At 59.4% G+C, this 41529-nt stretch carries 31 protein-coding genes; 6 read left to right on the top strand and 25 right to left on the bottom strand.

All coding sequences use genetic code 11. The features are described 5' to 3' along the window. On the top strand, positions 1-1237 hold a 1237-nt coding region (locus tag HV711_RS28500), incomplete at its 5' end, for a glycosyltransferase family protein (RefSeq protein ID WP_217468972.1). 47 nt (positions 1238-1284) lie between these two features. Continuing rightward, a complete protein-coding gene (locus tag HV711_RS28495) occupies positions 1285-2913 on the top strand; it encodes a glycosyltransferase family 4 protein (RefSeq protein ID WP_175145430.1) in 1629 nt (542 codons plus the stop codon). A gap of 18 nt (positions 2914-2931) precedes the next feature. Here the strand turns inward: HV711_RS28495 and HV711_RS28490 are convergent, their stop codons facing one another. The 12 genes from HV711_RS28490 to HV711_RS28435 form a co-directional block, all read right to left on the bottom strand. Further along, the gene (locus HV711_RS28490) at positions 2932-3864 is read right to left on the bottom strand and encodes a class I SAM-dependent methyltransferase (RefSeq protein WP_035479248.1); all 933 of its coding nucleotides are present in this window, start codon (positions 3862-3864) and stop codon (positions 2932-2934) included. Positions 3865-4319: 455 nt separating this feature from the next. Continuing rightward, positions 4320-5300: a glycosyltransferase family 2 protein gene (locus tag HV711_RS28485; protein ID WP_082201421.1), complete on the bottom strand. Its 981-nt coding sequence runs from the start codon at positions 5298-5300 to the stop codon at positions 4320-4322. Further along, positions 5297-9118, bottom strand: a complete 3822-nt coding sequence (locus HV711_RS28480) for a glycosyltransferase (RefSeq protein ID WP_051224014.1) — start codon at positions 9116-9118, stop codon at positions 5297-5299. The genes HV711_RS28485 and HV711_RS28480 overlap by 4 nt, the downstream gene beginning before the upstream one ends. 70 nt (positions 9119-9188) lie before the next feature. After that, the gene (locus tag HV711_RS28475) at positions 9189-9944 is read right to left on the bottom strand and encodes an ABC transporter ATP-binding protein (RefSeq protein WP_035479246.1); all 756 of its coding nucleotides are present in this window, start codon (positions 9942-9944) and stop codon (positions 9189-9191) included. Beyond that, on the bottom strand, positions 9941-10753 hold the full coding sequence (locus HV711_RS28470; protein ID WP_035479242.1) for an ABC transporter permease: 813 nt from the start codon (positions 10751-10753) through the stop codon (positions 9941-9943). The genes HV711_RS28475 and HV711_RS28470 overlap by 4 nt, the downstream gene beginning before the upstream one ends. After that, entirely contained in the window at positions 10750-11250 is a 501-nt protein-coding gene (locus tag HV711_RS28465) for a GNAT family N-acetyltransferase (RefSeq protein WP_051224012.1), read from the bottom strand. Before HV711_RS28465 ends, HV711_RS28470 begins: the two co-directional genes overlap by 4 nt. Further along, complete coding sequence (locus HV711_RS28460) at positions 11247-12377, bottom strand: DegT/DnrJ/EryC1/StrS family aminotransferase (protein ID WP_035479240.1); 1131 nt, start codon at positions 12375-12377, stop codon at positions 11247-11249. Before HV711_RS28460 ends, HV711_RS28465 begins: the two co-directional genes overlap by 4 nt. 21 nt (positions 12378-12398) lie before the next feature. Beyond that, complete coding sequence (gene rfbC, locus HV711_RS28455) at positions 12399-12950, bottom strand: dTDP-4-dehydrorhamnose 3,5-epimerase (protein WP_035479237.1); 552 nt, start codon at positions 12948-12950, stop codon at positions 12399-12401. Continuing rightward, positions 12947-13828, bottom strand: a complete 882-nt coding sequence (gene rfbA / locus HV711_RS28450) for a glucose-1-phosphate thymidylyltransferase RfbA (RefSeq protein WP_035479254.1) — start codon at positions 13826-13828, stop codon at positions 12947-12949. The genes rfbC and rfbA overlap by 4 nt, the downstream gene beginning before the upstream one ends. A gap of 35 nt (positions 13829-13863) precedes the next feature. Further along, positions 13864-14802: a dTDP-4-dehydrorhamnose reductase gene (gene rfbD / locus HV711_RS28445; protein WP_051224010.1), complete on the bottom strand. Its 939-nt coding sequence runs from the start codon at positions 14800-14802 to the stop codon at positions 13864-13866. Next, positions 14795-15847, bottom strand: coding sequence for a dTDP-glucose 4,6-dehydratase (gene rfbB / locus HV711_RS28440; RefSeq protein ID WP_035479233.1), 1053 nt, complete (start codon positions 15845-15847; stop codon positions 14795-14797). The genes rfbD and rfbB overlap by 8 nt, the downstream gene beginning before the upstream one ends. A gap of 439 nt (positions 15848-16286) precedes the next feature. Then, positions 16287-17198: a GDP-mannose 4,6-dehydratase gene (locus HV711_RS28435; RefSeq protein WP_035479252.1), complete on the bottom strand. Its 912-nt coding sequence runs from the start codon at positions 17196-17198 to the stop codon at positions 16287-16289. Between the two features lie 214 nt (positions 17199-17412). On the opposite strand from HV711_RS28435, the gene HV711_RS28430 reads away from it, so the two are divergent. After that, positions 17413-18297 (top strand): symmetrical bis(5'-nucleosyl)-tetraphosphatase, encoded by an 885-nt coding sequence (locus HV711_RS28430; RefSeq protein WP_035479231.1) that lies wholly within the window; start codon positions 17413-17415, stop codon positions 18295-18297. 27 nt (positions 18298-18324) lie between these two features. Here HV711_RS28430 and HV711_RS28425 read toward each other — a convergent pair whose 3' ends face one another. From HV711_RS28425 to HV711_RS28390, 8 genes are all read right to left on the bottom strand, one after another. Continuing rightward, on the bottom strand, positions 18325-19164 hold the full coding sequence (locus HV711_RS28425; RefSeq protein WP_035479229.1) for a lysophospholipid acyltransferase family protein: 840 nt from the start codon (positions 19162-19164) through the stop codon (positions 18325-18327). 98 nt (positions 19165-19262) lie between these two features. Beyond that, positions 19263-20543 carry a dihydroorotase gene (locus HV711_RS28420; protein WP_035479226.1) on the bottom strand — a complete coding sequence of 427 codons (1281 nt, stop codon included), beginning with the start codon at positions 20541-20543 and terminating at the stop codon, positions 19263-19265. A 94-nt stretch (positions 20544-20637) separates the two neighbouring features. After that, positions 20638-21663 carry an aspartate carbamoyltransferase catalytic subunit gene (locus HV711_RS28415; protein ID WP_006048658.1) on the bottom strand — a complete coding sequence of 342 codons (1026 nt, stop codon included), beginning with the start codon at positions 21661-21663 and terminating at the stop codon, positions 20638-20640. A gap of 210 nt (positions 21664-21873) precedes the next feature. Beyond that, the gene (gene pyrR, locus HV711_RS28410) at positions 21874-22413 is read right to left on the bottom strand and encodes a bifunctional pyr operon transcriptional regulator/uracil phosphoribosyltransferase PyrR (protein ID WP_035479224.1); all 540 of its coding nucleotides are present in this window, start codon (positions 22411-22413) and stop codon (positions 21874-21876) included. Then, on the bottom strand, positions 22400-22840 hold the full coding sequence (ruvX, locus tag HV711_RS28405; protein WP_035479220.1) for a Holliday junction resolvase RuvX: 441 nt from the start codon (positions 22838-22840) through the stop codon (positions 22400-22402). Before ruvX ends, pyrR begins: the two co-directional genes overlap by 14 nt. Positions 22841-22850: 10 nt before the next feature. Further along, on the bottom strand, positions 22851-23429 hold the full coding sequence (locus HV711_RS28400) for a YqgE/AlgH family protein (RefSeq protein ID WP_013587362.1): 579 nt from the start codon (positions 23427-23429) through the stop codon (positions 22851-22853). Between the two features lie 229 nt (positions 23430-23658). Next, the gene (locus HV711_RS28395) at positions 23659-25068 is read right to left on the bottom strand and encodes a FimL-related protein (protein ID WP_035479217.1); all 1410 of its coding nucleotides are present in this window, start codon (positions 25066-25068) and stop codon (positions 23659-23661) included. Positions 25069-25353: 285 nt separating this feature from the next. After that, positions 25354-25524: a rubredoxin gene (locus HV711_RS28390; protein WP_006047743.1), complete on the bottom strand. Its 171-nt coding sequence runs from the start codon at positions 25522-25524 to the stop codon at positions 25354-25356. Positions 25525-25819: 295 nt separating this feature from the next. On the opposite strand from HV711_RS28390, the gene HV711_RS28385 reads away from it, so the two are divergent. The 3 genes from HV711_RS28385 (at position 25820) to cysC (ending at position 28648) form a co-directional block, all read left to right on the top strand. Further along, positions 25820-26680 carry a hydroxymethylpyrimidine/phosphomethylpyrimidine kinase gene (locus tag HV711_RS28385; RefSeq protein ID WP_028362548.1) on the top strand — a complete coding sequence of 287 codons (861 nt, stop codon included), beginning with the start codon at positions 25820-25822 and terminating at the stop codon, positions 26678-26680. A 126-nt stretch (positions 26681-26806) separates the two neighbouring features. Next, positions 26807-28018, top strand: a complete 1212-nt coding sequence (locus HV711_RS28380; protein ID WP_035479215.1) for a sulfotransferase family 2 domain-containing protein — start codon at positions 26807-26809, stop codon at positions 28016-28018. Positions 28019-28036: 18 nt separating this feature from the next. Beyond that, positions 28037-28648, top strand: coding sequence for an adenylyl-sulfate kinase (gene cysC, locus HV711_RS28375; RefSeq protein ID WP_028362546.1), 612 nt, complete (start codon positions 28037-28039; stop codon positions 28646-28648). A 148-nt stretch (positions 28649-28796) separates the two neighbouring features. Here cysC and groL read toward each other — a convergent pair whose 3' ends face one another. From groL to HV711_RS28350, 5 genes are all read right to left on the bottom strand, one after another. Next, positions 28797-30437, bottom strand: coding sequence for a chaperonin GroEL (groL, locus tag HV711_RS28370; RefSeq protein ID WP_013587357.1), 1641 nt, complete (start codon positions 30435-30437; stop codon positions 28797-28799). Positions 30438-30491: 54 nt separating this feature from the next. Then, positions 30492-30782 (bottom strand): co-chaperone GroES, encoded by a 291-nt coding sequence (gene groES, locus HV711_RS28365; protein WP_013587356.1) that lies wholly within the window; start codon positions 30780-30782, stop codon positions 30492-30494. Positions 30783-31263: 481 nt separating this feature from the next. Continuing rightward, on the bottom strand, positions 31264-32535 hold the full coding sequence (gene cls, locus HV711_RS28360; protein ID WP_035479212.1) for a cardiolipin synthase: 1272 nt from the start codon (positions 32533-32535) through the stop codon (positions 31264-31266). A gap of 188 nt (positions 32536-32723) precedes the next feature. Continuing rightward, on the bottom strand, positions 32724-38357 hold the full coding sequence (locus HV711_RS28355; protein ID WP_035479209.1) for a YDG domain-containing protein: 5634 nt from the start codon (positions 38355-38357) through the stop codon (positions 32724-32726). Between the two features lie 37 nt (positions 38358-38394). Beyond that, entirely contained in the window at positions 38395-40188 is a 1794-nt protein-coding gene (locus HV711_RS28350) for a ShlB/FhaC/HecB family hemolysin secretion/activation protein (protein ID WP_244142752.1), read from the bottom strand. Positions 40189-41529 lie beyond the last annotated feature (1341 nt).

The raw sequence follows: 41529 nt of genomic DNA, 5'->3' as shown, positions 1-41529 counted from the left end.
GCGGTTCTCCTTGGTTCCCTGTTCGGGAGGTTGGTCCTGGAAACCCGATTCTCTCGGATTCCACTGGCGAACCGCCGCCTTCAACCTTCAACTACGCCTGGGACATTGCCTGCCGGAGAGCACCCGCGACTTTCTTGCGAGACAACATGCGCGCTTTGGTGGACAAAATATTGAAAGTTGCGATAACCGCAGCGACGCGGCCCCAATAAAAGCAATAGTGACTGGCGGGATTTGGGATTATCACCACAACAGACTATGCTTCTTCAACTATTTTGATCATTTGTCAGGGAACGGGACTGTAAGCTACAAGTCCGTCTTTGATCATCTTTTGACGAAAGATGATCTAATCGGCAATGACATTGTATTTTTAACAAGAACCAAGACCAACAACGTCAGCGACATACTACGTTGGTGCAACGAGTTGAGTATTCCCACCGTTTACATGATCGATGATAATTGGTTCAGTGTTGCGGATGACTGGCCAGACCAATACGCCTCGATGTTTGGAAAACACTCAGATTATTATAATAATTTTATCAGGGGCATTGAGGGCGCAGACTGCGTTCTGACATACAACAAACATCTTGCGCACGATCTCTCTTTACATGCAAAGAAAATCGTCATGCTAAAAAATAGCGTGGAGCTGGAATTCTTTGAAGATATGCCCCGCCCTAATAACGAACGGTATGTCATCGGCTATTCGGGATCGCCACGTTATATGTCCGCGCCTTTTGAAGCACTCGGTCAGATTGGACGCAACCGCCATGATGTGGATATTCTAATATCCGGAACGATCCTGCCGGAACAGGAGGAGAGGCTCCGGGACTGCAACTTGATTCGAAAACCTCATATGTCCTATAGTCGTTATGCCTCTGAGATTCGAAAGACAGGCGTTGACCTGCTCCTAGCGCCGCTGGACGACTCGCGAACTTCAGCGTCAAAGTGTCCAAACAAATATTTGGAGATCACTGCCCTGGGTGCAGTTGGAATATATTCAAACGTTGACCCATACACGTGGTATATCCACAACGACATAAACGGCGTTTTGGTCGACGATTCCGATAGCGCCTCCCAATGGTACGCTGCGATGACCTCTCTTTTAGACAAGAAACGACTAGCTGAACTTCACGCTGCGGCGCGCGCAGACGTATACGAAAACTACACCGTGCCTAAGGTGGCGACGGACTTCTTAAATATGGTCAGATCGGTGATCGCAGAAGGCAAGGCAAAATGTTAAACGTCGCTCTCATCTCGCACTCGCCATACATTGCCGGTGCTGAACGCATGTTGACCAACTTGGCATTAAGGCTGAAAGACGATCCGGAATTTAAACCAATTGTTCTCATACCCGATCCAAAAGCGGGAGAGATGGTGTCGCTGTTGGACCAACACGGAATCGACTGGCGCGAAGTTCCTTCGATGAAGTGGTACATTTTTCAAACGCAAAAAACGCTTCCGGGTTATGTTTGTGACTTATTAGGCCGGGCGCGGCAGTATGCCGAAGCACTGTGGAGCGCAGACGCCGACATCGCTATTGTAAACACCCTAACGAATCTTGAAGGTGTGTTGGGATGCTACAACGCCAACATTCCATATGTGCTGTGGGCTCATGGAATAATTGATTCAACGCAGGCCGAAGATGACCCCGCAACTCGGAACGTCTTAGACAAGATTGTCATGGAGCTCGCTTCGGGCATAGTCACATGCTCAGATTGGACCTCGGAATTTTTTAAGCAGGTAGTACCGCATAAATCGATCCGCACCATTCACAACTGGACCAACATCGAGTCGAAATCCGCCAATGATCCTGGACCCCGGACTTTTTGTGCTCTGTCGACACTTCAGCCGCACAAGGGAATTGACATTCTGATTCAAGCAGTCGCGTTGCTCAAAAACCGCGGCTTCCCGGTGCACGTTAATTTGTATGGTGCGGGCGACAGCGCCAACAGCCTGAAGGCACTCGCGTGCGATCTAGGCGTTGATGACCTCGTGCATTTCCGTGGACGTGTAACCGACGTGGCTGGAGTTTATCAACGCAGCATCGCGACACTGATGCCGTCATTCGTCGAGCCCTTTGGCATGGTCGCAATTGAGTCGATGGCTTTGGGAACGCCCGTGATTGCGGCCTCGACCGGTGGCCTGAAAGACATTATCGAGCACCAAGTGAGCGGACACTTGTTTCGACCCGGCGACATAGATGATTTGGCTTCGTCAATATATCTTCTAGCAACCAATGCGGAATATCGGGATACCTTATCGGTCGGAGGTAAAAACCGCGTTCGGCAGCATTTCGACGGTACGCAGTCACTCGCTAAATTTGCCAACGTTTTCGAGGAAGTCACCCAAACGTTCACAACGTACGATAGGCACGCACGGGACCGCGTCGAAATATTGCAGCTGGCTACCTCGGGAAGTACAGCTAGCGCAGACGCAAATGGTGCTCGTAACGGACATGGGGAGGCCTTCCCTCAACTCAGTCTGCTGGGGACGCATGACGCGAACTCCGTCATGCCTCACAAGATAGGATTCGGGGCTGACATTTCGCAAGACCCGTTCAGATGGTTCTATCTAGAGGCCACGGACCCGATGACGTGGAGCGGGATTGACATCGTTCTTCTACTCGCAGATAAGAGCTCCGGCGTTCTGATCACGGAAATCGTCCAGAACGGACAAATCGTCGTTCACGTGGGAACTGAAATGAGCCGCCTCACCTCTCAAGCGACCAGCAGAATAACCTGGCCACCTCTCAAGCTCGACAAGAGGGATTCGATTGAATTACGCTTCGCCGTACGCAATTCCTCGGGAGCCGTTTGTCTTCTTGAGTGGGAGCATACGGGCATTCGCTATCCTCTTTGTTCTTTGCTCGTCCAAGACAGAGAGGCCGGCTCTCATTTGAGATGGTTGGGTGCGTAGAAGCGGGAAAACCTCGACTTATTCTTTAATGAGGCAGAAAACCTGCCTCAAATCAGAAAAATAGCCCTGATTGACACCGGCTGGCAATATTCGATCGAGAAAATTAGAAAATGCCAGCACATCAGATTCAAGCGCCTTTCGGATTTTAAGTTCAAATTCAAAATTTCCCCGTGCATCCCGAACGTCCTTCTGGATGTACAGCTTCGCCCCCACTGTTTCCGCAAGCCTTTGAAGGTCGTAGATCGAATATAGATATTTATCGCCGGCACCAAATTGCGCGAGGAACTTTGCATTTTCTCGATCTACGCCACATCTTTGATCTATATACAGATCTAGATAGTCCAATTCTAATGCCAACTGCGGGGACACACTGTGACTGTCGCGGAACGCCTTCGTAAGGGTTTGAAAATACACGTATGCGTCGAGGCATGGTTCGCAAAAAATCATAATACCAGGCGAATCCAGCTTTTGATATAATCGTTCGACTGCACTTTGGTAGTGAAGGACGTGGTGAAGCACCGAGTGTGACTGGATAACATTGAACGAATTTGGCCTCAAGAAAAGTTCATTTTCATTGGGGTCAAGAAGAGCCGAAAAACAGTTAGGTATGGCCCATTTTTTGAAATTACTTGTCATGGTAGAAACTAGCGTAGGAAATACATCAGTTGCCACATAATATTGTGGCCTCACGCTGTTCACCGTGCCATAGGCCAGTTGCCCGAACCCCCCCCCAATCTCAAGAATACGAAGGTCATCGAGAGACAAGCCCGCGCGAACCATCATGGGGAGATGGAATTGCTGAAAATAGTCGATAATCCATCTATTCTCGGCCTCGCTGATCTGATTCTGAATGTCAGGTTCACCATCTGGGATGCTGATGCTAGATAGGGCCTGGCAAGATTGTGACGAGGGCTGTCGTGTTGAAAAGCGATGCCAAATATCCGCGTTCATATGTACCAGTCCTTTCCACTATGTAGAGTCGAGTCTCGCTTAAGCGCGCTTGGCCAGCTCCTTACTGTACACGTTCGAATAGCTGAATCACAGTCATGAGACAACAATGGGGCCGATGCTTCAGGAGCCGGCGAAGCCGCACAGCACACGTTGCATATGCCGTCTATCGCAGCGTCAACGTTCTTCCTAGGACAGCTCATATCCAGATTACCCGTTAACGGGTACTCGTCCTTGCTCGCTGTCTCGCGCACCGACTTGTTCTGACAATGATGCATCGCCACTGTTCCAGTTGTCGTAACCTGGATCACCTTCGACCGCCTTGCCTAACAGTTATCAGGAAAGCTTCATTGTCCGGCTCAACTTTAAGTCCGCCCCTTACGAGCGGCCAAATTTGAGTAAGCGGTTTGTGCGGCCAACTGACCTTTGACCTGCCGAAACCAACTCAATACACGTACTCACCACGGGGGAGTCCACTTTCCTTGCCGATTCAGGAGCCCGTCGCGGAGCCCCATTAGCATAAATCCCATTCGTCGCAAACGGGGCGCCTGTGTCGCTACAAAAAAGACAATTGACCCAACCAGTCGTGATAAAAGAAAGACACGCCAGCCGAGCGACATCCGTGTCGCACGCAAAATGAGCAACGTATTGCGGCACATGTAGTAGTCACGCAGGGGGGAATGGACGAAAACCTCTCGCTTTCGTCCAAGCCACGCCGACACGACTTCGTCACCCAGAGAGTGAATTAGACGCGCGCCGCAAACGCCGAACAGTGCGTAGCCAGCCGCCTTAGCGCGTAGACACCATTCTGTATCAACGTGGTCGATGAACAGCGCCTCGTCCATACCACCAATTTTCGCAAACGTGTCAGTGCGCACCAGCGTGCCGGACGATATGAGGAAGTCGACGGCCAGTTCTTGGCATCCGGACTCGCAGGGGATGCGTTTGACTAAAAAACTACCAGAGCTGACGAAGCGCCCTGTAGTTCCTGTGCGGACGTCAACTATCGCAGGGCCGACAGCGCCGACGCGAACGCCACGTGCGCGCAAACGAAGGTCGGCGGCCACCAACTTGCCAACCATACCGACGTCGGGGATGCTGTCGTGATCGAGGAAAAGCACGTAACGCTCACCGCTTACGGAATTGCCGTCCATCTTTGCAACGGCAGCAAACCCGCGATTCTGCGCCGCTCCAATGCCGAGGTTCTGGGCGAGCGCCTCAAAGCCACACGAAAGCTCACCAGTCAGTTTTGCGATCTGCTCCGCCACACTCGCCAGGGACGCGTTGTCCACAACGACAATCTCCGCTTCCTGCGCCTGCAATGCCTCAATCATCTTCCGCAGCGTCGGCAATTCGGGATTGAAGGTCACAATCACAGCTGCAACTAAGGGACGCGGCGCGCACGCGCCGTCGCCAGCGGAACGGGACATTGAGGTCATTGACCGCGCTCGCCGGTAATACGGTGTGCAAACGCATGCGCTCTACGCCGAACGCCTGCGGTCCTCACAAGTACGCGAATCCACGTTTGTGCTAGCCATCGTCGCGCTCTGAGTCGCGCAATGGAGACGGCGGTTGCACTTTCGCAAGGATTAGATGTGAAATGCTCGCGCGCGAAACCTTCCAGGAACACACGCCATTGCAATGCCACGACCTTCTGCGAATAGTTAGTTTTAACGTCTTCATATGCCGCCACCGCGATTCGCGCACGAAGCTCTCGGTCGACTACGAGCCTTTCAAGAGCGTCGCGCCACGCTTCGACGCTGTGACTGACAAGCAGACCTGTTTCGCCGTCGGCAACGCACTCAGCGTAAGGCGACGTGTTCGTATAAACACCCGCGATCCCCAGCGCGCCGTATTCTCTGTACTTGTTATTCGTCTTGTATAAATTCGCAGACGACGCGGCCATCGGCGCCAAGCCGATATCGAGTCGATGCGACGCTTTGAGCTTAATGAACTCGGAGTAATTGCTAACGTGTGGCACATATGTCACACGCTCTGAACCAATCAATTCCGGAGGGCAATACCCAAAAAATGTCAACGTGTCGTTCGGATATCTATCACGCACATACCGTAAAGCGGGCAGAATCTCCACAAAGTCGGCCGCTCGCGTCACGCTGCCGGCAAACCCGATGCGCACTTCCTGCACCGACCTATCAGGACAAGGCACTTCCTCAACGAGCGAAAAATCAAACGGCGCGTTCAGGAGCGTAATGTCCGCGCCTGGATACCGGGACTTGATGTATTCGCCAAGACGCGGCGCATTTACGATCACCGTCTTTGCGTCCCTGACTGTCAAGTCGAGCGTGTGTTGGACTGGCGCGCTTTTGTAAAACTGCACTAACGGCGTATCGCCCTCCAGCTCCCAAAAATTATCGTCCACGTAGTAAGCGAATGGGACGTTGTGCGCCTTCATCCACTCGATCATGGGCAGCGACGCAGGGCTCGCTGTCCGGCTCATAATCACAAGGCCGCCGTCGAAAAGAGTACTGGGCGTGAATTCGGACAACAGAAGCTTTTCCACTGTTCCAACAGTACCGACGGCTTCCACGAGTAGTCGCTCGATGATCTGATTTGTCGGTATATCGCCTTCGATCACCAGCTTGATGTTGAGTAAGGGCCCGCTGCGCGCGTCTCGGCGCGATTGCGACGCCAGCGCTTGTGAAGACGCCGACTTGAGAGTTCCAGGTAGCAGTTCCATAAACGGCGTTGGCGGGGAATAGTATGCCCCCAAACGCCGTCGGTTAATCATTTCGTAGACATAGACAGGCACAGAGCTGCGACTGCGCAACCGTACTCGCCACGTGGCTCGCTCTGGCATGACCACTGGATCGAACATGAAGCGCACCGGTTGGTTCAGATCGAGGCGGCTTAACTCGCGCGTCGCACGAGCAACCGTCTCGCCGTTCGACGAAATCAGTTCCACGACGACAGTTCCTTGCGGAGGACCGTCTACCGCGAGCGCAAAAGCTATCCCACCTAGACAGCCAGCAGGTAACGTCACGTGGTACTCCCGTGACGGAAGGGCATGGAGACTGTCGCTGAACTCCAGTGTGCTGCCTGGGCGCCGCCAACCGTGCTTCAACGCATCGCGCTGAAGTCCTTGGAACGCGTTCCCGCAGCTATCCCAAAGATCGGACGGCCTCGGGAGAATCCGATGACGCCACGAATAGCGTCGCATGTGCCGCATCGCATAAAGTTCGTCGGCAGTTCTCCGCCACGAGTCATGGCTACCTTGACGATGCGTGAGGTCATTGCCCTCACGCATCGTGGCCAAGGCGCGCAAGCGCCTGATCTGAAGCGGCCAGGACGGCATGCCGCCTGAAGACGCGATGACCTCCCGGAGCACCGCGACATTGTCCTGCCCGGAAAATTCGTTTGCACAGAAGTCGCCATTGCGCTGCTTGAGACTTTCGACATCCACCTGCCTGTCGACGATGCGACGCAGGACGCGATACCAGCTATCTCGCTCAAAAGGTTCCTCGACGATCAGTGCAGTGGAGTTGTCATCGACCCCTAGATACGGATCTATCGCTGGCAGGACCGCAACAGCATCGACCAGATGCGCAGTCAGTAGTGGATGGAGCGTCTTATAAGAGTTGTTGGGCGTCCTACTCGGCGCCAGCAGCAGATATTGAGGCGAGAGGCTTGCAAAACGGCGGAGCGCGAAAATATAACCGGGATCCCACGGCAGCAGCGTGACGCGAATTGATGCTGGCAGGCCGTCGAGCAACTTGCTATCGCTTTTCATGCCCGGCGTGATGAAGTGGATTCGCTGTCCTTCAGACGCAATCTGCGCCAATGCCGGCAGAATCAAGTCCCAAACCGCCTTTGATCGGTGCAGTCCCCCCATGAAGGCGAAGACCAGCTCATCGGTCTGCGCGGGCCGCGGGAGCGCCTCAAATCGACGCCTAATTTGATCCTGCGTCGCGCAGGCGACCGGGAAATGAAGCAGCCGAGAATGCAGTTGGTGGTGCCGAAAATATTCGATCAACGACGGACTGCTCAACAGTACGCCGTCGAACTGCTTCAGATCTTCCCGAAGCGCTGCGGGGCGAAAGTCTTCGCCCACCATAAGCGCCTCGCCCGTCTCTGCGAGCAACGGCATGTTGTCGTCAAGGAAGTAGTAGACCGGTATGCCCAGCAACCGGGCGTTATCGATCCATGCCTGACAAGAGCGCACCGCGCGAACGATAATGACAGCCGTCGCTCCCGCCAACGCCTCGATAGACGTGTTCGCCTTATGAGAAACGACGCGCAGCCGCTGTGCTAACGGTGGCGGCAACATGTCAAAGTAAAGGGCCGTCGACGCGTCGTATTGGACGTTGACAATGAGGAGGTGGCCTTCGGCATCCGCATTGGTCGTTACTGACGTGACCGCTCGTGGAACGCACCTATCGAGCCAGCGGCTCGCAAGGTCTGAGCAAACCTCGCGTGTCGCCGTGCAGTGAGCCGGGTCAGGAGCAAGCACATCATAATCGCCGATCCGTTCGAGAATCAAACGATCATTGCGCGATGTGCGCATCCATTCTTCGGCTGCCCACAAATCGATATCGACAGCCCCATCCGCTGAGTCTTGGACCTCGCAAACGCCAATAGCAAGATCGAGCGGCTTCATTTCGAAGCACTCGGAAATACGGCGCCACAAATCCCAGTCGGCGCAGCTCGCCATGACGACGTGAGGGTCCAAGAACCCAACGAAATCGATAGCCCGTCTTGGAATCAACACCGCATTACGAGGGATAAAATTGCCGACACGCAACTCCACCATCGATTGTGCTCGCCGCAAGTGCTGTTCGACAACCTCGACGGAGCCACCGTCTCCATGCTCGACAAGTTCAACGTAGCCGAAGACGATCGAGGCCGCATCCCGTTGCGCCTCAGACAGCAGCTCGTCCAGAGCATCGGGGTTAAAACGGTCGATTTCCCGGGCAAGAAGAATCCAAGGCGCGCGGGCGCGCTGAACGGCCTCGATCCATCCCAAGGCAGGCAACCCGATCACCGAAGCGTGCCGCAGCACCCCCATGTGTGGAATGCGCCTCTGAGCAGCCTCCAGCCAGGCCGACACCTGCTCGTCACACGTGTCGTCAACGACGATGAGTTGAATTGCCGTCAGTGGTTGCTGCAACAATGACTCAACGGCGCGGGCGAGTTTCTGGACATCGCGTTTGCCGACGTACAACAGCACCGATACGTCAGGCGTTGTAGGGTTTGATTCGGCAAACCATTGGGTGTCACGGATTACCGTTTCGACTTTCATTCACATTCCTTCCGCACGCCTTGCGCGACGTCCAACGTGAGACTTGGCGGACGTTGAGGTTCCAGCGACGTCACTGCCCAGCTTTGTTTTCGTATTCAGTCAGGACGCGCTTTGCCGGACCGTCCATTACGATCTCGCCTTTGCGCATCCAGATTACGCGCTCACAAAAGGATTCCAGCATTTCGAGACTGTGGCTGGAAAACACAAGAATTTTTCCCTGCTCCATGAACTCATGCATTCGACGCTTAGCCTTGTTGGCAAACTGCACATCGCCCGCGCCCATGACCTCGTCCAACAACAGGATCTCTGGATTGATTGCCGTGGACACCGAAAACGCAAGTCGGATGAACATACCCGCAGAATAAGTCTTGACCGGATAGTCCAGGAACTCGCCGAGTTCCGAAAATTCGGCAATCTGATGAATACGGTCTTCGACTTCTGCGGGCGTCAGACCAAGCAACATACCGCGAATGCGGATGTTGTCCCAGCCTGTCTGCGTCATCTCAAAGCCGGTGGCGAGTTCGAACATGGCCGATACATGGCCGCTGATCATCGCCTCACCAGAAGTTGGGGGATAAATCCCGGCCATCACTTTTAAAATTGTGCTTTTGCCCGCGCCATTCAAACCGATAAGGCCAACGCGCTCCCCATGTTGGATATCAAGCGTCACGCTTTTGAGGGCGTGAACGACGCGGCGCTCCGGCCTTTGCCCGTTGCCGGTTCTTCTAATAGCGTTGAGCAACGTAGATTTGAGGCTGTCTTGGCGCGCAGACACATCAAATCTCACACCCACGTTACGCAGGCTGATTCTCAAATCTTCGGTCATAACACGTACACGATCCGCTGCGACATCTTTTTCACGACATACGTTGCAATCACACCTACAACTGCGCAGTACCCCAACGCAACATAAGTCACTTCTGTCGGTGGTGCCTCGCTGTTCAGCAATGGATAGCGCAGGATCTCAATCAGGTAATACAGCGGATTAAACATGTAGACGAAGGCTAGTCCGCGGTCCTTCAACATGGACACGGTAAAAATCACAGGCGTTAAGTAGAACGCGATTTGAATGAGACTGCCCAACAGGTGCGGCAGATCGCGGAACCGAACGCCCACGTGCGCAACGATAACTAGGTGGAAAAAATTTATAACGAGGAACAAAACGAAACACGGCAAGGCCCATAGCGCGCCCCACCCGATGTGGCGCTGATACAGCGCCATCGTGAGAAAGAATACGAAAAGACCAATAAAAAATACCACCGTATACGGAACAATAGCCCGATAGAGGTAAATGATCTTCGGAAACGGAAATTGCTTAATGTAGCCCTCAGCAACAACAAACGCGGAAGAGCCTTCGACAAGCGCCGATGAAATGAATGTCCATATCACCAAACCTAGGGTGAGAAAGGGCAGGAATTCGTTCATCGACTGATGAAACAGGCGCCCGTAAATCACTCCAATCGCGGCAATGACGGCGCCGAGATTAATGAGGATCCATGCGGGGCCCAGCGCTGAACTCCGAAATCGGCTCTTGACGTCCTGAAGCCCCATATGAACCCAAACACGCCAAAGCTTCGCAGCGCTGACGAACTCTTCCACGGACGGACGAGCGCTGGAGCTGTTATACGTGATCATTTGATGCTTCGCTCCATTGTGATCATGTCCTCCGCGTGTGAGACCTCCGCGAACCCGAGACCTGCATACAGCCGCCGGGCGCGGTCATTCGTCTCACGCACTAGCAGATATACTGATGCAAGGCCGAGCGTTTCCTTGGCAAACGTCATCAAGGCTCCGATTGCCTCCCGCATCAATCCTTTCCCCTGAAATTCAGGTGCGACGACGAATCGCCCAATCTCGGCCCGTCTCGCATTTGCATCGATCCCATAGATCGCCACCTGACCGATTCGGGCGTTGTTTGTCGCATCCTCGACGATAAAAACCAAATCGTCGGACTTCTCGACATAGCGTGTGAACCAGCCGACGTGCTGGTCCCACTGAAGTACGTCGGCAGTCCCGAATTGCTGGCGCACGCCGTCTCGGTTTCGCCACTCGAGCGTGAAAGGCAAATCAGCGCGGCTGAGCAGCCTCAACCGCAGGCTGCCCACCGTCAGCGGAGAATACGCTTGCTTCATGCCGCTGCGTATCGAATTACGAGGTCCGCAATCAGTTCGACGTCCTTGCGCGTAACGCCCATGTGCATCGGCAATGACAGGATTTCGTTACTCGCCTGATGTGATTTAGGACACTGACCCTTGCCATGAGAGTACATGCGGTATTCCGTGTTGTCCCGATAGTGAACCCCCGGATAAACCTCATGTTCGTTCAGAGCGAGCATAAGTTCATCACGATTCTTAACGCGAATCTGGAAGAGGTGACGAGAAGATTCGCACCCCTTGGTAATCGGCACTAGACGTACGTTCCCGTGGTTACCTAGGAGTTCTTCGTACCAGCTCGCCAGCTGGCGACGATACGAGTTGTCGTTGTCCAGGTACTTTAGTTGCACAAGACCGATCGCGGCCATGATCGAGTTGCCGTGGTATTTGAAGCCGACTTCCTCGACGTCATACATCCACTTGTACGCGCCCTGGGACGCCGTACGAGCATAGGTGTCTTTGTTGATGCCCAGCCAACTCATCTTCCGTGCGCGCGCATCATCTTCCGCGTCCCGGAAACAGATCATGCCTGAGTCAGCCGTAGGAAGGTTTTTGACTGCCTGAAAACTGAAGACCGTCACATCCGCATCGTGGCCGACATGCTTGCCGTGGAATCGCGTTCCAGACATGTGCGCAGCGTCGAGAATCAATGCAAGGCCACGCTCGCGGCACAGTTTCAGGACACGCTCGTACTGACCGACATTGCCGCCGACGCCCACATAAATCACCGCACGCGTACGGTCTGTAATTCGCGCCTCGATGCTTTCGGGGTCCAGGCAAAGCGAATCGTCGACGTCAGCAAAAACGGGCGTCAGTTGCGAGTAGAGGATGGCGTGATTCGACGACACGAAGGTCAATGGCGTCGTAATAACTTCATCACCGTCGGCCCAACCATGCTTCGTTTTGAGGAGTTCGAAGGCGAGATGCAAACCAACGGTATTCGAACTCAGAAAGTGGGCGTTCGGCAGCCCCGTGTACGCTTTCCACGCTTCCTCGAACTGATTGGTCTTGAACCCGAGCCCGGTCCAACCCTTCTCGAGACATTCTCTGATCTCTTCAAGGCATTCTTGAATTCGGAAATTTGGTACAAACAACTGGATAGCCATAAAGGTCTCCTCGGGAGTCGGCTAGTTAAATAATTCGGCGTCTGCAAGCGCTGGCGCAGCGGCGTCCTTTTTGGACAGCAGCGGCTCGCCTTGGAACGGCCATTCGATCCCTATGGCGGGATCATCCCATCGTAGAGAGCGCTCGAACTCTGGAGCGTAATAATCGGTGGTCTTATACAGAAATTCAGCGAATTCGGATAGCACCACGAAGCCGTGTGCAAAGCCCTCCGGTATCCACAGTTGACGCTTGTTGTCAGCCGACAGTTCAACGCCAATCCACTCACCGAATCGTGGTGAGCTGCGGCGAATGTCGACCGCTACATCGAAAACGCTCCCACTCACAACCCGCACAAGCTTGCCCTGCGGCTGGCTGATCTGATAATGCAGCCCTCGCAACACGTTCCTGGCTGAGCGCGAGTGATTATCTTGCACAAAACTGCGTTGAATGCCAGTGGCCTCTGCGAATCCCTTTGCGTTGAAACTCTCATAAAAAAAACCACGGTCATCGCCAAACACTTTCGGCTCCAAAATGACCACTTCCGGCAACCCAGTAGGAACGACGGTTAGATTCATGCAACAGACTCCTGAAGGATGCGGTGCAAATAGGCGCCGTAACCGTTTTTGGCGAGGGGCTTGGCGAGTGTCTCGAGGGCTTCCGCGGAAATCCATCGGTTCCGGAATGCAATCTCTTCAGGACAAGCCACCATCAGCCCTTGGCGCTTTTGCAGCGTAGCGATGAAGACAGCGGCGTCCTGCAGCGAATCGTGTGTGCCGGTGTCAAGCCAAGCGTATCCGCGGCCCATAATCTCGACGTTGAGACGGCCGTGGCGGAGATAGTGGAGATTGACGTCAGTGATTTCTAACTCCCCGCGTGCAGACGGACGAATGTCTGCGGCGATATCGCAAACGTCATTGTCGTAGAAGTACAAGCCCGTCACCGCGTAACTGGAACGAGGCAATTTAGGCTTCTCTTCCAGAGACACAGCGCGGAAGTCATTGTCGAATTCTACGACGCCATACCGCTCTGGATCGTGCACGTGATAGGCGAATACCGTCGCACCTTGCGTCTGCGCGGCAGCGCGTTGCAGTTGCCCAAGAAGGTCGTGGCCATGAAAGATGTTGTCGCCAAGGATCAGCGTGCATGGATCATTGCCGACGAAATCACGACCGATGATAAACGCCTGCGCGAGACCGTCCGGGGACGGCTGCACAGCGTATTGCAGGTTTAGCCCCCAATGTGCGCCGTCTCCTAGCAGTTCTTCAAAGCGTGGTGTGTCTTGCGGGGTGGAAATAATGAGGATGTCGCGAATCCCCGCCAGCATGAGCGTGCAGAGCGGGTAGTAAATCATCGGCTTGTCATAGACAGGGAGCAATTGCTTGGACACCGAACGCGTAATCGGGTAAAGGCGAGTCCCTGAACCGCCAGCCAAGATGATGCCTTTTCGTTTCACGATAAATTCTCTCAGGTTTTGCGATGCGACCACAATCAGGCGAGCAATCGCCGGCCCTCGACAAGCTCCGCGAGCAGACGATCCACGCCTTCTCGCCAATCCGGAAGCTTAATGTTCAGCGCCGAGCACAACTTTGACGTATCGAGCCGCGAATTGGCCGGCCGAGCCGCTGTGCTCCCGTAATCGGCGGCGCTGATGGGTAGGACACCCTCCGGTTTCACGGCGAGCGGCACACCCGCCGCTGCCAGCGTCTCGACGATATGGAGCGCATATTGATGCCAGTCGGTTTCGCCTCCGGCGGCCAGGTGATATAGGCCGCTCGGCATTGAGGAAGCTCCACTTAAATAGCGATGGACGGCCAGCGCCGTGACGTCCGCCAGCAAAGCTGCGGAAGTCGGCGCACCACGCTGGTCCGCAACCACCGATAATGACGTGCGACTCAGTGCGGCGCGTGCAATCGACTTAAGAAAGTTGCCACCGTGCGAGCCGAAGACCCAACTTGTCCGAAAGATCCAGTGGTCAACATCCACGGCTTGCACCGCCAGTTCGCCATCCAGTTTTGACCGGCCATATACGGACAGAGGCGAGGTTACGTCGTCTTCTGTGTACGATCCGACCTTAGCGCCGTCGAAAACATAGTCTGTCGAGTAGTGGACGATTAAACTACCAAGCGCCTTGGCTTCGGCCGCCAATATCCCCGGCGCGACCGCATTGACAGCATGTGCGAGATCGGCTGACGTTTCTGCGGCGTCTACCGCTGTATACCCTGCGGCGTTAACAATGGCCACCGGCCTGACGGAGCGCACCGTGATTGCAATTTCTTCGGGGTTAGCCAGGTCGCACGTCTCGCGCCCCACAGGAACGACACGCCCAAGCAGTGACATAGTGCGGCACAACTCCGCCCCGAGCTGCCCTCTAGCGCCAATCACCAGAATGGCGCCGCCAGCGCTAGACCGAGACTCCAGATCACGCATAGTGCCGATCTACCCAGTTGCGGTATTCGCCTGATGTAACGTCGGTTACCCACGCCTGATTATCCAGATACCACTGAACCGTCTTGGCCAGACCCGTCTCGAACGTCTCTGCCGGCTTCCAGCCGAGCTCGCGCTCGAGCTTGCGCGCGTCGATTGCATAACGGCGGTCGTGGCCCGGGCGATCCTTCACGTAAGTGATCTGATCGCGGTACGAACCGCCCGCCTTCGGCTGCAACTTGTCGAGCAGATCGCACAGCGTGTGCACGACTTCGAGGTTCTTCTTCTCGTTCCAGCCGCCCACGTTGTACGTCTCGCCCGGCACGCCGCGCGCGAGCACTTCGCGGATTGCGCTGCAATGGTCGCCCACATACAGCCAGTCGCGGACGTTCTGACCGTCGCCGTACACCGGCAGCGGCTTGCCGCTGAGCGCGTTGGCAATCATCAGCGGAATCAGCTTTTCGGGAAACTGGTACGGACCGTAATTGTTCGAGCAGTTCGTGGTGAGCACCGGCAGGCCATACGTGTGATGGTATGCGCGCACCAGGTGGTCCGAACCCGCCTTGGTTGCCGAGTACGGGCTATTCGGCGCGTACGGCGTGGTTTCAGAGAATTGGGGATCAGTCGCGGAAAGCGAGCCGAAGACTTCGTCGGTCGAGACATGCAGGAAGCGGAACGCGGCCTTCTCGGCTTCGCCGAGCGTATTCCAGTAGGTTCGTGCGGCTTCCAGCAGCGTGAACGTGCCGACCACATTGGTTTGCACGAAATCGGCCGGGCCGTGAATGGAGCGGTCCACGTGGCTTTCAGCGGCGAAGTGCAGCACGGCGCGCGGCTTGTGCTCGGCAAAGAGCGCGTCCATAGCGGCGCGGTCGCAAATATCCGCGCGCACGAACACATGCTTCGGATTGCCCTGCTGCGACTTGAGCGTGCCGAGATTGCCGGCATAGGTCAGCTTGTCAACATTCAGCACCGCTTCGTCCGACGTATTGAGCCAGTCGAGCACGAAATTGGCGCCGATAAAGCCGGCACCGCCCGTTACCAGAATCATGAAATTCCCTTCCAGATGTCGGCGACAGCTCCGGCATTGCTCTGCCGGCCCTCGCCACGCGTTGTGGAGTCCGATTATTTCGGCGCGCGCGGCTTGCGCACGGCACGCAGACGCTCAGACGCCAATCTTATGAACCTGAGATTATAAAGCCGCACGGAACAAAAACTAGAACCCTAACAACTTGAAACAGCTTGACAAATCCGTTTTCGGGTGCAATTTGCCGATTTGCAGGCGAGCGCTTCATGCGCAATGGATCGCAGACGCCCGTTCAAACAGGCGTCAGACGGCGCGGAAATCCGGCCTCCGGCCCGCGTGCGGCGCCAACGGGAAAGGCCCCGTCGGAAGGGAAATGGCAGGTTCGCGGGCGCGGCTCGCCGCCGCTGCCCGCGCCAATGGAAGGAACAAAGACGCGACAGGCAAAAGCGCCCGCCGCCGCGCCTCAGGCCGCGAGCATCCAGCGCAGCGTATCGATGAACGGAATAGCCCGCACCTCCGGAACCAGCGAGCGCAGCTTCGCGGGCGAGCCGGCGAGGACCTTCACATCGGTCTGCCGGACGAAGGCGGGATTCACATGCACTTGCAGTTTATGCCCCGTCAGATCGCTGGCGGCGGACAGGATCTCGCGCAGCGTATAGGGCGTGCCCGTGCAGACGTTCACCGTCTCCGCAGTCGCATCGGAATCCAGCAACGCTTCGTAAGCGCGCGCCACATAACGCACGTCGGAGAAATCACGCGCGACGTCGATATTGCCCAGCTCGATGGACGGCTCCCGGCGCGCGAAATGCTCGACGATCTTCGGCACGAGAAAGTTGGACGCCTGGCCGCGGCCCGTGTAGTTGAACGGCCGCACGATCAGTATAGGCAGCCGGTCGAACCACGTGTGCACCATCGTTTCCATGGCCGCCTTGCTAGCCGCGTAGTGATTGACCGGTGTGAGCGGGAACGTTTCGTCGATCGCATCGCTCGTCACGTTGCCGTACACGTTCGCGCTGCTCGCAATCAGCACCTTGCGCGGTGTATGGCCCGTCGCGGCGCAGGCCTCGAGCAGGTTCAGCGTGCCGATCACGTTGACGCGGTAAAAGTCGAGCGGATCGTCATGGCCGACAAAGCTGATCGCAGCAAGATGCACGATGTAGTCAGGCCGCACGGCTTCAATGACGCGCCGGCAGTTTTCCGGCGACGTAATGTCGAGCCTCAGGCGCGTGGGGATTTCGCCTTCGTCGCGGCCGGCGAAAGTTTCGATCACGGTATGGCCGCGATCGAGCAGATTGTCCACCAGATAGCGGCCGGTAAAGCCGCTCGCCCCGGTGACGAGCGTGCGGACGGGTTGCTTCGCATGGAAAGACGACATGCTTTCTCCGTTCACGAGGATCATGCTGCTGTGATGCAATATTGCGCCCGTCGTTCACTCTGGACCGCCGCGCGAACGCCTCACGCGCCGCCACGTCGGCATGGCGCGATGTGGGCGCTGCAAACGGGCTATTATGTCATGCTCTTTTGCTGCACCGCCCAACGCGGCACGCGCCGTGCGCCGCCGCGTGTATCGAACCGCCCCAATTCTGTCGATGACACCGTCCACCGCGCCTTCATCCGTCTCCCCCAACTCGCCGCCGCGCCTGGCACCTCTCGCGTTCGGCGATCTGCAAGGCTGCCGCACGCCGTTCCAGCGACTGCTCGCCCAGGCCGCGCCGCCCGCCGGCACGCCGCTGTGGTTCGCGGGCGATCTGATCAACCGCGGCGCCGAATCGCTGGCCACGCTGCGTGACATCATCGCGCTCGGCGAGCGTGCGGTGCCGGTGCTCGGCAACCATGACTTGCATCTGCTGTCGGTGTCGGCGGGCATTCGCAAGTCGAAAAAAGGCGACACGATCGACGAAATTCTCTCCGCGCCCGACGCCGCGGACCTGCTCGAATGGGTGCGCCATCGCCCGATCGCGCATTACGAAAACGGCATGCTGATGGTGCACGCGGGCGTGGTGCCGCAATGGGACGTGAACCTGACCCTCGAACTCGCCGACGAGCTCCAGCGCGCACTGCGCGCGCCCAACTGGAAAGAAACGCTGGCGGGCCTGTACGGCAACGAGCCGAGCTTGTGGACGCCGAGCCTGAAGGGCATCGAGCGGCTGCGGGTGACGTGCAGCGCGTTGACGCGGGTTCGCTTTTGCAATGCCGAAGGCGCGATGGACTTCAGCAGCAGCGGCGGCCTGAACGCCGCGCCGCCGGGCTGCATGCCGTGGTTCGATGTGCCGTGGCGCAAGACCGCCGACGTGACCGTGGTGTTCGGCCATTGGGCCGCGCTCGGCTTGATGTTGCGCGACAACCTGATCGGGCTCGACTCGGGCTGCGTCTGGGGCGAAAAACTGTCGGCGGTGCGGCTCGCGGACAATCCCGCGGAGCGAACGTTGACTCAGGTGGAATGCGATAACTGCCGCGCGCGCGGCGGGAATTAACTCCGCTGGCTGAACAAGGCCAGACGCTCAGACGCTCGGCGAACGGCCCGATTGATCGACCGGTTCGACCAGCGTCTCGCTGACCGGCGACGCGTCCATCTGCTCCACAACCAGCGCGCCCGTCGCCGCCGTGCCGCCCTGCATTTCGCGCAGCGCCGCTGCAATCACGCCCTGCGCTTCGGCAGCCAACGCGCGCCGATCCGCGCCGGGCGCGAGCGGCCCGCACACGTAGACATGAGCGGTCAGCGGTCCGCCGCGCAGCAGCCGATTCAGCGAGTCGGCGAGCGACAGATCGTCGATATAGGCCGGCGCCGTAGACTGCCGGCCCTGCGCGTCCTCATACATGATGCACAGCGGCTGCACCGGCACGGACGCCGACACCGCCGCCTGGAACATGTTCGCGTGAAACGGCAGCAGCGCGAGCCCGTTCGACGTCGTGCCCTCCGGGAACACGCACATCAATTCGCCAGCGCCCAGCCTGTCGGACAACTCGTGCATGATCCGCTTCGCGTCGCTGCGCTTTTCGCGCTGGATGAACACCGTATCCAGCTGCTGCGCGAGCCAGCCGACCAGCGGCCATTGGCGAATCTCCGCCTTCGACACGAACGGCGTCGGCCGCCACGCATTGATCACGTAGATGTCGATCCACGAAATGTGATTGGCCACCACGAGCGCGCCGCGGTCCAGCCGCGCCCCGTCGTTATGCACGACAAGGCGCATGCCGCACAGGCGCAGCATTTTCAGCGACCATGCGCGATTGAGCGCGTGACGGCGGTTTGCATCGGCTTTCGGGAAACGCGTGGCGACGATCCACATGCCGTGCAGCAGATGCGCGATGAGACGGGCTTTGCGTAACGCGAGCTTCATGGTCGGAGCTTTTCCTGTCAGGTCAATGCAGGCTCGATGCCGGGTCGATGCGGTTCGATGTGGATCGATGCGCGGCGCCGTGAATCGAGCCGTGGCGCTCAGCGTTGCTCGAACGCGACGCGACCGGACACGATGGTCGCGCGCACGCGCGCCGGCAGTTCGTAGCCGAGGAACGGCGTGTTATGCCCCTGGCTCTTCAGCGCGCGCGGCTCGACGCGCCAATGCGCATGTCGGTCGAACACGCACAGATCAGCCACGCTGCCCGCCGCGACGCGTCCGGCCGCGTCGAGATTCAGCACTTGCGCCGGCGCTGCCGTAATGCGGTTCAGCGCCTTGGCAAGCGGCAAGCCGGCTTCGTCGGCCCATTTCACCGTCAGCGAGAGGAACAGCTCGAGGCCGGTCGCGCCAGGCGTGGCCTCGGCGAACGGCAGCAGCTTTTCGTCGTCGTCGACGGGCGTGTGGTCCGAGCAGATCGCGTCGATCGTGCCGTCGACGAGCCCCGCGCGGATCGCTTCGCGATCGCGCTGCTGGCGCAGCGGCGGGTCGAGCCGGAACTGCGCGTCGAAGTAGCCGATGTCGAGGTCGATCAGATGCACGTGATTCACCGTGACGTCGCAAGACACCGGCAGACCCTCGGCCTTCGCGGCGCGCACGAGCGCAATGCCCGCCGCCGACGACACATGCGACAGGTGCACCCGCGCGCCCGTCACGCGCACGAGTTCGAAAATCGTATGCAGCGCGATGGTTTCAGCCGCAACCGGCACGCCGGAAAGGCCGAGCCGCGACGCCAGCGCGCCGCTCGCGGCGACGCCGCCTTTGCCGAGATACGCGTCCACGGGACGCAGCCAGACCGTGAAACCATAGGTCTTGGCGTACTGCAGCGCGCGCATCAGTACCTGCGTGTCGACCACCGGCGCGTCGGCTTGCGAAAAGCCGATACAGCCCGCCTCCGTCAATTCCACCATTTCGGTAATGACCTGGCCTTTGAGCCCGACCGTCAACGCGCCGAGCGGATACACGTGCGCCTGATCGAGATTGCGCGCGCGGAACTTGAGCATTTCGACGAGACCGGGTTCGTCGAGCGTCGGGTCGGTGTCCGGCGGACACACGAGGCTCGTCACGCCGCCCGCCAGCGCCGCGGCCATTTCCGATTCGAGCGTGGCCTTGTGTTCGTAGCCCGGCTCGCGCAGCCGCGCGGACAGGTCGACTAGGCCGGGCGCGATGTGCAGGCCGCGCGCGTCGAGGGTTTGCGTCGCCTCGAAACCGGCGGGCGCGTTGCCGAGCGCGACGATCTTGCCGGCGTCGATAAAAATGTCCTGCTGCTGTTCGGTGCCCGCTGCCGGATCGATCAGCGTGCCGCCTTGGATGTGGATCTTCATGCGCTGCCTTAGTGTTTCAGCCGGTTTGTGGCCAGATTCTGCATTGTTTGCCGCGGATGCGCGGCTCGTGCCGCGCGCTGAGGTCAACCGCGGATCAGTCGTTATTGCCCGCGACAATCCCCATCACCGCCATGCGCACGGCGATGCCGAACGTCACCTGATTCAGGATCACCGATTGCGGGCCGTCCGCGACCTGCGAGTCGATTTCCACGCCGCGGTTCATCGGGCCCGGGTGCATCACGATCGCGTCGGGCTTGGCGAGCGCGAGCCGCTCGGGCGTCAGGCCCCAGCTTTTGAAGTATTCCTGCGCCGAGGGCAACAGCGCGCCGCTCATCCGCTCGTTCTGCAGACGCAGCATGATGATCACGTCGACGTCCTTCAGACCTTCGTCGAGATTGTGGAACACGCGCACGCCCATCTGTTCGAGGCCGCCCGGCAGCAGCGTGCGCGGCCCGATCGCGCGCACTTCCGGCACGCCGAGCGTGGTCAGCGCGTGAATGTCGGAGCGCGCCACGCGCGAATGCAGGATGTCGCCGACAATCGCCACACGCAGATTCGTGAAGTCCTTCTTGTAGTGGCGGATCGTGTACATGTCGAGCAGCCCTTGCGTGGGGTGCGCATGACGGCCGTCGCCGGCATTGATCACATGCACGTGCGGCGCGCAGTGCTGGGCGATCAGATAAGGCGCGCCGCTCGACGCGTGACGCACGACGAACATATCGGCATGCATGGCCGACAGATTGTTGATCGTATCGAGCAGCGATTCGCCCTTGCTCGTCGAGGACGCGTTGATGTTCAGATTCAGCACGTCCGCCGACAAACGCGTGGCCGCAATCTCGAACGTGGTGCGCGTGCGCGTCGAGTTCTCGAAGAACAGGTTGAAGACCGACTTGCCGCGCAAAAGCGGCACCTTCTTGACCTCGCGGTCCGTCACGCTGACGAACTGGCTCGCGGTGTCGAGAATGTGATTGACGATCGCTTTCGGCAAACCCTCGATCGACAACAAATGTTTGAGCTCGCCGTTTTTGGTGAGCTGCGGGTTGCCCTTCAGGAAGCCATAGCGGAAGCGCTCGGTGGCGCTATCGGCGGAATCCTGCGGAGCCTGGGTGGCGGTGTTCATGGTGTACCTGCTTGCAAATACGGGCTTCAACGTGTGGGCTGGGCGAACTGCGCGTTGGCGCTCTTGTGCTGGGCTTTCCTGCTCGGCTTTCGTGCGGGCTCCTGTCTCGGATGTGCTCGCGTTCCGGTCCTCGTGGCTCGGGTAACGCGCGTCCGCTAAGCGGGGCGAGGCTCGGCGCCAGAGCCGCGCTCGAAGACGCGCAGACGCCGCTCAATCAACCCGTGCTTCAGTATGGAACGTGAAACGCGGCTCGCCCGCGCCGCTGGTCTCGTCGCGGGCGAGCACGAGCGTCGCGTCCGCCGGCACGTCCACCACGCCGCCGACGAAGCGCGCCGCCACCGGCAGCTCGCGCCCGCCGCGATCGGCGAGCACCGCCAGTTCGACCGCCGCCGGGCGGCCGTAGTCGTACAGTTCATTGAGCGCCGCGCGAATCGTGCGGCCGGTGTACAGCACATCGTCGACGAGCACGATGCGCCGGCCGTCGACCGAAAATGGCAGCGAGGTCGGGCTCGCCTGGGAGTGCAAACCCTTCTTCGCGTAGTCGTCGCGATGCAGCGCGACATTGACGACGCCGAAGCTCGCCAGGTTCAGATCGCGCGCAAGGCGCTCGGCGAGCCACGCGCCGCCGCTGTGGATGCCGGCCAGCACGGCGCCCTCGGCGCCTTCCCTCGCACCGAGCTTGTCGCCGTAGGCGGCGCGAATCTGGTCGAGCAGCGCGCGATAGAGCGCTTCGGCGTCAATGGAACTCATGGTTGTCGGAAAGTCCGTCAAGATATTGCTGAAGGATGACGCTGGCCGCTTCGGCGTCGAGCATGTCGGCGCGGCCCTTGTTGGCGCGTAGCGTCGCCTCGGCCTCGACCGACGAGTAGCGCTCGTCGACCCACGTCACCGGTAGATTGAAACGGCCGTTCAACTGATTGCCGAAGCGCTTGGCAAGCCGCGTCATTTCGTGCGGCGTGCCGTCCGGATGCATCGGCAAGCCGACCACTAGCGCGTCGGGCTTCCATTGCGCAATCAGCTTGCCGAGCTCGGCAAAGCGATATTCGCGGCTGCGATTCTGCACGACCACGAGCGCCCGCGCGCTCCGGGTGAGCGAATTGCCGACCGCGACGCCAATGCGCTTTTCACCGTAGTCGAACGCAAGCAGCGTCGCCTCGCGTCCGCCCGGCAGGCTCATGCGGCGCCTCTCATGCGTGCCCGGCCTCGCCCGACAGCATGGACAGCGAGACGCCGAGCAGCGCAAGCGCAGCCTCGAAGCGCTCTTCGGCGGGCACGTCGAAGACGATTTTCGGATCGGCCTCGACCGTCAGCCAGCCGTTTTTCGAAATCTCTTCTTCGAGCTGGCCCGCGCCCCAACCGGCGTGACCGAGCGTGAGCAGGAAGCGCTCAGGCCCGGTGCCGCTCGCGACCGCCTCGAGCACGTCTTTTGACGTGGTCATTTCGAGCCCGCCCGGCACCGACATGGACGACGTGTAGGAATTGCCGTCTTTCGGATCGTGCAGCACGAAGCCGCGCTCGGTCTGCACCGGGCCGCCGAAGTAAACGGGAACGTGGAGAAGAGGCTCGATTTCGAGCTTGAGGTCGATGCGACTGAAGAGCGCTTGCAGGTCGATGTCAGTCGGCCGGTTGATCACGAGGCCGAGCGCGCCGCGCTCACTGTGATCGCAAAGGTAGACCACCGTTCCGGAAAACGTCGGATCGGCCATGTTAGGCATGGCGATCAGGAACTGGTTGGTCAGATTGATGCGATCGGTACTCTTGGACATAGTTCGGATTTTAGCAAAGACGATGCAGGATGGCGGGCTTTGAGCGTGGAGCGGCGACGTGAATCATGAAAGCGTGCCGCGAGCCATCGACGGCAAATCATGTTGCACTCTATCACGCACGCGGGGCTCGCCACGGTGCGTGTTGGGCCGGCGCGGCGGGCCTGAATGGCGGCCCTCAGTAGCGAGCCTCAGTGGCGCGCTGTCCGGCCGGTGCGCTGCCAAGCACGCGCTAAGCGCCGCCCTGCTCGATCGCCCGCGTGAGCGCGGCCAGCGCGGCGCCGCTCACCGGCGGCGCCACACCCGCCGCCACCTTGTGCAGCGTCGCGCGCAAGGCCTCCGCGGCGTTCTCCAGCGCACTCGCCGCAGGGGCGTCGACGATCACATGCGCGCGCACCGCAGGTGTCGACACAGCCGCATGCGCCCGACGGCGCCACGCGAGCCCGAGCGCGTCGGCCAGCAGCGCGACGTGGCCGAGGCCCAGCGCGCAGGCGGCGGACCCGAGCCGGTAGGCGGCGTCGCCGGCCTGCAGCGCTTCGCTCGGATCGGCCTTTTCCGGCTGGTCCGCGGCACGCGCATGATCGGCGAGCGCGGAGATCGCGGCGTCGGCCGTCTGCAAAAAATCTTCATACGCATGTGCATTGACGCTCAACACGCCGAGTTCGCGCGTCAGCGACGTGCGGGCGCTGAACGATTGCGCCTCAACCGCGCCCGCTTCCCAAAGCATTTCCGATGCCTGGGTGCCCGCGACGTGCCAGTCGACCGTCAAGCCGTAGTCGTGCAGCACCTCGACCTGGTCCGCATCTTCGGCGGCGGCGCCGAAGAGCGCGTAGTCGCGCCACAGCAGCGCGAGCGTGGCGCGCACGAGCGAGCGCTGCGCGCGCTCGATGCCGCGCGCATGGTCCGCGAGCGCGAGATTGCAGCGCGCGTAGAAACGGCGGGCGTCCGGCTCGCCGGCTGCGCGTCCGCTCACGCGCAAAGCGCGGGCGCAGGCCTTGGCGAGGCGCCAGAAATCGTAGGGATCGGGGCCGGTCAGCTCGCTGAAGACCGCGTCGAGTTCGTCCAGAGCGGCTTCGGTGGCCGCGCGCGCCGCCACACTGCCCGTGTCCGGCTGCGAGCGCAGCACCGGCAGCAGCGCGCGTTCATAGCGCGCCCGCAGATGGGCCAGTTGCTCGGCCGGCTGCGCATGAAAGGACACTGGCGGCACGGGCCGCGCGGTCAGTGCCAGATCTTCGAAAGCCACGGGGGACACCGCCGTGTGCTCGCCCAGATCGGCGCTCAAGGCGCGGTAATGGTCGAAGAGCGTTGGCGAGCAGGCCAGTTCGCGCAGATTGTGACGCTCCAGCGCCGCCCGGAAATCGCGCAACGCGGCGCCGAAGTTCGGCCTCACGCTTTCGGCCTCGGCCGGATCACCTGCGGCAAGCGGCGAGAGACGCACCAGCACATCGGCGAAACGGGTGGCGCTCAGCCAGCCGGCGCTGCGCAGCGAGTGCGAAACGCGCACCAGCGCGGTGGTCAAGCCGGTGTGCTGCTCGAAGGCCAGCAGCGCCTCGGCCAGCGCCAGCTCCGCTGGACGAACAGCGCCGCCGCGCGGATTGGGCAAGGCGTCGAAGGAAACGGGGGCTGCGGATCGAAGAGTCATGAGTTGGCGACGGAAAGTCGGCGGGCCGCCGCCTGGCGCCGCGCTCAGACTGAGCGCCTAACGCGCGAACCGGCGACTGAACAATGACAAATACGCAAAAAACGATGGATGACGCGTGGCGCGCTACCGAATGCTGAACGACCAAGGGCGCCGCAAAAGATATACAACGTCGGCTTACCGTTGCGACACTGCAAGTTCGGCGACGTTCCAACGATCCGGCGTTCCGGCGTTCTCGCTGCGGCGCGTGTCACACCTCGGCCGCGCGCCGCCGGCCGCCATCGGACCTCAGATCTGGACCATCTCGAAGTCTTCCTTGCGCGCGCCGCACTCAGGGCAGGTCCAGTTGATGGGAACGTCTTCCCAGCGCGTGCCCGGCGCAATGCCTTCGTCCGGCAAACCGGCTTCTTCGTCGTAAATCCAGCCGCAAATCAGGCACATCCAGCTTTGATATTCCATTCTTGTGTCGCGTCGTGAAGTCCGTGGAAACGGGAGCCATGATGGTACCGTGTTGCCGCCCCAATGCCTAGCAATGGCAAATGCCCAGTCCAAGTCTCGGAGGGTCTTCCGCTATGCAAGATGGGGCAAACGGCGCAGCGTGCGGCGCCGGGTCACAGGCGCGCCAGAGCCGGGCCGCGCGGTATCGCGCGAAGCCGCCCCGATGCGAAAAAACGCCCTCGCGTCGGTTTAGGACGCATAATTGAGCCAATTGCGCACCGAGTGCGCCGAAAACACTGCTCCTTTGTAAAACTTCATGCCCAGCGACACGCCTCCGATCGTCCTCACCTTCGGCCTTTCCGACCCGACCGGTGGCTCCGGCCTGCAAGCCGACCTGATGACCCTTGCCAGCATGGGTTGTCACGGCGCCTCCGTGCTCACCGGCTACACCGTGCGCGACTCGGCAACCTGCGACGAAGTCAACGGACTCGATCCCGAAGTGGTGGCCACCCAGGCGCGCATGCTGCTCGAGGACATGCCGATTGCGGCGTTCAAGGTCGGCGCCTGTACGCGCGCCGAAGTGGTAAGCGCGATCGCCGAAGTGGTCGCGGATTACGACGACATTCCGCTGATTCTCGCCCCCGACTTCACGCTCGACGACGAACATGTGCTCGCCGCCGACGAGCTGCGCGAGGCCATCGCGGATCTGCTCGCGCCGCAAACTACGCTGCTCGTCGCCGATTCCGCCACCCTGCTCGCGCTTGCGCAACCCGACGGCGACGCCGAAGCGCCGAGCCTCGACGCGGCGATCTCGCATTTGCTGTCGCACGGCTGCGAATACATCCTTTCGACGGAAACCGGCACGCACCGGCTCGTCAATACGCTTTTCAGCGAAGACGGCCAGTTGCGTCAGGACATGTGGGACCGCGGCAACAACCGCATCATGGGCTTGACCGACACACTCGGCTCGGCGATCGCTGCACTCCTGGCCAACGGGCAGGAGCCGGCGGAGGCGGTCCGCGAGGCTCAGGAATATCTGTATCAGGCCGTGCAGAGCGCATTCCGGCCGGGTATGGGCGCGTATATGCCGGACCGGTTTTTCTGGGCCCGCAGCAGTGATGAGGAGACGCCGCCGGCGAGCGGGAAGGATGCAGCGCCTGGGGAAGCCCGGCACTGACCTCTTTTTCGGCGTCAGTCGCGCCTCCCGGGGACCGTAAGCAAACCTTATCGGTGTAATTAAACGTTACAACGAAGCGCAAACGCGCGGGTTACACTTACAAATCGTAATTCGTCATACCGTTATATGCCCGCGCCCACGTTTTTCGTCCACCCGCCCAAGAGCGGGGGATCAACGGTGATCTCGTTCTTCGACCTGAATAGAGGTAAAGACCGATTCGTCGTCTTCGAATGGGACAGGGAAGGTTGGGACAGGTGCCGCGCCAAGCTACTCGAAACAGGCATTGGCGGCGGTCACCAGCCGTATGGCATTCATAGAAATCTCAAGACCCCACTCGCCTATTGCACCATCCTGCGCGATCCTCTCGCGCGGCAAATATCGCATTACCGCTATGCGCTGAATGGCAAAAACGGCGAGGTCGCGCGCGGCGCCAGCGTGTCGGCGACGGAGGCGCTCGTGCGGCGTGGCGCCCTCTCCCTTGAAGAGTGGGTGAGCGAATCACTCGGCGGCAAAAACGTCTTTGTGCAAATGCTGAGCGGCCATTCGGTGCCTGACGTGCCAAGTCTGGATATTGCGAAAGCCAACTTGCGGCATCACTTCAGCGCGGTGGGCATTTGCGAAAACATGAGCGAATTTTTACTCCGGCTCTGTGCGAAGACCGGATTGAAATTACCGTTTTACTTTGAGACGAACATTACGAATGGTTCGCCGAAAGAAATTGGCCAGTTGAGCGAAGGCGCGAAACAGAAATTCGTCGAGGACAATGGCCTCGATTACGCGATTTTGGAGCATGCGAAGCGCGTAATTGAAAGCGATACGCACAGGTCCGGCAGCGTGTTTGCAAAAGCGCTTGAACTGGTCAAGGTAATCCAGGCGGAGATCAATCGGCTTGAGAATCCGTATCTGCACAAGTCGGTGGTGTTCGGCTTCGACGAGGCGTTTCTCGCGAAGGTGCATGGCGTCATCGGCCGCTTTGACCTCGCACCGATCGACGAATATCTGGGGCTCGCAGGCAGCGAAACGCAAACGATTGCGGACATGTACGACGGATTTGTCGACTCGGTGCGCGACGGCATTGTCTCTGGCTGGGCGGTAAACCTCAGTCGTCCCGAACAGACGGTATCGCTCGAAGTGCGGATCGGCCACGAAGTCATTGCTCGCGGCTCGAGCGGCGAGCATAGGCCCGACGTCGCCCAAGCTGGCTATCCGAGCGCCTACGCCGGCTTTTCCATCGCTTTACCGCCTGGCGCGGCCGACGGATTTCACGTCGCCCTCGCCGATTCGGCGGAACGGCTGCACAACGCCGGTGTATGGCGCCAAGGTTGGCACTGCGTCTAAGCTTTCAGGAATATGAGAATGGAGCAATCCTGCGGCCCCGTACAAGGCTTCCACGGCACCATCAAACTCGCGGACAGAATGCGGATTCTCCGCCAGAAGCCGGTCACGATCTGGCTCACCGGCCTCTCGGGAGCGGGCAAGTCGACCATCGCGTTCGAACTGGAACGGCAACTCGTCGCGCAAGGCCACGCGTGCTACGTGCTCGACGGCGACAATGTTCGCCACGGCCTCGCCAGCGACCTCGGCTTCGACCCGAACGACCGCCACGAAAACATCCGCCGCGTGGCGCACGTCGCGCAGTTGATGAATGACGCCGGCCTCATCGTCATCACCGCCCTCATTTCGCCGATGCGCGCCGATCGGGCCATGGCGCGCGACATCATCGGCGCCGGCAATTTCATCGAGACGTACCTGTCGGCATCCGTCGCGACCTGCGCGCGCCGTGACCCGAAAGGGCTCTATGCGAAGGCGCTGGCCGGCGAAATCCCCGTGTTCACCGGCATCTCGGCGCCCTATGAAGCACCCGTCGATCCGGAACTCGTGATCGACACCGCCGCTTTGACACCAGGCGAAAGCGTGGCCGGCATCTTCCGATACTTGCGCGAGCATTGCCTCGCGCTTGCGGTCTAGCCAGCAAACGCGGTCCCAAAAGCAGAAAGCCAAAGAAAAACCCGCCTGAGCGGGTTTTTCTTTGGCTTTGCGGACCTCGCGGTGCGCTCTTCCATCAACTCCCGGGTGAGCCTCATTGAAGAGACCCAACCCGGGAGCGGGCACGAATTTACATGTCCATGCCCATGCCGCCCATGCCGCCGGGCATGCCGCCGGGCATCGGTGCATCTTCCTTCGGCAGTTCGCAAACAGCTGCGTCGGTGGTCAGCAGGAGACCTGCAACCGATGCTGCGTTTTGCAGCGCCGTGCGCGTTACCTTCGTCGGGTCCACGACACCCGCGTCAACCAGGTCGACGTACTCGCCGGTTGCTGCGTTGTAGCCGTAGTTGCCCTGGCCAGCAGCCACTGCCGCCACCACGACGCTGGCTTCTTCGCCGCCGTTCGTGACGATCTGGCGCAGCGGCTCTTCCATGGCGCGCAGGACGATCTTGATACCTGCGTCCTGATCGGCGTTAGCGCCCTTCAGGCCGGCGATCGCCGTACGTGCACGGATCAGCGCGACACCGCCGCCGGCCACGATGCCTTCTTCCACAGCTGCGCGCGTTGCGTGCAGTGCGTCTTCGACACGTGCCTTCTTTTCCTTCATTTCGACTTCGGTCGCAGCACCGACCTTGATCACTGCAACGCCGCCTGCCAGCTTGGCAACGCGCTCTTGCAGCTTTTCACGGTCGTAGTCCGACGTCGCTTCTTCGATCTGCTTGCGCACTTGCTTCACGCGAGCTTCGATGTTCGCAGCTTCGCCAGCGCCGTCGATGATCGTCGTGTTTTCCTTGCCCACTTCGATGCGCTTCGCCTGGCCCAGTTCTGCCAGCGTTGCCTTTTCGAGCGTCAGGCCGGTTTCTTCAGCGATGACCTGGCCGCCGGTCAGGATCGCGATGTCTTCCAGCATGGCCTTACGACGGTCGCCGAAGCCCGGAGCCTTCACAGCAACGGTCTTCAGGATGCCGCGGATGTTGTTCACCACCAGCGTTGCCAGTGCTTCACCTTCGACGTCTTCAGCGATGATCAGCAGCGGACGGCCAGCCTTCGCGACTTGTTCCAGAACCGGCAGCAGGTCACGAATGTTCGAGACCTTCTTGTCGTGCAGCAGCACGAACGGGTTTTCCAGAACGGCGACTTGCTTGTCCGGGTTGTTGATGAAGTACGGCGACAGGTAGCCGCGGTCGAATTGCATACCTTCGACGACGTCCAGCTCGTCTTGCAGCGACTTGCCGTCTTCGACGGTAATGACGCCTTCCTTGCCGACCTTGTCCATGGCTTCAGCAATGCGCTCGCCGATCGACGTGTCGCTGTTTGCCGAAATCGCGCCGACTTGTGCGATTTCCTTGTTGGTCGTGCACGGCTTGCTGATCTTGCGCAGTTCTTCGATTGCAGCAGCCACTGCCTTGTCGATACCGCGCTTCAGGTCCATCGGGTTCATGCCCGATGCAACGTACTTCATGCCTTCGCGGACGATGGACTGAGCCAGAACCGTAGCGGTCGTGGTGCCGTCACCTGCGTTGTCGCTGGTCTTGGAAGCCACTTCCTTGACCATTTGCGCGCCCATGTTCTGGAGCTTGTCCTTCAGTTCGATCTCTTTTGCGACCGACACACCGTCCTTCGTGACCGTCGGGCCGCCGAAGCTGCGTTCCAGGACCACGTTGCGGCCCTTCGGGCCCAGCGTAACCTTCACAGCGTTCGCGAGGATGTTCACGCCTTCGACCATCTTGGCACGGGCGGAATCACCGAATACGACGTCTTTAGCTGCCATCTTCTAACTCCTTGAATTCTTTGGATATAACCTTGGCAAGTAGCGGCTTTGCGCTTACTTGTTCACCACGGCCATGATGTCTTCTTCGCGCATGACGAGCAGTTCGTTGCCGTCGACCTTGACGGTCTGGCCTGCGTACTTGCCGAACAGAACGCGGTCGCCGACCTTCACGTCGAGGGCAATTGCTGCGCCCTTGTCGTCACGCTTGCCCGGGCCGACTGCCAGGATTTCGCCCTGATCCGGCTTTTCTGCTGCGGCTTCGGGGATCACGATGCCCGACGCGGTCTTGGTTTCTTGATCCAGACGCTTGACGATCACGCGATCATGCAAAGGACGAAGGTTCATACATACTCCTCTCTTGATTGAGACTGAAGAACGCTTGGAAAACCCGGTTGGCCGAGCCAACCGGCGAAGTTGTTAGCACTCTCGTGCAGTGAGTGCTAATTATATGGACGGGTGGTGACAAATTCAAGAAGCGGGGAGCAGACGCGCCGAAGGTCGTCCAACTCTTGACTTTGTTGAGTCTGGAGGACACCGTTTTAGACGAGAATGTCTCTCAAATACAGATACTTACGATCAAAAACCCTTTCATCTGGCGGTCCGGGCGGAGCCGCACGGCCGCCTATTTGATGCGCGATTGCGCTGCTCACATCACATCAGTGGAAACCCGAAGGCCAGGCTTTAAGGACAGTGGTCACACTCGCACGCCGATTCGGCGGGCATGTGCGCACATCGCGCGTTAGCCGTGGCGCGTCTTCCATTGGCGGTCGTCCGTGCTCCCGCGGCAAGAAAATCCCGCGACTTTCTCCTCCATACCGCTCCAACGTCAAAGTTGCGGATCGAGCAGCGCGACAGCGCGGTCCAGCAACTTTTCGAGGAGTGGACGGCGGCGCCAGTCGTCGAGCGAAATGCGTTTTGCCCGGGCGACGTCGCGATCGAAAATCGCCGCTTGCTGGCGTGCGAAATCCCGGTCGTAGATGTTCAGATTCGCTTCGTCGTTGAGTTTGAACGAGCGGCTGTCGAAGTTTGTCGAGCCGACCGACACCAGATACTCGTCGACGACAAGCAGCTTGCAGTGGAACATCGTCGGCTGATATTCGTGCATTTCGATGCCCGCCGCGAGCAGGTCGCCCCAGCATGCACGCGACGCCTCGCGCACCGTGTGGGCGTCGATGCGCTTGCCGGGAGTAATGACGCGAACCTTCACGCCGCGCTTCGCGGCTTCGACGAGCGCATTGATCGTCAGCTTGTCCGGTACGAAGTACGCGCTCGACAGGTGAATCGAATGCGTCGCGGCGGTGATGGCCATCAGATACATCAGCTGCATGTCGTCGCTGCCGCCCGAAGGCGAGCTGCTGAACATGTGCGCGAGGCCGTTTCCGGCAGCGTCGATCTCCGGAAAGTAGTGCGAGCCGTGGAGCACGTTTCCTGTCGCCTTGACCCAGTTGTCCATGAAGACGGCCTGCATCTGTCCGACAACCGGGCCTTCGACGCGAAAGTGCGTATCGCGCCAGTGCTTCTCGTCCTGCGCGTGCCCGGTCCATTCGTCGGCAATACCCACGCCGCCTGTAAAGCCAATGCGTCCGTCGATCACCAGCAGCTTGCGATGTGTGCGGTCGTTCATGCGGCCGAGACCGGTCCAATGCGGCTTGTGATACTGGATGACCTCCGCGCCCGCGTCGCGCAGCATCTGGAGATAGCGCCTGTCCATCTTCGACGAACCGACCCAGTCGAGCAACACATGCACGGCAATACCCGCACGCGCCTGGTCCGACAGTGCGCGTGCGATGTCCTCGCCGATCGCGCCGGACCAGTAAATGAAGGTTTCGAAGGTGATCGTGCGCTGCGCCGAGCGGATGCCTTCCAGCATCGACGGAAAGATTTCGTCGCCGTTCAGGAGCACTTCAAAGCGATTGCCTCCGACGACGGCCGGGCCGAGCAGCAGCCCCATCGAACGTGTGAATTGCGGATCGTCGCTGGCGTACAGGCGCTCGATCTTGTGCTCGATCTTCTTCTCGCCGCTCGTCAGATTCGCGATGAGAAGCACGACGAAGAGCGTGACCGCGACAGTGAGGACAATCAGGGCAATCGTCGGCATGCACGGGCCTCGCGTAGCGAACATTCGTCCGGAACCGTTAGTGTACGAGCGTTCCGCACCGCCGATGGATCAATGCTTATGTCGGCGCTTCACCGGCATCCAGTCCTCGTTCTAGCAAAAATCAAACGAAAAAAGCCCGGCGATTTCGCGCCGGGCTCGAGGGCCGCCAGTTCTCAGCGGTTACAGCATCAGGCGTTATTCGCGCCGTTGCCGTTGCGTGCTTCGATAACGACGGCCTTCACTGCCTTGACGCCGATACCGAGTTGCTTCTTCGCGATGGCCAGACCGTAGCTCGCAGCGATTTCATCGCTGTCGTTGACGCCGTTCGGCTCGATGACGACCAGCGTGCCGTCGTTGAGCATCCGAACGCGGTATTCCGTCACCGCGCCGTCCGCACGAACCACCGTGCCATTCTTCCAGTCGCTGCCCTTGCCCTTCATGTCCGGCGTCTTGTTGACCAAGCTCGGCGTACCTTCCAGTTCAATGGCGTTGCCGCGATCGACCACGTGGAACGTGCCGCGGTTGTCCAGCGCTTCAGGACGATCCGAGCGGAACACGACGAGCGTGTTACGTTGTGCGCGTTCTTCAGGTGCGTCATTCAGGCCCAGGCTCGCCTTACCGTCGATACGCAGGACAGATGTGGAGAGCGCACCGTCAGCGACATCCACGGCATCGCCACGTTGAGCCACGGTCAACGGCAAACCAACGATGAGCGCCGGAACTTCCGTCTTCGCGATTGTCTGGTCGCTGATGACCTTGCCTGCGTTTTTCGTGGCTTGCGCCGTACCGTTCATACCCGTGGCGTCAGCAACGAGCGCGGACGGGTTGTAGCCCGGGCGAACGTCTGCCTGCGCGAGGACAGCGGAAGTGTCGAGGATGTAGTTGCCTGCATCCGCACCAGCCAACGACAGACCTTCGCCGTTCACCGGCTTGTTAGTGCCAATGTTGCTGTTGTCGAACCTGCCGGTATTGCCGACGATTGAGACGTTATCGCCCGCAACCACGCCATGGAGCGCCAGATCGCTCATTGCCGCAACCGTGTTGCCATCATACGGCTTGTCTTTCGCAGAACCGGTCAACGTGACCGACTTTGGCGTAATGTCTGCCGTAGCGACTTCGTGCTTCGTGTCCAGAACGTAGTTGCCCGAGTCGTCACCCACGAGCGAGAGCCCCTGGCCGTTCACGGATTTGGACTTGCCGACGTTCTTCGTGTCGAACTGGCCGGTCGTGCCGTCCGGGGCAACCACATCTTTACCGATCACCCCAATCAGCTTCACGTTGCTCAGGTCAGCCGTGACGTTGCCGTCATAGGTCTTGTCCTTTGCGTTCGCGGTAGCTGTGATGAGCTTCCGATCGATGTCGGCGTGCGCAACGACGTCGTTTGCGAGAACGTAGTTGTTGGCGTCGGCACCCGTCAGACCGAGGCCGGTTGCGTGGACAGCCTTGCCCGTCCCTGCGTTCCTGTCTTCGAACGTAGCGCCCGTCGCAGTCGAATCAATGTTGTCGCCGCTAATGGTGCCGTTCAGCGCGATTGCACCGATCGTGGCCGTGGTGGTCGCATCGTAGACCTTGTTCTCGGCTGTAGCGCTTGCCGTGATCGTCTTCTTCGTGATCGAAGCACCCGTGACCGTCGTCGTCAGATCATAGTTCTGTGCGTCTGCACCCGCCAGCGACAGACCGGAACCGACAACAGACTTGCCCGTACCGGCATTCTTGTCAGAGAACGAACCGGTATTGCCAGAGATGGACAGGTTATCGCCCGCAACAATGTCGGCTGCGTTCAGTGACACGTTCGTCAGATCCGCACGCGTTGTGCCGTCGTACACCTTGTCCTGCGCAGTAGCCGTGCCCGTGATCGCGCGTTTGCTGATATCGGCGGTCATGTGCAGCGTTGCATCCTGCGAACCCGAGGCCAGCACGTAGTTGCCTGCGTCGTTGCCCGTCAGGGACGTAGTAACCGTCACATCCTTTCCGACGCCCGCATTCTTGTCTGCAAACTGGCCGCTTGCGGACGTGCCGACGTTGTCGCCGGCAATAACGCCAGTAACGGTCGTGTGAGCCGTGGTCGCCGTGTTGCCGTCATAGACCTTGCCGTCCACGGTCGTCACGCTCGTGAGGGCCTTCGGCGTGATCGTGCCAATGTCACCCGAAAGCGTGTCTTCCGCGAGACGGTAGCCATAGACCTGCACGACCTTCGAGCCGTCCGGATTCGTGCTACCCTGGTTCTGCGCGACGCCCAGCTTCACACCCGACAGCGTAACGGTCTTGCCCGTACCTGCGTTCTTGTCGCTGAATTGGGCGTTCGCCAGGTTCGCGTCATTCAGGATTGCGAGCGGGACCTTGTCGCCATCAATGCCGATGAGGCCGGAGACCGCGACGTTACCGAGCGTGACCGTATTGCCCGTTTGCGTCCCGTTTGCATCCGTAACCACGGTCGTGTTCGTTTGCGTGGCGGTCGTGCCGTCATAGGTCTTCGTGACGGTGCCGACAAGCTGACCGGTCAGGACGGCTGAGCGCGAGTACAGGTAACCGTTCTTGCCCGCCTGGTCGCCATTCAGGATCTGAACGAGGTCCGCACGATTGCCCACCGGGTCGGTGATGACACCATTCAGGTCCGGTTGACCACGGTCATCGAGCGATGCAACGTCAGTGCCGACCCACTTGCCGTTGACGTTGCTGTACGTGCCGTCCGATTCCTTATACGTCGCTTCGTAGACCTTGAAATCGACATCCAGATCGCGCCCGACATCCTTGTCCGGCGTGGTCGAGTAGACGAGCCAACGACCGCCCGCCCCTACCGTCAACGCATCGGCGCCACGGTCGTTCACGAAGTTGCCGCCTTGCGACTCCTGCACGTCGGTGGACTTGTGGTCTGCCGTTGCTGCTGCGAGGATCGCGTTCGTCCCGGCCGTGACTGTGCCATTCGTCGTGATCACAACGTTGCCACGGCCCGTGCTCGTTGCAGTTTGATCTGCGTTTGCATCGCTGCCGACGTTGGCCGTGTTGTGGTCAACGGAATCCGCAGCCTGGATGAGCACCGAACCGGTGTTGTTCGTGACCGCACCATTCACGACAGCCGTGCCGCCGATCAGGCCAACCTGGCCGGCTGCGTTGAAGGTGAAGGGCGCGGACGTGCCGTCCATGTGACCGACTTCGATCGTACCGAGATGATCGGTGCTGCCGATCACGAGCGAAGGCGTGCCTTGCTGTTGCAGATAAGCGAGGTCGCTTGCGCTCAGGAACGTGCTGGAAGTGGTATTGCCGGTAACCGAACCGTCGCGGTTGACCGTGCCGTTACCCAGGACGACACCCTGGTCGTTGCTGACAAAGATGTTCGTGCCCTTGTCGGCCGACGCCAGTTGCAGACCGGTCGTCGCGAGGCCCGTCACACCGGTGTGGCTGATCGCGATCGTGCCGCCCTCCAGACCGACGAGACCCGTGGTGGTCGTTCTCGCTCCGGTCTTGTCCAGAACGGACGGGTCGAGCGTCGTGCCCGAGTCGAGCGTGACGGTGCTGTCCTTGTCCGTCTTGATCGTAGCGCCGCCGTGAATCTCCCAACCGGAGGTATTGACGTTGCCGCCTACGTTTAGACTACCGCCGAGAATCGTCTTGTTAGCGGGTTTCGTTCCGCCCGGACCACCTGCATCCGGAACAGCCCGGAACGTGCCGGCTTGACGGGAGCAGCTACCATCGGCACAGACGAGATCGACGGCACTACCGTAGGTGAACGTCGCGGTTTGGCCCGAGTTCCAACCCCACGCGTAGTTAAAATCGCCGCCGTTGGTCTTGACCTTACTGCTCACAACCAGATTGCCGCCACCCGCGTGGTCCGAATCGGCGTGGATGTAAATGTAGCCGCAATACGTCGTCAGATCGCCGGAAATGGCGAGACCGTCCGCGCCCAGAAGCGTAATCGTACCTGCGCCCGGCGTCGCACCATTCACGCCGGTCCAATTGGTGCTGCCATAAGCGCTCGTGGAAGTGGATTTGCCGTTTGCGTCAAGCCCGCCCAATGCCACGAGGTTAAAAACACCCTGATTGGTGTCGGGATTGTTGCCCGTATTGTTGCCGATGTGACCAGTGGGATTACCGCTGCCAAGGTACTGCCCGGCCTCCATATAAATGGAACCAGCCCCAGACACTTCAAGGGTATTGTTCTTGTTGTCGAATGTGATGAAGCTATTGTTCGCGCCCGTGACGGCCTGGAAACTCACGCCATCCTGAAGCTTGATCTTGCCGTCGCCCGTGGTATAACCCGCTGCCGTGCCCGTGGGTCCGTGCACAACTTGCGTCAGCGTATTGCCGTTCGCATCCTTCGTCAGGTCGTTGAAGTGAATCAACGTATTGGCGTAAAGGCTGACATTGGCCTCTTGCGCTTCCAGCGTGCTCTCGTAGATATTCAGAACACCGGTGGTATTCGTCTTTCCCCAGTCCGAAGGATTGGTGCTCGCACTTGCCGGAGCTTCACCGCCCCAGATCTGGATCGTGTCCGGGTCAAGCAACAGCGTACCTGCTGCGCCGAGCGTGGACAGACCGTGCGTCACGCCCGTATAGCTCAGACCCGTCTTGCCGGAGACTTCGGCGAAACCACCGTTACCACCGTTCTTGCCGCCACGGATAAAAATCTCGCCCGAGAACGCATTGGTGCCGTCCGACCAGACCGCGACCGTACCGCCATTGCCCTTTTGCGTTGCATCCGCCGACAGAACAACGTTCTTGCCCGCTGTGACCGTCGTCGCATTGTTAACAGTAGCGTCTTCACCATGAAGACCGCCACCGATCTTGATCGTACCGCCCCCCAATGCACCATCGGCCTTGATCGTCGCATTGTCGATCGCGATGGTCTTGCCTTCAATCACGACATTACCGCCCACGCCGTCAGCCGACGAGACGTTCAGCGTTCCCGCCACGGTCGTCTTGCCGTTTGCCGGGTCGTTGTCCAGAACGATGCGACCGTTCTTCGATTGCAGCGAACGCGCTTCAATCACGCCCGTGTTGTTGACCACGCTGCTAATAGCCGCGTCAGCAGCACGCGCCGTCAGCACCACTGCGGAGCCGTCAGCCGAAATCTGGCCTTCGTTGCTCACGAGTGCGTCGAGCGTGCCCTTCGTGACCTGAACGCTGACGAGACCGTCGCCGTTGAAGTCCAGATTGACGTCTTGCCCGGCTGCAAGCGCAACGCCCTTCGCGTTGATCGAGCCCTGGTTCGTGACTTGCTGACCGATCAGCGCGACCACGCCCTGGCTATTGATCTTGCCCTGGTTGACGATGTTGCCCATCGCTCCGGTGAACTTCGTTTTTCCCGCGAGGAAGTCGCTGTCGCTGATGTTCGCGCTCGAAGCAACGAGCCCCGCAACGTTGATGCTCGCGCCCTTGCCGATGACCACCCCGCCGGGGTTGATGAGCCACACCTGGCCGTTTGCGTTCATGGCGCCAAGAATCTGGCTCGCGCCGTTACCGCCGATGACCCGGTTCAGCGAAACAGCGGCGCTGCTCGGTTGTGCGAACGTGACGGAATTCCCTTGGCCAATGTCAAAGCCGTTCCAGTTCGTGACCATCTTTCCGGAATTCTGGGTGATAGTCATGGACGAACCGTTTTGCGTGATCGAGCCCTGGCCCGCCACGATTTGACCGCCAGTCGGAAGCGGCGGGGCTGCGTACGCTGCGTCTGCGACGGCAATGACACTGAGGACTGCGAGAAGGGCCGCGCTACCTGTGCTGCGTTTGCCGCGAGCGTTGGTGTTCTCGGCGACGGCGACGAATGAACCGATCGTGGCATTCCACACCAGCCGATAGACGTGATTCAGGGATGCTTTCTTCATTGGGAATCCTTATGAGATTGATGAGAGGGCCGTTCGGTCAGAACGCCATGCCGAGTTGGAGCCACGCACGCCAGCTGGTACTCAGGCCATCGGCGTTGTTACCTGACAGCGAAGCGCCATCATTGCGGCCGATCGTCCGCGCAACAGCCGCGTGTGCGTTCCAGCGACCGCTCCACACGTTCACGCCCAAACCTGCCGAGGTCAACGTCACCTTGTTCGTGTGGCCTTCGTTGATTTGCGAACCGGCGTAGTTCGTGTGATGCAAACGGATCTGGCCGACATCCACGAATCCGAGCGCCTGGACCTTGACGGATGGAACGCCGATGTTCACGAAACGGCGCAGCTCGACCGTCCCCAACCAGCCTTCGTCGCCCGAACCTTCACCAACCGGATAACCGCGAACGCCCGTTGGACCGCCAAGCAGAAACTTCTCCGAACTGTCGAGGTTGGTATTCGACAATTGGCCCGCCCAACCACCGTAGACGCTCCAGTTCTGGTCGAGGGTTTGCAGACGGCTGAAGTTCGCAGCGAGTTTGGTGAACGTCCCTTGCGTGCCCGCCGTCATCGAGTCCGCCAGTTGATCGACCGGGTTGCCCGACAGATCGACGTGACCTAACGTCACTGCTACCCGCCCTTCCGTCACACCACCTTGCAGCAGACCGTCGTAACGGTTGCCCGACAGCGAGAACGTCAAGTTGTCGAGCTTGCGCTTGCTCAGGTTCACGTCGAGCGCGCTGTCCTTCAGATACTTGTAGTCGTACATCACGGTCGCATTGAGGTTCTGCGTGCGCGTACGAATGAGCGGGTAATTCAGACCGGCCGAACCCGTCACAGCCGAACCGCGCAAGTCAAGTGCCGAGTAAGCCTCCTGAACGACGCGATAATGCAGATACGAGCCGCCCAGCAACAGCGTCAGGCCAGTGGGCGTCAGCGGCACGCTGTAGCCGAGGTTGGCGACTTCCGTGCCTTGGGTCTTGCTTAGACCGAGCGTGACCTGATCGCCCATACCGAGCGGATCATTCACGAAGAACGTTGCCGTGCCGCGCTCAATGCCGGTGCTGCGGTTGCCATAGTTGTCGATCGACAATAGGCCGTTGACGATCGGAGTCGGTGTCGCTTCGATGAGAAGCTTGCTGGTGCCCGGTTGTGCACCCTTTTGCAGGATTGCTTTGGCGCTCACGCCCGGACGGTCGTTGATGAGCAGAAGTGCGCGTTCGAGGTCTTCCTTCTTCAGCGGTCGATCGGTCGACAGGGCTGCGTTCGCGATGGCGGCGATCCGCTCATTGCTGCTGCGCGTCTTGCCGTGGATGGTTACGCGATCCTTGCCGGATTCCAGACGGCCCTCCACGATCGTGATGACGAGATTGCCCGCCGTCAGGTCCTGAGGTGCCAGGTAGGCGTAAGCGAGTGCGTAGCCTCGTCCGCGCAGATATTGGGTGATCGTATCTGCGATTTTTTGCAAACCCGCGTGGGTGAGTTTTTTGCCGACCATCGAGGCAGTAGCAGACTGCAAATCCTCTGCATCTGCCACACGCTTGTCACCGTTGAAGGTGATGGACTTCAGCGTCACAGTGGGGCCGGCTTCTGGTTCAGCTGCGCCCGGCGCAGCTTCGGACGGAATGACTTCCTCCGGGGTTGTGGCTTGAGGTGCGCGTGGTTGCGGGGCCATTTGCTGCTGATTCAGGAGGGAACCTGCATTCGGTAACGATTGCGCGTATGCAGGAGCCGCCATGATCAGGATCGCCAGACCAATCGGAGTCGGAAGTTTTGTTCGGAGGGTCATGAGTTGCTTATGGCCGTTGCGGTCGACGCTCCGCTGCAATTGCGTCACCCCATTGGTTAATCTGCTGGTCATGCATTTCACCTTGATAGTAGTTAGTTATGCTTCTTATTAATGTCACCGATCCTGAAAAATGGGATTCGGTGATCAACCGCTCTTCAGCGACATGCGCGACGTACTTGAATCGTCAGCACAGCTGTGAGAACGGTAGGTCTTTGTGCCCTCGCGGACGTAAGATTGCTTGCCTCAAGCACGCTCCTACCGTGGCTCGACACGTAAAACTTACGCTTTGCGCCGGGCCAGAATTTGCACTCGAGAGGAAAGACTTTGTAATTGATTCGCGAGAACTCGCGGATGATATATAAGCCACCAGGAAAGAACTAATAACAAGTGTTAAATCACACACCGTAGAACATGCGAGTTGAACGGGAGCGACGGTCGAGTGGTTATGAACGCCCATGCGCCCGCCAGTTTTTGTACTAACACCCCAGTTAGCTCACCATTAGCACCTGACGTTATGCCCGCGAAGAGCGTACCTGTCGTCGCATTTGCGCTTCATCCCAACGTTTAGTCTTTGAGAATGCTCATGGCTGTGGTCTTTTCTCTGAAGCGTGCGCCGACACTGCGAGGCGAGTCGGATCCGTTCCCTAAAATTCCAATGCATTGTTAAATATGACAGGCACTATGCACAGATGCCTCATGCAGCAACGGGCCGAATGATGCTATTTACCAAATCAGCAATAGCGACTGCGTTCGACCAGGCGTTCCCAAGTCGATTACTTCCTTTATGGGGGAACGGGTCCATCAGTGCGAGCGAAGAGCGCTTGGCGCACATTCAATCCGTCTGCATGAAGGAAAAGCAATCCTATAACGGCGTTGTAAATGCGCGAACGGACAGGACATAGCAACTGCGGTTGCGGGGAGAAGCGCCAACTGCCGGCCTTGAAATTGTTTCTTACGAGCATGCGCCCGGACTCTGTCCGCCTCGGATACTAATGTGTGATTTCCCCTGTTGTCGCATCATTTTGTTTCGCCGGCGCTTAGTGGGTCATGCCTCATCCCCCGCGCAAGCGCTCTTCTATTCAAACAAGTTGGCACTATAAGAGACGAGGTGAGCCTACTCGCGTTAGACGCGGTGGCTCCCAAGAGGTGTTACAGCGACCCGGGTCTCAGCTCTACTATTCGAAACCACCCTTTATGGGCTGATGTTTTATTGCGCTTTCTGTTCTGACTCTGGCGGCGTCACGGGGAATTTCATTTGCCCACGCTCAGACAGGCCGTGAGATAAGGTCAAGTCTGGTGTATGGGCAGTTGATAGCGGGCGACGTCAAGCGGCGAGTTTCTGCTGACCCGGTTGATCGTCTTGCACCGGCTCGCCGTCCTGGAAGGCAA

This window comes from Paraburkholderia phenoliruptrix, assembly GCF_902859825.1.
Classification (GTDB): Bacteria; Pseudomonadota; Gammaproteobacteria; order Burkholderiales; family Burkholderiaceae; genus Paraburkholderia; species Paraburkholderia phenoliruptrix.
The sequence above is the reverse complement of the archived record's forward strand: the minus strand, read 5'-3'. Positions and strand labels throughout refer to the sequence as shown.

Excerpts from the sequence above, each read along its gene's own strand:
- HV711_RS28495 (WP_175145430.1), top strand. The coding sequence starts at position 1,285 with ATGTTGACCAACTTGGCATTAAGGCTGAAAGACGATCCGGAATTTAAA.
- HV711_RS28490 (WP_035479248.1), bottom strand. The coding sequence starts at position 3,864 with ATGAACGCGGATATTTGGCATCGCTTTTCAACACGACAGCCCTCGTCA.
- HV711_RS28485 (WP_082201421.1), bottom strand. The coding sequence starts at position 5,300 with ATGACCTCAATGTCCCGTTCCGCTGGCGACGGCGCGTGCGCGCCGCGT.
- HV711_RS28480 (WP_051224014.1), bottom strand. The coding sequence starts at position 9,118 with ATGAAAGTCGAAACGGTAATCCGTGACACCCAATGGTTTGCCGAATCA.
- HV711_RS28475 (WP_035479246.1), bottom strand. The coding sequence starts at position 9,944 with ATGACCGAAGATTTGAGAATCAGCCTGCGTAACGTGGGTGTGAGATTT.
- HV711_RS28470 (WP_035479242.1), bottom strand. The coding sequence starts at position 10,753 with ATGATCACGTATAACAGCTCCAGCGCTCGTCCGTCCGTGGAAGAGTTC.
- HV711_RS28465 (WP_051224012.1), bottom strand. The coding sequence starts at position 11,250 with ATGAAGCAAGCGTATTCTCCGCTGACGGTGGGCAGCCTGCGGTTGAGG.
- HV711_RS28460 (WP_035479240.1), bottom strand. The coding sequence starts at position 12,377 with ATGGCTATCCAGTTGTTTGTACCAAATTTCCGAATTCAAGAATGCCTT.
- rfbC (WP_035479237.1), bottom strand. The coding sequence starts at position 12,950 with ATGAATCTAACCGTCGTTCCTACTGGGTTGCCGGAAGTGGTCATTTTG.
- rfbD (WP_051224010.1), bottom strand. The coding sequence starts at position 14,802 with ATGCGTGATCTGGAGTCTCGGTCTAGCGCTGGCGGCGCCATTCTGGTG.
- rfbB (WP_035479233.1), bottom strand. The coding sequence starts at position 15,847 with ATGATTCTGGTAACGGGCGGTGCCGGCTTTATCGGCGCCAATTTCGTG.
- HV711_RS28435 (WP_035479252.1), bottom strand. The coding sequence starts at position 17,198 with ATGTCGTCTTTCCATGCGAAGCAACCCGTCCGCACGCTCGTCACCGGG.
- HV711_RS28430 (WP_035479231.1), top strand. The coding sequence starts at position 17,413 with ATGACACCGTCCACCGCGCCTTCATCCGTCTCCCCCAACTCGCCGCCG.
- HV711_RS28425 (WP_035479229.1), bottom strand. The coding sequence starts at position 19,164 with ATGAAGCTCGCGTTACGCAAAGCCCGTCTCATCGCGCATCTGCTGCAC.
- HV711_RS28420 (WP_035479226.1), bottom strand. The coding sequence starts at position 20,543 with ATGAAGATCCACATCCAAGGCGGCACGCTGATCGATCCGGCAGCGGGC.
- HV711_RS28415 (WP_006048658.1), bottom strand. The coding sequence starts at position 21,663 with ATGAACACCGCCACCCAGGCTCCGCAGGATTCCGCCGATAGCGCCACC.
- pyrR (WP_035479224.1), bottom strand. The coding sequence starts at position 22,413 with ATGAGTTCCATTGACGCCGAAGCGCTCTATCGCGCGCTGCTCGACCAG.
- ruvX (WP_035479220.1), bottom strand. The coding sequence starts at position 22,840 with ATGAGCCTGCCGGGCGGACGCGAGGCGACGCTGCTTGCGTTCGACTAC.
- HV711_RS28400 (WP_013587362.1), bottom strand. The coding sequence starts at position 23,429 with ATGTCCAAGAGTACCGATCGCATCAATCTGACCAACCAGTTCCTGATC.
- HV711_RS28395 (WP_035479217.1), bottom strand. The coding sequence starts at position 25,068 with ATGACTCTTCGATCCGCAGCCCCCGTTTCCTTCGACGCCTTGCCCAAT.
- HV711_RS28390 (WP_006047743.1), bottom strand. The coding sequence starts at position 25,524 with ATGGAATATCAAAGCTGGATGTGCCTGATTTGCGGCTGGATTTACGAC.
- HV711_RS28385 (WP_028362548.1), top strand. The coding sequence starts at position 25,820 with ATGCCCAGCGACACGCCTCCGATCGTCCTCACCTTCGGCCTTTCCGAC.
- HV711_RS28380 (WP_035479215.1), top strand. The coding sequence starts at position 26,807 with ATGCCCGCGCCCACGTTTTTCGTCCACCCGCCCAAGAGCGGGGGATCA.
- cysC (WP_028362546.1), top strand. The coding sequence starts at position 28,037 with ATGGAGCAATCCTGCGGCCCCGTACAAGGCTTCCACGGCACCATCAAA.
- groL (WP_013587357.1), bottom strand. The coding sequence starts at position 30,437 with ATGGCAGCTAAAGACGTCGTATTCGGTGATTCCGCCCGTGCCAAGATG.
- groES (WP_013587356.1), bottom strand. The coding sequence starts at position 30,782 with ATGAACCTTCGTCCTTTGCATGATCGCGTGATCGTCAAGCGTCTGGAT.
- cls (WP_035479212.1), bottom strand. The coding sequence starts at position 32,535 with ATGCCGACGATTGCCCTGATTGTCCTCACTGTCGCGGTCACGCTCTTC.
- HV711_RS28355 (WP_035479209.1), bottom strand. The coding sequence starts at position 38,357 with ATGAAGAAAGCATCCCTGAATCACGTCTATCGGCTGGTGTGGAATGCC.